Consider the following 56,261-nt stretch of genomic DNA (forward strand, 5'->3'; position numbering starts at 1 on the left):
ATTGCCATCTGGGCGATGTGTCGGCCCCTCGGCGTCGATCCCGATGTTCGTAGCATCATCACTTACGCCTTTTCGATCGTCCTTCTGGCCGTGTGCATCGAAACGGTCTGGCATCGACCGCTCGACCGCAGCGGCAATCCGCCGACACGTGCAACCAACATCCTTGCTAGCCTCTACCTGGTGGGCCTCTGGATGCTTTGGTGCGTGAATTTCCCGGGCCTGTTCTGGCTCGGCATATACGCGCTCGCCCTTCCAAAAGTCCTTGCGGCGACCGATCGGTTGACGAGGGCATTCGCGTTGACACACTGGAACGAGGAGAACAGCGACACGCCGCGCATGATCCTGCTCATCAGAGGGATCCGCGCAATCGTCATTCTGATCGCAGTCGGCTGGATCGCCCTCCTGTGGAACTACAACCCCAACGTCATTGCAAAGGAGAGTCCGCTACTCCAGACGATCATCACCGGCCTGTTCAAGAGTGTCATTATCCTCCTGCTCGCCGATCTCGCCTGGCAACTGGCCAAGACAGCGATTGACCGCAAGCTGACGCCTGGCGAAGACGAAGCTGCCTTGACACCGGACGAACAGGCTCGACGAGCACGAATGCGGACGCTCCTGCCGATTTTTCGCAATGGCCTTGCTGTCGTGGTTCTGTGCGTCGCGGTCATGACCATCCTTGCCGAAATGGGCGTTCAGATCGGCCCATTGATCGCCGGTGCCGGCATTTTCGGCGTTGCGATCGGCTTCGGCTCCCAGACACTCGTCAAGGATATCGTCAGCGGCATCTTCTATCTGATGGACGATGCCTTCCGCGTCGGCGAGTGGATCGAGAGCGGCAGCTACAATGGCGTCGTCGAATCCTTCAGCCTGCGTTCGATCCGACTTCGTCATCACCGCGGCGCGGTGTTCACCGTCCCCTTCGGCTCGCTCGGTGCGATCCGCAACGGCAGCCGCGACTGGACCGTCGACAAGTTCCGCATCCGCGTCCCCTTCAAGACCGACATCAACAAGGTCGGCAAGATCGCGAAGGATATCGGCAAGCAGTTGCTGGAGGATCCGGAGCTCGGGCCGCACTTCATCAAGCCGTTGAAGATGAAGGGCGTGGAGCAGATCGGCGAATTCGGCATCGAGATCAGCTTCGGCTTCACGGCACGGCCGACCGGCGAGCAGACGGCAATCAGGCGGCGCGCCTACACCATGATCACCCAGGCGTTCGCCGAAAACGATATCTCGTTCGCCCAGCCGACGTTCCAGGTGGGCGGAGAGGGGGAGAAGGAGGGAGCCGCCGCGGCTGCGATGTACAAGCGGCAGGCGGATCTGGCCGCTCAAGAGGCTGCGGCGGGAGGGGAGGCGAAAACCTGAGACCATGCGCCCCTGAGCGCCGAGCAAGATTTAGCAACGGATCCGGCCGTTTAGGAAAGAGATTGCGGCGTGTATCAGTTTGAAATATCCGACGCCGCGACCGTAGTGCAGACGGCCCTCACACCCGTTTTCCTGCTGACGGCCACCGCGGCCTGTCTGAATGTGTTCGCGACCCGCCTGGCGCGGGTCTCGGATCGCGTCAACTCGCTGTTTGAAACCATGGTGTCGATCGAAGACCCGGACGACGAGCACCTCTTGCATCTGCTGTTCCTGCGCAAACGGACCCTCGCGCTGGAAGCCGCAGTCCTGCTGGCAACAGCATCTGGTGTGAGCACGTGCTTGGCAACGCTCGGCTTTATGGTCGGCGCGATGCGGCAGGTCTACCGCGAGCAGATATTGCTCTGGTTCTTCGGGCTGGCAGTTGCGACCTTGATCGGAGCCTTGCTCGCCTTCCTCTACGAGATGAGCCTTGCAGGCCGCAGCATGCTGCAGCAGATCGCATCGGATACGCTTGCACTCGAACGGCGGCGCGCCTCGAAAGAGAGGGATTAGCGCGATCGCCAGCGACGCCGGAAACGACCGTTGGCTGCGCCGCGCACTGGTATTAGCGCGGCGCATTTGACAATTCAGGTGCAGAGTTCCGCAAACGCCGGCGTCGCCTCGCAAAGTGCGGCCCGCAGCTTCTCGAGGGCCCGGTTCTCGAGCTGGCGCACCCGTTCCTTCGAAATCCCGAGATCGGCGCCCAATTCCTCCAGAGTGGAACTGCTGTCGGTCAGCCGTCTGGCGCGAATGATCTTCATTTCCCGCTCGTTGAGCCGTGTCAGCGCCCGACGCAACCATTCCCGCCGGCGCTCGCCGTCAATCATCTCCGTGACCTGCTCGTCCGGCAAGGGTGCCTCGCTGGCGAGCAGATCGATGTGACTCGCCCCGGTCTCCCCCTCGCCCGCCACCGGCGCCTGCAAGGACACGTCCGCAGCGGCGAGCCGCGCGTCCATGGTGCGCACGTCCGCGGTGCTGACTTTCAACGCATTTGCGATCTGCAGATAGACACTCTCCGAGGTCAGATGCGTCTGGCCCCGGGCAATGCGGGCACGAAGGCGGCGCAAATTGAAGAAGAGCGACTTCTGTGCCGAACTGGTGCCGCCGCGGACAATCGACCAATTGCGCAGCACATAATCCTGGATAGAGGCGCGAATCCACCAGGTGGCGTAGGTGGAGAAACGAACTTCACGTTCGGGCTCAAAGCGTGCAGCGGCCTCCAGCAGTCCGATATAGCCTTCCTGCAGCAGATCGTTGAACGGCAGGCCGAAATTACGAAAGCGCGAAGCAAGCGCGATCACCAACCGCATGTGGGCCATGGCGATGCGGTTGCGTGCTTCCTGATCATGGTTGTTGCGCCAGGCAAATGCCAACGCCTGCTCTTCATGCCGCTCGAGATAGGGCGCGGACATGGCGATCTTGATCATGCGACGGTCTGCTGCGGTATCGGTAGCCATTGGCATCTCCCTGAGCCGGGATGGAAAGGATCCATGGCCAACATCGCCATGGTATTCACCTGACAACGCATCTGCGAGCACTTCGGTTTCAGCCAGTTGATGATCCGGCTGCGAAGGCTAAAGCCTATGGATGGCGACCCTGCCAAACCGGCCGCCAATACGATCATGCTATACTTCTCATCGTCGGGGGGCGAGTGGCTATTTTTGGCATTGGTCAGGAAGCGGCGCCGGAACGCGCCCACCGCCATGGATAACCAATTGGGTCTTGCCGCTCTTCTGTTTCAGATCGAGGTTGTCAGAGATTCCGCCGCCGGGCTCGGCACGACTATCTGCATCAATCTGCCGGTGCGGAGCGCGCGTGCAGGACCCTGCCCGCCATTGCATCGAGTTCTGCACGGCAAGGGGCAAATGAAAAAACCCGGCTGGAAGAGCCAGCCGGGTTGAAAGTTCCGAAGGATAGAGGACGTATCAGGCGGCTTCGTCCTGTGCGTCGTCTTCCTCGATGACCTTTCCACGCTTCGGCCCCTTGTTGAGGTTGGCCTCCACCAGACGGACCGCTTCGGTCTCGGACATCTTGTTGACGGCAGCGATCTCGCGAGCCATCCGGTCGAGGGCGGCCTCGTATAGCTGGCGCTCGGAATAGGACTGCTCCGGCTGGTTTTCGGCGCGATAGAGATCGCGAACCACTTCGGCAATCGAGATCAGGTCGCCGGAATTGATCTTGGCATCGTACTCCTGCGCCCGGCGCGACCACATGGTGCGCTTGACGCGGGCCTTACCCTGGACAACCTTCAACGCGCGCTCGACGAAATCGGTTTCCGACAGCTTGCGCATGCCGATGGACACGGCCTTGGCGACCGGAACCTTCAGGCGCATCTTGTCTTTCTCGAAGTCGATGACAAAAAGCTCAAGCTTCATGCCGGCGACTTCCTGCTCCTCGATCGCGACGATCTGGCCGACACCATGGGCCGGATAGACGATCGATTCACCGGTCTTGAAGCCCTGGCGCGTGGAAGATTTCTTCTGCTGGGTCGTCATTCTATTCAAATACTCCCTGTTACGTCCCGGCGCAGGCCGGGGCCGGGTCAAGAGGCCCGGGAAAGACGGAGACACCGTCGGGGTGACACCATTCCTGGTCCGTCCAACAAGGCACAAACGGATGCGGCTGCGCGTTCACAAGAGAGCAACGTGACGTTGCTTATGGGAGGTGAGCGGCGCCGGGAGATCGTTTGCTCGTGGTGGTGCTTGGGCACACCAAGTGCCTCGCTTGGATCAGTATTGCGACCCTACCACAAAAAAGTGCCTAAATCAATAATTTGCTTCGCATGGGTCATCAAGCCTGCCCTATCCAACTTGCGGACGGACATGCTCGGTTTTCCCCAATTGTAACCGCGCCGCTCGAGGCGCGGGCCGGTCAGTCGCCCTGACCGGGCTCGGCGGTGAAGTACTTCTCGTACTTTCCTTCTTCGCCGTCATAGGCCTTTGCATCCGGCATCGGCTCTTTCTTGACCGTGATGTTCGGCCAGACCTGCGCGAATTCGGCATTCACCTTCAGCCACTTGTCGAGCCCCGGCTCGGTGTCGGGCTTGATCGCCTCGGCCGGGCATTCGGGCTCGCAGACGCCGCAGTCGATGCATTCGTCCGGATGGATCACCAGAAAGTTCTCGCCCTCGTAGAAGCAATCGACGGGGCAGACTTCCACGCAATCCGTATATTTGCAGCGAATGCAATTGTCGGTCACGACATACGTCATGATGAACTCCAGCGAATTTCCTTGTCGGCGGCCGAGCGGCCTGACACCGCCATATCAACCGGCGAAACGGACACGATCCGGGCACCTGAGGATATCCGATGCCGCCTCCGTCTTCGGCTTGGAGGTAAAGGCTTTGACCCCGGTTTGCAAGGAAAAACCATGCGCAAGATCGAGCGGACGAAGGACGAATTTTCTATGCACACCAACAATTTCGCTGGGATTAGGGACTAATCTTCCGCTTCATCGAAGCGACTGTGCAGCGCATCAGTTTCGCGGCGCTCGCGTTTTGTCGGACGCCCTGCGCCGCGCTCGCGCGCCGCCTGCTCGAACAGGCTGCGCTCTGCCCTCGGCGGAGGCGGCGGTGTCAGATCCTCGTAGAGCGTACGGGCCTCCTCGAAAGGCCCGCGGCGGGTGCCCGGCAGGAGCACCTTCACCACAAGATCATGGCGCTCCAGCGACAGCACGACCGTGTCGCCGGGTTTCAGGTTGAATGACGGCTGGCGTATCGGCTGGCCGTTGACGGAGACATCGCCCTGCTCCACCGACTTCGCCGCGAGCGAGCGGGACTTGCGAAGCCGAGCGAAGAACAGCCATTTGTCGATGCGCTGGCGCGTCGAATCCGATGGCTGTTCCCGCTTGTCAGCCATGTCCCTACTTCTTCATCTGCTCCTTGAGCGCGGCGAGCTTGGCAAAGGGCGAATCCGGATCGACCGGCTTCTCCTTGCGCGGCGGGCGCGCCTCGAACTTGGCCGGCTTGCCGGAGCGGTCGTCGCGCTGCGGACGGTCGTTTCGGTCATTTCGATCCGGGCGGCCACCCTGCGGCTTTCCGTCGCGGCCCTTGGCAAACTCCGGACGACCGCCCTGCGGCCGGCCATCGCGTCGATCACCGTCACGCCGATCGCCTTCACGCCGTCCGCCGGCCTTCTGGCCGCGATCACCGCGCCGGTCACCCTGGCCGCGCTGGCCATGACGCTGGTTGTCGTTGCGGCCACCGGGCCGCCACAACAGGACCGGCCGTGCTTCCGCCGGAACCGCATCTTCCGTCGTCTCGGCAACGACACCCTCGCTGCCAGCCGCTTCCGCGGTCGGTTCGGCAGAGGCCGTTTCGGCGGGCGGCTCGGCAGAGGCCGCTTCGGCGGCTGGCTCTTCGCCTTCGCCGGCAGTCGCTGGCGCAGATTCGGCCGGCGCCTCCGCATCAGCATCGTCGTCAACCGCTACCTCGACGGTGTCAGCAGCAACACCCGCAGCTTCCGCCGTCTCGCCGGTCGCCGGGACAGCGGTCTTTGCGTCTTCCGTGGCCAGGAAAGCGGCGGCCTCCTCGGCCTTCACGCTGTCGGCGCGATAGCCAAGGCCCTTCAGGATTTCTTCCATGTCGTCGGGCGTTGCGCCGAGGATCGAGAGCATGGAGGTCGTCGCGGTGAACCGGCGGCCATCATAGGCGCCTTCCGGACGTGGCGTCGTGCCGGGCTTCCACTGAAGCAGCGGCCGGATGAGATCCGCCAGGCGCTCGAGGATGTCGATGCGCACCGCGCGCTTGCCGAGGAACCGGAAGCCGGCGAGCTTGTAGAAGGTGCGCTCGAAGCTCTGATCGGCGACGACCGAGGTGCGGCCGGCGGCCAGCGCCGGGATCAACTCGCCGTAGCCCGGCTTGTCGAGTCCATCATTCTTCAGCGCCCAGAGCAGCGTGATGAGTTCCGCCGGGGCCGGCTTGAGCAGCGCCGGCATGAAGATGTGGTAGGCGCCAAAACGGATGCCGTGCTTGCGGATCGAGGCGCGCGCCTCCTGATCGAGCGACTTGACGTCATCGGCAACGTCGCGGCGGAACATCACGCCGAGGTTTTCGACGAGCTGGAACGCCAGACCCTTGGCAAGCCCCTGCAGATCTTCGGCGCGTGACAGATCGTCGAGCGGCTTCAGGACGGTGGCGATGTGGTGGTTGACGAAGCGCTCGATGCGAGCGGCGACATGGTCACGCGCGCTGCCGGTCAATTGCTCGTCGGCGAGCAGGATGACGCGTGGCCGCATGACATGATCACTGGCCGCGAGGCGGGCGACGGGTTCGCCGAGCCAGCGCACCGTTCCGTCGGAGCCGACGGCGAGGTCGCTGTTGCCGGCGGCATGAAGCCGGGCCGCACGCGCCTCGAACTCGAGCGCCAACGCCTTCTGGGCTGCACCCTGCACGGCCTTCGCGTCCGGCCCCTCCGTGCCCGAAGCGAGCGTAAACCGGAATCCGGCCAACTGCCCTACATGATGTCCCTCGACGAAGACATCGCCATTTACACTGATTTCGGCTTCCAGCATCGCATTCTCTCTCAGGCGCTTCATGAGCACAGATGTCCTGCGATCAACAAAGCGTTTCGTCAACCTTTCATGTAACGCGTCGGACAATCGGTCCTCGATTTCCCGCGTCTTTTCCTGCCAGTGTGTCGGATCGGCCAGCCAATTCGGGCGATTCGACACATAGGTCCAAGTCCTTATCTGGGCAATTCGTGCCGAAAGCGTGTCAATCTCGCCATCGGTACGATCCGCTCGCCTCACCTGTTCGGCAAGAAAGTCCTCGTTCACCGTACCCCGCCGAACCAGATCGGCATAGAGGGTAGAGATGAGATCGGCGTGCTGCGCCGGCGTTATGCGCCGATAGTCCGGCAGTGCGCAGGCTTCCCAGAGCTTTTCCACCCGCTCGGCCGTCGTCGCCATGTCCCTGATGTCAGGATAGCGCGACAGATGCTCGAGCGCCTGCTGGTCGACGGCCGGCAGGGCACGAACCAGGCCGGAAACCGAAGGCGGCGCATCGAGGCTCGCCTTCAGGCTCGCGAGCGAGGCGAAATCCTGCCTCTTGGAGCGCCACTGCAGGACCTTAACCGGCTCGAACGCATGCGCCTCGATTCGCTCGACCAGTTCCGGGTCGAAGGGATCGACCCTTCCGGTTACGCCGAAGGTTCCGTCTCGAACATGACGGCCGGCACGTCCGGCGACCTGACCGATCTCGCCCGGATTGAGATTGCGGAACTGGTAGCCGTCGAATTTCCGATCCTGCGCGAAGGCGACATGGTCGACGTCGAGATTGAGGCCCATGCCGATCGCGTCGGTGGCGACGAGATACTCGACGTCGCCTTCCTGGTAGAGACCCACCTGGGCGTTGCGCGTGCGTGGCGACAGCGCACCCAGCACGACGGCCGCACCGCCGCGCTGGCGGCGGATCAGTTCGGCGATGGCATAGACCTCGTCGGCGGAGAACGCGACGATCGCCGTCCGCTGCGGCAGGCGCGTGATCTTCTTCGAGCCGGCGTAGAAGAGCTGCGACAGGCGCGGGCGCTCGACCACGGTGATGCCGGGAAGCAGATGCTCGAGAATCGGCTTCATGGTCGCCGCGCCCAGGAGCAGTGTCTCGTCACGGCCACGCAGGTGCAGGATTCGGTCGGTGAAGATGTGGCCGCGCTCAAGGTCGCCGGCAAGCTGGACCTCGTCGATCGCCACGAAGGACGCCCGCGTCTCGCGCGGCATGGCCTCGACCGTGCAGACCGAATAGCGCGCCATGTGCGGCGTGATCTTCTCTTCCCCGGTGATCAGCGCGACGTTGTGGTGGCCGACCTTTTCGACCATCCGCGTATAGACCTCCCGCGCCAGCAGCCTGAGCGGCAGGCCGATCACACCCGTCTCGTGCGCCACCATGCGTTCGATTGCGTAATGGGTCTTGCCGGTATTGGTCGGCCCGAGCACCGCGGTGACACCGCGGCCGCTCAATATCATCGGTGCAGCAGACAAGGCATGCCTCGGAAAGTATCGATCGTCCGGCGCCGGTTGCGGCCCGCGCGCCGGCAACACAAATGCCCATCGCAATGCGCAATAGCAAGAGTGCTGTGCAATCTGGCGGCGTTTCTCCCGTACTGAAATGGGTTTCAGGATCTCGCAAAGCCCGATCTATCAGCCCTTTGGCGGCAGAATCAGAACACCCTGCGAACGAATCGGAGACGAAACGAAGACTCCATTCGATTCAGGTTTTGTTCCCTACAAAATATTGACCTTCATGCGACTTCGCACACCACATGCTGAATCTTCCTCGCTACCGGGCCGAGTCAACCGCGATGAGACGCAACCTGGCCCGAAAAGCCTGTAAAGCCCTTTTTCTGGCATGCGCCAAAGATTCTTCGTCAGACGCCAGATCTAGGGCAGGAAACGCCAAACCGTCGTCCGCTTCACTTCGCTATCCTCCAGTGCGCGGGTGACGGGAACCTCGTAGGTCGCGAGCGGCGCCATCCGCTCGCGAGGGCAATAGGATCGGCCAGGATCGCCGACGAGAACCGCAGCCCCCCGCGCGGCCAGCTGCGAGAACCAGGGGATCAGCGCCTCCGCGAAGGTCTTGTCGTAGAAAACGTCGCCGGCCAGCACCACGTCCCAGCCCATATCGTCCCCAACAACGTCGCCGCCGCTATAGGCCAGGTCGATGCCGTTGTGCGTGGCATTCAGCCGGATCGCCGTCCCGCTCCAGGGATCGATGTCGGCGGCCCGCACCTGCGCCGCGCCGGCCAGTTTGGCGGCGAGCGCGACAAGCCCGGAGCCGCTGGCGAAATCGAGCACGTTACGGCCACGGACGATCTCGGGATGATCGAGCACGTAGCGGCTAAGTCCCTGGCCGCCTGCCCAGGCGAACGCCCAGAACGGCGGCGGCAGACCGATCTCCTCCAGCTCCTCCTCCGTCTTCAGCCAAAGATCGTGCGCTTCCGACGCCAGCCGGAGCCGGATTTCCGGCACGTGCGGCGGCGCAAGCACCGAAGTGTTTTCGAGGATGAAGCGTTCGGGATCGGTCTTCACGGCCCGATCAGCGCGGCGGGTTGTCGAGCCCACCCATGCGGCAGACCTCGATCCACTCGTCTTCGGTCACGGGCTGGACGGAAAGGCGCATCGAGGTGACGAGCGACATGTTTTCCAGCTTCGGGTTCGCCTTGACGTCCTTCAGCGAAACCGGGCGGGGCATATCGCAAACGGCGCGGATGTCGACGCAATCCCAGCGCGGATCATCGCCAGCCGTCGAATCCGGGTGCGACAGCGCACAGACCTCCGTGATGCCGACGATCTCCAGCCCCTCGTTGGAGTGGTAGAAGAAGCCCTTGTCGCCGATCTTCATCGCCCGCATGTTGTTGCGCGCCAGGTAGTTTCGCACCCCGTTCCACTCGGTGCCCTGCTCGCCCGCGTCCTTCTGCATGGCCCAGGACCACTTGAAGGGCTCGGACTTGTAAAGCCAGAAAGCCATGCCCCTTATGCCTCCGGATTGTTGAAGACCCAATTCCAGGCCTTCACCTCGACATTGGCGAACAGCCCGGCCTTGGCATAGGGATCCGCCTCGGCGAGCGCCCGTGCCGCTTCGATCGTCTCCGCCTTGACGACGACGAGGCTGCCCGTCGGCTTGCCGTCATCCCCGAGGAAGGGACCGGCAAAGGCCAGCTTGCCCTCTTCATTCAGCTTGTTGAGATAGGCCAGGTGCTCGGGACGGGTATCAAGCCGCACCTGCAGGGCGCCAAGCTTGTCCGTGCACAAAAAGGCAAAATGCATATCGTCTCCTTCCGCTCAAAATTCCTGGGTGATGGGGCGGGTCATCAAGGCGCTGATGGCTGTTGCCAGATCCAGCTTGCCATCGACGATCGCCGCGACCGCATCGGTGATCGGCATGTCGACGCCCCGCTCGGCCGCAACCTTCGATGCGACGCTCGCTGCAAAGGCCCCTTCGACAAGCTCCCCCGCCCAACCACCAGCATTGCCCTGTTTTCCGAGCGCAATGCCGAAGCGGAGGTTTCGCGACTGATGGCTGGTGCCGGTCAGCACCAGATCGCCGAGGCCCGATAGGCCACTCACCGTCGACGCGTCGCCACCATGCGCCGCCACGAAACGCGACATTTCCGCAAGTCCGCGCGAAATCAGCGCTGCGCGCGCCGAATCTCCGAGCCCTGCACCCTCCACGACGCCACAGGCGATCGCCAGCACGTTTTTCAGCGCCCCACCGAGTTGCACGCCGATGCGATCCGCTGATGGATAGAGGCGAAACGTCGGGCCGGACAGGGCGTGTGCGAGATCTGCCGCCTGCTCCAGCGTCTGCGCCGCGATGACCATCGCCGTCGGCAGGCCGCGGGCGATGTCGGCGGCAAAGCCGGGGCCTGAGAGCACTCCGATGTGCTGGTGTGGAAGTTCCTCTTCCAGCACGTCGGTCAACAACCGGCCGCTCGCCTTCTCCATGCCCTTGGCGCAGACGATGACCGAGGCTCCATCCATCAGATGGGGCGCGAGTTCCCGGGCGGCCTCGCGTTGTGACTGCGACGGCATCGCAAACAGCACGACCGGCGCGTGCTTAAGGACCTCGTGATCCGAGGTCACCTCGAGCGCGGCCGAAAGATCAATATCCGGCAGAACCGCATCATTGCGACGGTGGGACGCGATCTCGCGCACGGTCTCGTCGCGCCGGGCGAGCAGCGTGACCCGGCTTTCGCCGGTTTCGGCGACGACCGTTGCCAGCGCCGTACCGAAAGCACCGGCCCCGACAACGACGACATGCGGACGTGAGCTCATGCCTTGGCCCCCCGCTTACCCGATCCAAGCACTGCGGCGGCGGCCGTATCCAGCGGCCAGCGCGACCGCGGCGCCACCGAAAGCTCATCCGGCGAAAGGCCAGCCGCCATGCGCTCCAGTCCGGCCCAGGCGATCATCGCCGCATTGTCGGTACAGAGCGCCAGGGGCGGCGCCACGAAGCGGAAATGGTTGCGATCACAGAGATCCTGGAGCGTCGCGCGCAGCACCTTGTTCGCCGCCACCCCGCCCGCGACGACAAGCGCGGGAGCCGCCACTGTCGAAAACTCCTGTCGAAACCGCTCGAGACCGCGGCCGATGCGGTCCTTCAACGTGCGCGCGACCGCCTTCTGGAACGAGGCGCAGATGTCGGCAATATCCTGATCGCTCACCGGCTCGATCGATTGGGCCGCTTGGCGGACCGCCGTCTTGAGACCGGAGAAGGAGAAATCCAGCCGCTTCTCGCCGACAAGCGGACGCGGGAAAGAGAAGCGGTCCGGGTTGCCCGTTTCAGCCGCTTTTTCCACCGCGGGACCGCCGGGATAGGGGAGCCCAAGGAGCTTCGCGGTCTTGTCGAAGGCTTCGCCCAGCGCATCATCGATCGTCGTGCCCCAGCGCTCGTAGTCGCCGACGCCGCGCACCAGCACGAGTTGGGTGTGGCCGCCGGAAACGAGCAGCATCAGGTAGGGAAACGAAAGCCCATCGGTCAGCCGCGCGGTCAGAGCGTGCCCCTCCAGATGGTTCACGGCATAGAGCGGCTTGCCCTTGGCACGCGCGATCGCCTTACCGGTCATCAGGCCGACGATCAGGCCACCGATCAGGCCGGGGCCGCTGGTTGCAGCGATTGCATCCACCTCGTCCAGCGTCTTTCCGGCCCTCGCCAGCGCCTGGCCGATCAACGCATCCAACGCCTCGACATGCGCGCGCGCGGCAATTTCCGGCACGACTCCGCCGTATGCGCTATGCTCGTCGAGCTGACTGAGCACGACATCGCCCAGTATCTCACCGTGCCCAGCCGGATCGCGTACGACGATTGCCGCGGCGGTCTCGTCGCAACTCGTTTCGATGCCAAGGATGGTCAGGTGGGACGACATGAAGCACGCTGTTTGATTGCGGTTGCGGCAAAAGCCGGATACGAGGACCTCCGGTAACAATGGATCAAGGCGGATGCAAACAAAACCTTTAAGGATCGGGACGCGCGGCAGCCCGCTGGCGCTGGCACAGGCACACGAGACACGCGATCGACTGATGGCGGCCCACGGCCTTCCTGAAGAGATGTTCGAGATCGTCGTGCTCTCGACGCAAGGTGACCGCATCACCGACCGCCCCCTCTCCGACATCGGCGGCAAGGGTCTCTTCACCGAAGAGATCGAGGCACAGCTCTATTCGGGCGATCTGGACTTCGCCGTGCACTCGTCGAAGGACATGCCGACACGCCTGCCGGACGGTCTGGAGCTCGCCGCTTTTCTCCCCCGCGAGGACCCGCGCGACGCCGTCGTCGGACGGACGGCCCCGTCGCTGATGGAACTGCCGCATGGGGCAATCGTGGGCTCCGCCTCGCTGCGCCGACAGGCCCAGATCCGCAAGCTGCGTCCCGACATCAACGTCATCACGTTTCGCGGGCAGGTGGACACGCGCCTGCGCAAGCTCGCCGAAGGCCAGGCCGACGCCACGATGCTCGCCTATGCCGGCTTGAAGCGGATTTCCAAGGAACATGTGGCGACCCAGGTCCTTGATCTGGAGGTGTTCATGCCGGCACCGGCACAGGGCGCGATCTGTGTCGAGGCGCGCATCGGCGACCGCCGCATCGGCGAACTGCTGGCGGCTATCGACCACCAGGCCACCCATGAGGCGGTTACCTGCGAGCGCAGCTTCCTGGCCGTGCTCGACGGCTCATGCCGGACGCCGATCGCCGGCTATGCCGTCTCGGAAGCGGGCCGCATCCGCTTTCGCGGGATGATCCTGACCCCCGATGGCTCGCGGTTCTACGAAAGCGAGATCGAAGGGCCGGCAACGGACGCAGCGGCGCTCGGCGCCGAGGCGGGCCGCGTCGTGCGCGAAGCCGCGGGAACCAGCTTCTTCGACGGATGGGGGTGATGCGCGTCCTTGTGATCCGCCCGCAAGCCCAGGCACGAAAAACGGCGGCGAGACTCAAAGCCCTTGGCCATACGCCGGTCGTCGTCCCACTGGCGGAGCCGATCCACGACAACGAGGCGACGCTCGCGGCGCTCTCGACGCACCATTCGGCAATCGCGATCACGAGCAGCGAGGCGGTAAGGGTGCTTCTGTCGATCGGCGAGGCACTCGATCGCCACTTGCTGACAACCGTCTTCGCCGTTGGCACCGCTACGGCCCGTGCGGCCGCGGAGGCCGGTTTCCGCACCGTTCTCTCGCCGGATGGCGGTGATGGCAACAGCCTTGCCGATCTGATTGTTGCCCACCGGCGCGACTATGGAACCCCGCCCGATCCCCTTCTCTATCTGGCCGGCACGCCGCGATCGAAGTCCTTCGAGGCGCGGCTCGATGTCGCTGGGGTAAGCTATCAGACCACCGAGTGCTACCGGATGGAACCAATCCGGCCCGAGCGCGCCGAATTGGAGCCGGTTCTCACCGGCAAGCAGATAGATGCCGTCCTGTTTCACTCGCGAGAGTCGGCCCTGCGCTTCTTTGCCCTGCCGCTGGTCGCCGAGCACCTGGACCGCCTCGCTCGAACACTCTTTCTCTGTATCAGCCGCAGCGTCGCGACCGCGATTCCGCAGCGTTTCAAGAAATCGATCGTCATCGCCGCTACGCCGACCGAAGCCGATTTGCTCGACCTGCTGTAGGCGACGACGACGCGCGTTCCAGCTACGCAGATCGCAGCCGGGGCCCGCCTAAATCGAAGGAGGGGCTTTCCCTGCCGGGGTTCCCTGACTAGGTTTATTGCATCGCAATGGAGAATGAGGAGACCGTCATGGACCCGGAAAAGCCGCCCCGCCGCAAGAAATCCGGTGAGACGCCCGTGACGATCGACCTCGAGGCGGCACAGGCTGCCGAAAGCGGCACCACGAACGAGGCTCAACCCGTTTCAACCGATCCGACCGTCGAAACCAATCCGGACACGGATCTGGCTACATCCACAGGCGGCCCTGGAACGGCAAGCGCCGCGGAGCCAGAAACCACCGACACGTCGCCCCGCATGACGGCCGCACCACAGATGCAGTCGAGCCCGGCCAGGTCCGGCGCCTTTGCCGCCGCGATCCTCGGCGGTCTCGTCGCGCTTGCCGGGGCCGGCGCCCTGCAATACGGCGGCTATCTGCCGGCGCTCGGGCCGGAACGCGGCGGCAACGTCGATCTCGCCCCGTTGGGCGCGGAGATCGATGAGCTCAAATCGCGCTTGGCAAGCCTCGATGCCGGGCAGCCCGCACCGTCGGTGGACCTGCAACCGATCGAAACTCGTCTCGCCGCACTCGAAAAGGCGGCCGCGGAGATACCGGCAACGTCCGCGCTTTCCGGTGAAGCGGAGCAGTCCGTCGCCGCGCTGGAAACGAGTGTCGCCAAGCTCACCGCCGATATCACCGCGCTGCGCGAGGAAACGACGGCAGCCAACCGCGCTTCTGCCGACGAGATCTCCGCGTTGACACAGCGACTGGACGCCGCCGAGCGCAAGCTGGATGAGCCGCGCAGCGACGTGGCCATGGCACGCGCGGTCGCCGCAACGGCGCTGAAGACCGCGATCGACCGGGGCGGCCCCTACCTCGCCGAGCTCGAGGCGTTCGCCAGCATCGCCCCGGACGATCCATCGATCGCCGTGCTGCGGCCGCTTGCGTCGACGGGTGTGCCCTCGCGCGCCGAACTGGTACGCGCCTTCGGGCCTGTCGCCGACCAAATGGTCGAAGCCGTGCACCAGCCGACCGGCGACCAGGGCATTGTCGACAGGCTGATTTCCAGCGCCTCGTCCGTCATCAAGATCCGCCCGGTCGGCAGTGTCGAGGGAGACACGCCGGAAGCAATCATCGCCCGGATCGAGAACAAGCTGCAGAATGGCGACTTGAAGGGTGCGCAAATCGAATGGCAAACGCTGCCCGAGGTCGCCCGCACCGCAGCGGCCGCCTACAAGACCACCCTGGACGAGCGGATCACCGTCGAGGACGGAGTCGGCGCCATTGTCTCCGGTGCGATGGCGCCAAGCGGCAACCAAGGCTGAGGGACGGGTTCGATCATGACAAGACTGCTCTCTTTCATCCTCATCGTTCTCGCGCTCGGCGCGGGCTTTGCCTGGCTTGCCGACCGCCCCGGCGAGTTGTCGATCATCTGGCAGGGCCAGCGCATCGGCATGAGCCTGATGGTCGCCGCGACGATTGCGGTTTCACTGATGGCCGCCGTCATCTTCCTGTGGTGGCTCGCGCGCGTCATCGTGACATCTCCCCATGCGATCCGGCGTCATTTTCGCGCCCGCAAGCGTGATCGCGGCTACCAGGCGCTCTCCACGGGCCTGATCGCTGCCGGCGCCGGCGACGCCACCGCCGCCCGCAAGATGCTGGCTCGGACCAAGGGACTGATCAATGCGGACCAGGAGCCGCTCGTGCACTTGCTCGAAGCCCAGGCTGCCCTGATCGAGGGGCGCCACGACGAAGCCCGTCAGAAGTTCGAGCTGATGGCCGACGATCCGGAAACGCGCGAACTGGGCCTGCGCGGGCTCTATCTCGAGGCAAGGCGCCTTGGCGCCACCGAAGCGGCGCGGCAATATGCCGAGCGCGCCGCGGAGAAGGCACCGCAGCTTCCCTGGGCCGCCGACGCGGTCCTGGAAGAACGTGCCCAGGCCGGAGAGTGGGATCAGGCGCTCCGCCTGCTCGACCAGCACAGGCCGAGTTCGGTAGAGGAACGCAAGCAGTTGGACCGCCGCAAGGTGGTGCTTTTGACGGCACGCGCCGGCGCAAAGCTGGAGAGCGAACCGGATCCGAAGGCTGCCCGTGACGACGCGCTCGCCGCCCTGAAGATCGACGAAACCTTCATTCCGGCGGGGCTGATCGCCGCGAAGGCCTATCTGCGCGAGGGCAACCTGCGCAAGGCAGCCCACATCCTCGAGCGGCTGTGGAAGGCGAACCCGCATCCGGATGTGGCGCGGCTCTTCATCCACGCCCGCATCGGCGATTCCCCGGTCGATCGCCTGAAGCGGGCCGAGAAGCTGGAGGCGTTGCGCTCCAACAATGCCGAGACGCTCTTCGCCGTCGGTCAGGCAGCGCTGGACGCTCGAAATTTTCCTCTCGCCCGCGCCAAGGCGGAGGCAGCGGCCAGGCTCGCCCCCAGCGAACGCGCCTTCCTCCTGCTCGCCGACATCGAGGATGCCGAGACCGGGGACCAGGGCCGCATCCGGCACTGGATGAACCAGGCTTTGAAATCGCCCCGCGATCCGGCCTGGACCGCCGACGGGGTCACTTCACCGGTGTGGCTGCCGGTGTCGCCGGTGACGGGAAAGCTGGACGCCTTCCAATGGAAGACGCCGGTAAGCGAATGGCAGGGACCGATCGAAGAGGGCGTCGCCAACAGCGCCGAGGAGGCCATTCGCACATTGCCTCCCGTGGCGATCACCGACAGCCGGTCAATGGGGCGCGCCGATGAGCGACCGCAACAGCCGGCCCGCTCCGAACCGATCGAGATCAGACCGTCGGCGACCGAATCCGCCATCCCACGGTCAGAACCGGCCGTCGCAGCAGGGCCGATGTCGCGGGAGGACGAAACCAAGCCGTTCTTCGGCGGCCCGCCCGACGATCCCGGCGTCAAGAATGAGGCGAAGAAAGAGGGAAGCAATGGCAGCGCCAGCTTTCGCCTTTTCTAGAGCGCTCCAGATCCAGACCTGAAGAGGTGGCATGTTCGAACGATTGCAGCGTTTGCTTTCGAGCCTTTCGCGCGGCGACAGGCAGAACTTTGAAGCCGGGGATCCCCGTCTCGCGGTGATGGCGCTCTGTATCCAGGTGATGGAAGCGGACGGCAAGGTGCTGGACGCCGAGCGCTCGGCACTGCGCGAACGCTTTCGCGCGCTTTACGAGCTGGATGATGCAGATCTGGCCGCATTGATCGAGGCGGGCACTGCGGCCGCAAGCGAAGCCATCGACTTCTTCCAGTTCACCTCGGAACTGAAGCGGCAGCTCTCCGAGGAACAGAAGGTCGACCTCGTCGGCCTGCTCTGGGAGATCGTCTATGCCGATGGTGAACGCAGCGAACTGGAGGATCACGCCATCTGGCGCATTGCGGACCTGCTCGGCGTTTCCGGTCGAGAGCGGATCATGAAGCGCCAGGAGGTTGCCGGCCGGCACGGTGACAACCGCACCGGCGAAGACAATTGAAACACATCGCACCCGATCGCGTCGCAATCGGATAGGCTGGCCTTGCGCAATCGGGTGGACAGGCAAACACGGCTCTGACATCTTGGATTGCACAGCGCGCCGTCCGGGATCCCGCCTATCGGAAGGCGACGCGTCAGGATAGCCGACACGATGCTTCAGACCCCGCGAAAGCCCGGACCGAAACGCCCGATCCTCATCGTCCTGCACCAGGAATCGTCGAGCCCCGGCCGCGTCGGCCAGATCCTGCAACAAATGGGCTACGACCTCGACATTCGTCGCCCGGTGATGGACGAACCGCTCCCGACGTCGCTTGACGGTCATGCCGGTGTGGTCATCTTTGGCGGACCGATGAGCGCCAACGACGATCACGATTACGTCAAACGCGAAATCGACTGGCTTTCCGTCCCCCTGTCGGAAAACCGCCCCTTCCTTGGCATCTGCCTCGGCGCGCAGATGCTGGTGCGCCAACTCGGCGGCGAGGTCGGCCCGCACATCGACGGACTGACCGAAATCGGCTGGTACGCGCTCGAGCCGACCGAGGAAGGCCGTGAACTGATGGCCTGGCCTTCGATGGTCTACCAGTTCCATCGCGAAGGGTTCACGATTCCCTCCGGGGCGACACTGCTTGCCACCGGCGAACACTATGAAAACCAGGCCTTTCGCTACGGCGACAACGCCTGGGGCATCCAGTTCCACGGCGAACTGACGCTGGCGATGATGCACCGCTGGGTCGTGCACGGAGCTCACCGCTTCGAGCTGCCGGGCGCCCAGATCGGCCGCGCCCATCTTGATGGGCGCCTGTTGCACGACGCGGCGCTGCGCCAATGGATGATGGGTTTTCTGGACCGCGTTTTCCACGAGAACTGAATGACGGTCGCCGCCAGGATCTCAGGACGCATCGGGGACATTAAATATGTTTGCGGTTGCAGCCATCGAGCGCACTTGCTGGCGAGCCGGCCAATGGCTACATGTGGGCGCACGCAACCGGAGACAACGAGACACCCATGATCGCGATCATCAACACCCTGCTGTTCATCATCAGCATCGCGTGGTTCATCATCATCGCATCGGCCATCTTTTCCTGGCTGTATGCCTTCAACGTGATCAACACCAACAACCAGGTGATCGCCTCGATCGGCCGCGCGCTCTACAACCTCACCGAACCGCTCTACCGCCCGATCCGTCGCTTGCTGCCGGATTTCGGCGGCGTCGACCTCTCACCGATCGTCGTGCTGATCATCCTCTTCTTCCTCGAACAGGTCATTCGCAGCGTTCTCGCCCCCGCCCTCCTCGGGCTCTGACATCACGTGCCGGGTCGCCGTCACGAGCACCATGTGACAGTGACGGTGCGGCTGACGCCGAATGGCGGACGCGACGCGATCGACGGTATCGAGGCGGACGCAAGCGGCGAGCGCCATCTGAAAGTGCGTGTTCGTGCCGTGCCCGAGAAGGGCCAGGCCAACAAGGCACTGGTCGCCCTGCTTGCCAAGACGGCCGGCGTTGCGAAATCGGCCGTATCGCTCGTCAGCGGTGAGACCCAGAGAAAGAAAATCCTCCGGATCGAGGGCGACCCGGAGGAGATCATGAAAAGACTTGGTCTTTGAGCGAGCAGCGCGCCGCGGAGTGCGCAGCGCGACGGCTTACTTCTGCGCCTTGTACCGCTCGATCGCCTCAACGATGAGCTTCTTGGCGACGTTTACGTCCTGCCAGCCGGCGATCTTCACCCACTTGCCAGGCTCCAGGTCCTTGTAGTGCTCGAAGAAGTGCTCGATCTGCTTCAGCGTGATTTCCGGCAGATCCGTGTAGTTCTCGATCTTGTCGTAGCGGCGCGTCAGCTTCGGCACCGGCACGGCGAGGATCTTCTCATCCTTGCCGCCGTCGTCTTCCATGACCATGACGCCGATCGGGCGAACGTTGATGACGCAGCCCGGGACGAGGGGACGGGTATTGGCGATCAGCACGTCGATCGGGTCGCCGTCCTCGGACAGCGTGTGTGGCACGAACCCGTAGTTCCCCGGATAGGTCATCGGCGTATAGAGGAAGCGGTCGACGATCAGCGCACCGGCTTCCTTGTCCATCTCGTACTTGATCGGGTGACCGCCGACGGGAACCTCGACGATGACGTTCACGTCTTCCGGCGGGTTCTTGCCAATGGAGATTGCATCAATGCGCATGGGGACTCCGTGTATGCAGTGGATTTCGCGGGCTTCGTAGAGCGAAACCCGCTGCAACGCAACAAGCCATTGGTAGGGATGTCCGATAGCGGGTTGTAGCCGCGCGGGCGCTTGCGGCAACCGATCGCTCAATTCACGGGGGCCGGCCCGAAGAAAGCAAGCCGCGTCACCAGCGTGTAATCCGATTCCGACACCATCAAGCCGACGAAGACCAGCACCAGCAGCGGCGGCAGCAGGATCGCATAGATCAGCGCGAGGCGCTCCCAGGCCATGTGCATGAACACCGCTACGATCAGGCCGGCCTTCAGCAGCATGAAGATCACGATCAGCGACCAGCGAAGGTATCCCTGCAGCCCGAAGTAGTCGACGAGATAGGAACAGATGCTGAGAACGAACAGCAGTCCCCAGACAAGCAGGTAAAGTTTGATCGGGTGTTGCTGATGCTCGGCATGCGCCGCTGCCGGAACAATTGGGTGCGTGGGGGACTCGACGGTTGCATGTGCCATGGCGCTGCCTCACCAGAGATAGAAGAACGCGAAGATGAAGACCCAGACCAGGTCGACGAAGTGCCAGTAGAGGCCGGTGATCTCGACGATCTCGTAGCGCCCCTTGCGGCTCGTGAAGAAGCCGCGCCTTTCCGTGTCGAAATCGCCGCGCCAGACCTTTCGCGCAATGATGAGAAGGAAGATGACGCCAATCGTGACGTGGGTCCCGTGGAAACCCGTAATCATGAAGAATGAGGAGCCGAATTGCGCCGCCCCCCACGGATTCTCCCACGGCCGCACGCCCTCCTGGATAAGCTTGGTCCACTCGAAGGCCTGCATGCCGACGAAGGTCGCGCCGAGAAGAGCGGTCAGGACCATCAGGAGGGCCGTCTTGCGCCGGTCACGCCGGTAGCCGAAATTGACCGCCATCGCCATCGTACCGCTGCTCGTGATCAGCACGAAGGTCATGATGGCGATCAGGATCAGCGGGATCTCATGCCCTGCTATCGTCAGCGCGAACACCTCGCTGGGATTGGGCCAGGGCACAACCGTCGACATGCGCGCGGTCATGTAGGCCAGCAGGAAGCAGCCGAAGATGAAGGTATCGCTGAGCAGGAAGATCCACATCATGGCCTTGCCCCAGGAGACGTTCTTGAACGCCTGCTGGTCGGAGGCCCAGTCGGAGACGAAACCGTGCATGCCGTGGGCCGGCGGGGAGGAGTGCGGCGGATGCGTCTGCACGGTTTCGGCCATGATCACTTTCCTATTGTAGCAGTTGCCGACAAATATCGACGAAATTGCTCGCCCAGCCGGCGAAGAGGGCAAGCAGCACGAGCCAGACGGCCAGCATGAAATGCCAGTAGATGGCGCAGAGTTCCACGTTCAGCCGCAGCTTCCCGTTCACCGGGCCGTCACCCCAGGCCAGCCGCGCGGTGCGCACAAGCGCAACCATGCCGCCCAGGATATGCAGGCCATGCATCCCGGTGATGACGTAGAAGAAGCTGGCGGCCGCATCGTCGGTCAGCGTGTAGCCCGCCGCCACCAGTTGCTGCCAGGCGAACACCTGCCCGGTCACAAAGGCCAGCGCGGTGGCGAAACTGGCCAGCAGGGCCGTCCTCAGTCCCTCGCGTCGGACGCGCAAGGCCTCGACCTTTGCCCAGTGAAGACAGACGCTGCTCAGGAAGAGAATGCCGGTATTGACATACAGCAGCCGCGGGACCGGCAGCGCCCACCAGTCCCGTGTGTCGACACGCATCAGATAGGCGCTGACGAAAAGGGTGAAGAGGGCTCCCACCACGGCCAGGAAGACGCCGAGACCGACCTTGGCGACCGGCATCTTCGCCATCTCGAAGTGTGAAGTATCGCCGACATCGGCGTTGCCGACCTCCAGCCAGGGTTTCGAGGCGATCCCGTGGCGAGCCAACCACCATGTGGCGATGGCGGCAATGACGGCGAGGAAGACAAGCATGGCGCTCATGCGGTCGCCTCCCGCGCGAGGCCATAGGCGCCGGGCTGGTTCTGCGGGATGAAGTCCTCCGGTGCGCCGGGCACGCTGTAGTCATAGGCCCAGCGATAGACGATCGGCAGCTCCTTGCCCCAGTTGCCGTGCGCGGGCGGGGTCTGCGGCGTCTGCCATTCGAGCGTCGTGGCGTGCCAGGGGTTGCCGCCCGCCTCCCGCCCGTTGCGAAGGCTCCAGACGAGGTTGAACAGAAACACCATCTGTGCGGCGCCGACGATGAGCGCCATCACCGTGATGAAGATGTTCAGGTCGTGGACCGACGGCGGCACGAAGCTCGTCTCGCCGATCTCGTAGTAGCGGCGCGGCACGCCGACGAGCCCGACATAATGCATCGGGAAGAAGATCAGGTAGGCGCCGACGAAGGTGATCCAGAAATGGATCTGGCCCATGCCCTCATTGAGCATCCGCCCGGTGATCTTGGGATACCAATGGTAGATCGCCCCGAAGATGACGAGGATCGGAGCCACCCCCATGACCATGTGGAAATGGGCGACGACGAACATCGTGTCCGACAGCGGCACGTCGACGACGACGTTGCCAAGGAACAGCCCGGTCAGCCCGCCATTGACGAAGGTGACGATGAAACCGAGTGCAAACAGCATCGGCAGCGTCAGGTGGATGTTGCCGCGCCACAGCGTCAGCACCCAGTTGTAGACCTTGAGCGCCGTCGGAACGGCAATGACCAGCGTGGTGGTGGCGAAGAAGAAGCCGAAATAGGGGTTCATGCCGCTGACGTACATGTGGTGCGCCCAGACGACGAAGGAGAGCGCGCCGATGATGACGATTGCCCAGACCATCATCCGGTAGCCGAAGATGTTCTTGCGGGCATGCGTGCTGATCAGGTCGGAGACGATGCCGAAGGCGGGCAGCGCGACGATGTAGACCTCGGGGTGGCCGAAGAACCAGAACAGGTGCTGGAACAGGATCGGGCTGCCGCCGCCGTGTTTCAGCTGCTCGCCCATCTCGACGATCGCCGGCATGAAGAAGCTCGTGCCGAGCACGCGGTCGAACAGCATCATCACGCAGGCGACGAACAGAGCCGGGAAGGCTAGCAGCGCCATGACGGTGGCGGTGAAGATGCCCCACACCGTCAGCGGCAGCCGCATCAGCGTCATGCCGCGCGTGCGCCCCTGCAGCACGGTGACGACATAGTTCAGCCCGCCCATGGTGAAGCCGATGATGAAGATGATCAGCGAGACCAGCATCATGATGATGCCCCAGTTCTGACCGCCGGGCGTGTTGGAGAGGATCGCCTGCGGCGGGTAGAGCGTCCAGCCGGCGCCGGTCGGTCCGCCCGATGCAAAGAAGCTGGCGGCGAGCACCAGGACCGCCAAAAGATAGATCCAGTAGCTCAGCATGTTGGCGTAGGGGAACACCATGTCGCGTGCGCCGACCATCAGCGGGATCAGGTAGTTGCCGAAGCCGCCGAGGAAGAGCGCGGTGAGCAGGTAGATCACCATGATCATCCCGTGCATGGTGATGAACTGGTAATAACGCTCGGCGTCGATGAACGGGAGTGCTCCCGGGAAGGCGAGCTGGATGCGCATCAGCCAGGAGAGAACGAGCGCGACCAGACCGATCGCCAGCGCCGTCGAGGCGTATTGGATGGCGATGACCTTCGCGTCCTGGCTGAAGACGTAGCGCGTCCACCAGCTGTGCGGATGGTAGAGCTCCACGTCCTCCACCGCGGCCGGCGGGACGACCTCGCCTGCACCCGGACTGACTTCAACCATCGTCGCTCCTCCTGTCGGATCCCTCCCGGACCCTGCCTGCTATTTTCCGGCGGACACCTCCGCCACGATCGCGCCCGCCGGCTGTGCGGACGCCTGCAACTGCGAGAATGTCGACTGTCCGGCGAGCCAGGCCTGGTAATCGGCCTCGGCGTCGACGACGACCGTGCCGCGCATCTGTGGATGGCCGACGCCGCAAAGCTCGGCGCACAGGATGTCGAAGGTGCCGGTGCGGGTCGGCGTCAGCCAGAAATAGGTCACCATGCCCGGGATCATGTCCATCTTGGCGCGGAACTCCGGCACATAGAAATCGTGCAGCACATCGATCGACCGTAGCAGCACCTTCACCGGCCTGCCGACCGGCAGGTGCAGTTCGCCCCCCTCGATGACGACGTCGTCGAGCGCGCTTGCATCGGCCTTGTCGATGCCGAGGGAATTGTCGGCAGCCACGTCGCGTGTGTCGGCCCGTCCGAGCTTGCCGTCTGCTCCCGGCAGGCGGAAGCTCCAGAGCCACTGCTGGCCGACGACCTCGATCTCGTCCGCCCCCTTGGGCACGGTGATGAACTGGTGCCAGACGAACAGCCCCGGCGCCAGCATGGCAAAGACACCGAGCGCCGTACCGATCGCCAGACCGCTCTCCAGCCGCGGGTTCTCAGGCTCGTAGGCCGCCCGGCGATTCGGATCGTGGCGGAAGCGCCAAACGCAGTAGGCGAGAAACATCACCACGGCGACAAAGACGACACCGGTGATCCAGAATGTGATGACGAGAGTGGAGTCGATATAGCCCCAGTTCGACGCGATCGGCGTCCACCACCAAGGGCTTACAAGGTGGAACACGACCGAACCCACGGCGATCGCAACCAGCATCAGCACGACTGCCATTTCCGTCCCTCCCGCCTCGCTCGGCCGTGGGCATGAACCTGCAATCCGCAATTCTATTTCATAATTATCTCATGAACAAAAAAGACAAGCAATTCCAGCGAAAGGCGTGCGCGGTCGTGGGCGCACGCCCTTCGCTCATTGCGGCGAGTACTGCTTCAGGTAGGCCAACAGGTTTGAAATGTCGCTGTCATCCTTCAGACCTGGAAAGACCATTTTCGTGCCTTTCACCTTGGCCTTCGGATTGTGCAGGTAGTCGCGCAAGGTCGTCTCGTTCCAAACGAGCCCGCCCTTGCCGGCATCGATCATTGCGGTCGAGTATTTATAGTCGGGATGGGTGCCCGCCGTGCGCCCCAATACGCCATGAAGCGAAGGGCCGACCTTGTTGGTATCCTTGTCGACGACATGACAAACTGCGCATTTCTTGAAGACGGTCTCGCCGGCCGTCGCATCGCCCTCCTGCGCCAAAGCGCTGCCGGCCATGCAGAGAATGATGCCGATTGATAGGGGTCCACAAAAACGCATCGCAATCCCTCCCGAAAATCGTCCGAACCGACAGACGCCGCATAGCGACGGTCGCGCGGCACGCCCGTTGCTGCCTCTCAGCCTGGTCGGCTTCTGCGAACATTAGAAGGTAGGCAAATACAGAAACAAGTCAATCCGACCGGAGGGATAAGAGAGGAAGTGGCATCTGACAGGCGTCGGCATCAGCGGAAGATGAAGCCGATCTTCCTCAATTCCTTGCCGCCGAAATCTTCCATACCCTCGGCGATGTCGAGGCCTCCGACCGAGCGGAAAAACCGTTCCGCCATATCGCTGTCCTCCAGGCACCAGACCACGATGCCGTTGCAGCCGAGCGATTTCAGCAAACGTCTGCTCTCGCCGAACAGCAAGCGGCCGAGGCCAAGGCCCTGGTACTCGGGACGCAGGTAGATCTCGTAGATCTCGCCGTCCTGCGGCAGCGCCTGCGCCCGGTTAAGTCCGAGCGTCGCATAGCCGGCGATGACACCGGCCACGTCGAGAACAAGCAAGGTCGCCGGCCCGCGAGTGGCCTTGCGCCACCAACGTTCGTCCCGACGATGCACCATCTGCGTCAGCGGCTTGTGCGGAATGATCCCGCCATAGGCCTGCAGCCAGGACGCCCGATGGGTCTCTGAGATGCCCCATGCGTCCTGCGGCTCCGCACGCCTTACATCGATCGATAGTGTTTTCATCGAAATGACTCTAAACCCGCGTCGACTCCGCCGGAATCCCGGTCGCCCCAGGGATCCTTCTTGCCCACAGGCAAGTTCGCATGCGGCACGCCCAAAAGGTTAACGCATTTCTAAGAATTGCCACAAGTCGTATTAACTCGGCACACACATGAAAAAGCCCCGGCTTTTGTGCCGGGGCCTCGATCGTTTTGAGGATGCTATCGCCTACTTTCGGCGCGAATCAGGCGGCACCGGCCGCACGCTGCTTTTCGAATCGCTTCCGATCGTTGGAATCGAGATAGAGCTTGCGAAGGCGGATGGACTTCGGCGTCACCTCGACCAGTTCGTCGTCCTGGATCCAGGACAGGGCGCGTTCCAGCGTCATCTTGATCGGCGGCGTCAGACGGACGGCCTCGTCCTTGCCGGCGGCGCGGATGTTGGTGAGCTTCTTGCCCTTCAGCACGTTCACTTCCAGGTCGTTGTCACGCGTGTGGATGCCGACGATCATGCCGGCATAGACCTTGTCGCCCGCGTCGATGACCATCGGGCCGCGGTCTTCGAGGTTGAAGAGCGCATAGGCCACGGCCTCGCCGGATTCGTTGGAGAGCAGCACGCCGTTGACGCGGCCGCCGATCTCGCCCTTGTAGGGCTGGTAGTCGTGGAAGAGGCGGTTCATGATCGCCGTGCCGCGCGTATCCGTCAGAAGCTCCGACTGGTAGCCGATCAGGCCGCGGGTGGGCGCGAAGAAGACGAGGCGGACGCGGTTGCCGCCGGACGGGCGCAATTCCACCATCTCGGCCTTGCGCTCGGACATCTTCTGGACGACGACGCCGGAATGTTCCTCGTCCACGTCGATGACGACTTCCTCGACCGGTTCAAGCGGCTGGCCGTTCTCGTCCTTGTGCATGACGACGCGCGGACGCGAGACAGCAAGCTCGAAGCCTTCGCGGCGCATGGTCTCGATCAACACGGCAAGCTGCAACTCGCCGCGGCCGGAGACGAAGAAGGAATCCTTGTCGCCGGACTCTTCGATCTTGAGCGCCACGTTGCCTTCGGCTTCCTTGAACAGGCGGTCGCGGATGACGCGGCTCGTGACCTTGTCGCCCTCGGTGCCGGCGAGCGGGCTGTCGTTGACGATGAAGGACATGGTGACGGTCGGCGGGTCGATCGGCTGGGCCGTAAGCGCCTCGGAGACCGCCGGATCGCAGAAGGTGTCGGCAACCGTGCCCTTGGTGAGGCCGGCGATCGCGATGATGTCGCCGGCTTGCGCTTCCTCGATCGGCTGACGCTCGATGCCGCGGAAGGCGAGGATCTTGGAGATGCGTCCGGATTCGATCAGCTTGCCGTCCTGGCCGAGCACCTTGACGGCCTGGTTCGGCTTGACCGAGCCGGAATGCACGCGGCCGGTGATGATGCGGCCGAGGAAGGGGTTGGCCTCGAGGATCGTGCCGATCATGCTAAATGGCCCGTCGGCAACCGTCGGCTCCGGCACGTGCTTGAGCACGAGGTCGAGCAGCGGCGCCATGCCCTGGTCCTTCGGACCTTCCGGATTGACGTTCATCCAGCCATTGCGACCCGAGCCGTAGAGGATCGGGAAGTCGAGCTGCTCGTCGGTGGCGTCGAGGTTGGCGAACAGGTCGAAGACCTCGTTCAGCACTTCCTCGTGGCGGCCGTCGGGACGGTCGATCTTGTTGATGGCGACGATCGGCTTCAGGCCGACCTTGAGCGCCTTGCCGACCACGAACTTGGTCTGCGGCATCGGGCCTTCGGAGCTGTCGACGAGCACGATCGCGCCGTCCACCATCGACAGGATGCGCTCGACCTCGCCGCCGAAGTCGGCGTGACCGGGGGTGTCGACGATGTTGATGCGGGTACCCTTCCACTCGACCGAGGTGGCCTTGGCGAGGATGGTGATGCCGCGTTCCTTTTCGATGTCGCCCGAATCCATGACGCGTTCGGCGACGCGCTGGTTTTCGCGGAACGAGCCGGACTGCTTCAGGAGCTCGTCGACGAGCGTGGTTTTGCCATGGTCGACGTGCGCGATAATCGCGATATTACGAATGGACATGTTTGATCTCTGGGTTTTGGGCGCGCACGGCAAAGGCGGCGCCATCTTCAATGGCGCGCTCTTACATGGTTTTCCGCAATTGCGAAAGGGGCAGCCCGACACTGCGTTTCGCTGATCGCGTGAAAAATTGGCCGTTGTACGGCTCTCATGAGATCACCGCAGGATCGAGCGTGGTGCTCCAGAGTTCGCGGTCGTCGCGATCCATCAGCCGCACCGTCATCTGCTCGCTGGTACCGTCGATATCGACCAGCCCGAAGAACTGCAAGCCGGCCGACGGCGGCAGATTACTGTCGGCCCCACCGCCCGACGCCTTGATGAACCGAACCTCCGGCCCGAAGGTCATGTCGAGCGGGTGGGGTCCGTAGGTGCCCGAATGCAGCGGCCCTGAGACGAACTCCCAGAAGGGATCGAATTCCTTAAACCTGGCGCGGTCCGGGTCGTAGTGATGCGCGGCGGTATAGTGCACATCGGCCGTCAGCCAGACGACATTGCGGATGGCGTTGTCGCGCATGAAGGTGAGCAGGTCGGCGATTTCGCACTCACGCGCCGCCGGCGGGCCGTTCAGCCCGTCCGCCACGCCCTCGTAGCCGAGCTTGTTGCCATAGTCGTCCCAGATGACGACGCCGAGCGGCATGTCACAGGCGATCACCTTCCAGGTGGCCCTGGAGGCGAGCAGTTCACGCCGCAGCCAGTCCGCCTGCCGCCAGCCGAACAGGCCGTTGTCTGTGCTGCCGCGGTTGGCGGTGCGATAGGAGCGCAGGTCGACGAAGAACACGTCGAGCAGCGGGCCGTAGGCGATTTTGCGGAAGATGCGCCCCGGCTCGGTCGGCACGTAGCGGATCGGCGTCATCTCCTGGAACGCCCGCATGGCGCGCTCGGCATAGACGGCGATGTCCTTTTCCGGATAGCGCGGATCGTCGCGCAGGTCCGTCGAGGCCGACCAGTTGTTCAGCACCTCGTGGTCGTCCCACTGGAAGAAGGTCGGCACCTGCGCATTGAAGTTCAGCACGTGCCGATCGAGCATGTTGTATTTCCACTGACCGCGGTATTCGTCGAGCGTCCGCGCGACCTGGCGTTTTTCGTCGGTGACGATGCGGTTCTTCCAGACCGTGCCGTCCCGCAACGGAATCTCGTCGGGGATCGGCCCGTCCGCATAGATCGTATCGCCGGAGTGGATTAGAAAATCCGGCTCGTGCAGGAGCATGGTCGAATAGGTCTTCATTCCGACCTCGTCGATGCCCCAGCCTTGCCCGGCCGTGTCGCCCGACCAGGCGAAGCGGACCGAGCGGCGGCGCAGCGGCGCGGTGCGGAACCGGCCGACGACCGGCTCGGAGACCAGATGGCTGGAATAGGGGTCAGCCGCCGTCAGCCGAAAGAAGATGTCCTGGTCCGGAAGCAACTCGGTCAGCAGGTGCTTGGCGGCGCAATCCGTCTCGCGTCCCGCCTTCAGCACCGGGCCGCGCATCGGATTGATGAAGCTCTCGGTGGTCGAGTATTCGACCGCGATCTCGACCGGCCGGTCGGCCCGGGTCCAGATCATGCCCGACGAGGTGTCGACGTCCCCGGACTGCACCCCGTGCGTGAAGACGGGGCTGCCGTGCCGGCGCGCATAGTGGGGAACGGCCAGCGCCGAAGACGCGGCAAGACCGGTTGCACCGGCCGTCAGGAGAAACGAACGCCTTGTCAGGACATCGGAAACGATCGTCATGCACCCCCGCGGCAGCCACGCGAATCGGAAATTAACTCGCGAAAGCGACCATCGGGGGATCGCATGTCAGTGTCGTAACGGATCAATGGCATACGGGCGACAGTTCGGTGAACGTCTTGTGACGACAGTCTTACGCTGACAGCCCCTTCTTCTCCAACATGGCATCGATCGAAGGCAGCTTGCCGCGGAAGCCCTTGTAGGCGTCTTCCGGATCGACGGCGCCACCGATCGAGTAGATGTTCGCCTTCAGCTTCGCCGCCATGCCGGGATCGAAGGCGTCGCCCGTTTCGGTGAAGGCGGCGAAGGCGTCGGCGTCCAGCACCTCCGACCACATGTACGAATAGTAGCCGGCCGAATAGCCGTCGCCGGAAAAGACGTGCTGGAAGTGCGGCGTGGCATGGCGCATGACGATCGAGGCCGGCATGCGGAGCTTGTCCAGCACTTCGGCCTGCACCGCCAACGGGTCCTCGACCGTGCCTTGCGTGTGAAACGCCATGTCGACCAGCGCGGAGGAGGTGAATTCGACGGTGTTGAAGCCGGCATTGAAGGTGCGCGCGGCCAAAACCTTGTCGAGCAGTGCCTGCGGCATCGGCTCGCCAGTCTCGTAGTGCACGGCATAGGTCTTGAGGATTTCGGGAACGGTCAGCCAGTGCTCGTAGAGCTGCGAGGGCAGTTCGACGAAATCGCGCGACACGCCGGTGCCCGACACCGACGGATAGGTGACGTCGGACAGCATGCCGTGCAGGGCGTGGCCGAACTCATGGAAGAGCGTGCGGGCATCGTCGAGCGACAGCAGCGCCGGCTTGCCTTCCGCGGGCTTGGCGAAATTGCAGACGTTGTAGACGATCGGGATCTCTCCCAACGAACCGTTCGCCAGCGGCAGCTTGTGCTGGCTCTGGTAGGCGCTCATCCACGCCCCGGAACGCTTTGAGGAGCGGGCGAAATAATCGCCGAGGAACATCGCGACGAGTTTGCCCTGCCGGTCGCGGATCTCGAACACGCGCACGTCGGGGTGATAGACCGGAACGCCCTGAAGCGGCACGGCATGGGTGCCAAAGAGCCGTCCGGCGACATCGAAGCAGGCCTCGATGATCTTTTCGAGCTGCAGATACGGTTTCAGTTCGGCTTCAGAAAAATCGAATTTTTCCGCCCGCAGCTTCTCGGCGTAGTAGCGCCAGTCCCAGGGCAGGACCGGATGGTTGCCGCCCTCCGCGGCGATCAGGCGCGCAAGATCCGCTTCTTCTTCGCCGGCACGGGCGACGGCCTTCTCCCAGACTTGCGCCAGGAGGCCACTCACGGCCTCGGAGGTCTTGGCCATCGTGTTGTCGAGCTTCAGCGCCGCGTAGTTCTCGTAGCCGAGCAACGCAGCCTTCTCGGCGCGCAGCGCCAACGTTTCGCGCACGATCTCGCGGTTGTCCGTCGCCCCGCCGTTCATGCCGCGAGCGGTCCAGGCATGGAAGGCTTGCTCGCGCAGGTCGCGACGGCTGGAAAAGGTCAGGAACGGCTCGATGATCGAGCGCGACAGGGTGACGGCGAACTTGCCCGCCTCGTCCCGGTCGCGCGCAGCCGCCGCCATCGCGTCCGTCAGGAACTCGGGCAGACCGGCAAGCTCTTCTTTGTCCGAGAGAAACAGCGCCCAGTCCTTCTCGTCCGCCAGGACGTTCTGGCCGAACTGCGCGCCGAGCCCCGCAAGCCGCTCGTTAATCGCGGAAAGACGTTCCTGTTCGGGCTTTGCCAGCTTCGCACCGGACTTCACGAACCCCTTCCAATGTCGCTCCAGCACCCGGGCCTGCTCGACCGTCAACCCCAGCGCGTCGCGCCCTTCCCACAGCGTGTCGATACGGGCGAAGAGCTCGGCATTGTTGCCGATCTTCGAATAATGACGCGCCATCTTCGGCGCGATCTCGCGTTCGAGCGCCTGGATGGTCTCGTTCGTGTTTGCGCCGGCGCGGCTCCAGAACAGCGCCGAAATGCGTGACAGCGCATCCCCGGCGATTTCCAGGGCGACGACGGTATTGTCGAAGCTCGGGGCCCCGGGATTGCCGGCTATCGCCTCGATCTCCGCCTCGTGCGACGCCAGCGCCACATCGAAAGCCTCGGCGAACGCATCGTCGGAAACGAGATCGAAGCGCGGCAGGCCGTTGATCCCGCTCCATTCGACGAGAGCAGGGCTGATTGTCTTGGGTTCGCTCATGAAAGGTCCTCGTGGCGGCAAATAGTATGGTGGAGCGAATATAGGAGGAGAAAGCGGGCTTGTGTACGCCGCTCCGCGATTTCATTCGATTTGCGGCCGATCGTCTCGCACCAGTGCGCAAGTGGCGAAACTTCTTGACGAAGCACACGACATCAGGGAAAACGACTGATGTTGCGGCCCCGGACATCCCGCCGCAGCAGAAACTATGGTGCCGGGCCCCTCTGGCGAGAGTTTTACGGCGCTCTCGTGATGTCGGTACCGCCAGCAATTGAGCCGGCGGATCAGAGAAAAATGAAAATCCTGACCATGCCTGACGCGCATGCCCTTTTCGGCACGCGCAATTCGTTTCCCTATCCCCTGAACAAGCCGATCACGTGCGAAAGCGAGGTGCTGGCATGACCACCCCCTCTCAGCCGCAATCCGCAATCGGTTACTTCAAGTGGGCCTTCATCGTCACCGCCCTTGGTCTTCTGCTGGGTGCGTGGCTTGGTTGGCAGAGCACCGGCACGATCGGTGGAATGGCAACCGTCTTCTTCATCTGCACCGTGCTTGCGGTGCTGGAAATCTCGCTGTCCTTCGACAACGCCATCGTCAACGCCAACAAGCTGAAGGACATGACGCCGGTCTGGCAGCACCGGTTCCTCACCTGGGGTATCGTGATCGCCGTCTTCGGCATGCGTATCGTCTTCCCGCTGCTGATCGTCGTGATCGCCGCCAAGATCGGCCCGATCGAGGCCATCGTCCTCGCTGCGAAGCAGCCGGGCGAATATGCGCGCATCATGAACGATGCCCACCTGCCGATCGCAGCCTTTGGCGGCACCTTCCTGATGATGGTCGGTCTCACCTACTTCTTCGACCAGGAGAAGGACGTGCACTGGATCGCCTTCATCGAGAAGCACATGGCCCGCTACGCGACGATCAAGGGCATCGAGATCGCCTTCGTGCTGGTCCTGATCCTGGTCTTCTCCAACTTCCTCGAAGGCGATGCGGCGCATACCTTCGTCTATGCGGCGATCTACGGTCTTCTGACCTTCCTTGCGGTGGAAGTCGTCGGCGGCCTGCTGGACGCCTCGCAGCAGACGATGAGCGCCGCCGCCAAGGGTGGTCTCGGCGCCTTCATCTACCTCGAGGTGCTGGACGCGAGCTTCTCGTTCGACGGCGTGATCGGCGCCTTCGCGCTGACGCAGAACCTCTTCGTCATCGCCATCGGCCTCGGCATCGGTGCAATGTACGTGCGCTCGATGACAATCATGCTGGTCGACAAAGGCACGCTCGCCGAATACCGCTATCTGGAGCACGGCGCCTTCTATGCGATCCTGATCCTGTCGGTGATCATGTACTGCCAGACGCTGGTGCACATTCCGGAGGTCATCACCGGACTGGGCGGAGCCGCCCTGATCGGCATCTCGCTCTGGTCCTCGATCCGCTACAACCGCCGGGAACAGGCGGAGGCGGAAGGCCAGACCGTCGAGAATGTCTGACCGATCCGGCGGCGCTCCGGCGCCGCTGGCCCATACCGATGTTTTCCATTCCGGTATGAAGTGATTCGAGATGCGTGAGCCACCCCGAGGCGGGGTGGCTCGTGGGCCATTGACTGTCCCGATGAGAGATCAGAGGAAGCTAAAGTCGTCGACCGAAAGCTTCGTGACGCCCTTCAGCGTTGCGACCAGTTCGAGGTCGGCGTCGGTGCCCTTGCCATCGGCATCGAACCAGAGGCGACCATTGTCCGTCTCGAACAGGAAGGTGCCCTTGGAACTGGTGGCCACCGGGTCCGCACCGGTCACGAGGGTGACGGTCTTGTCCGCGGCAGCGATGCCGTAGGCGCTCTTGCTGATGACCAGCTTGTCCTGGCCGCGGGTGAAGTCGGTGATGACATCCCCTTCGCCGTCGCGCCCGGCCATGTCGAAGATGAACTGGTCCTTTCCGGATCCGCCTGTCAGCCAGTCGTCGCCTGCACCACCGATCAGCTTGTCGTTGCCGCCTCGACCGTCGAGCACGTCGTCCGAGCCGTTTCCGTAGAAGATGTTGTCGGTTGCGTCGCCACGGATCGCGTCGTCCTTGGCGCTGCCCTGGACGATCTCGATGTTCTTGACGGTCAGGCCGAGAGCGGAGCCCTTGTTGGTGGCCTGGTTCTGCAGGTCGAGGACGATCGAGGTCTGCCCCTGCTTGAAGGCGAGCGTGTCGATACCGGCGCCGCCGTCGAACACGTCCGTTCCGGTGAAGTCGGTACGGGTCAGCTTGTCGTTGTCGGCATCGCCGAACAGCTTGTCGTTGCCGGCCCCATCCTCGAGCCGGTCTGCACCGGCGCCGCCACGCAGGGTGTCATTACCGGCATAGCCCTTCAGCCAGTCGGCCAGCGCGCCGCCGGTCACGGTATCCTTGCCCTTGCTGCCGTCGTAGTCGAGCGCCTCGAACCCCTTGAAGGTCGTGGTCGCGTCCGCCTTTACGGTCCCGGTCGAGAAGGCGAAGGTGATGTCCTTCGTCTGCTCGCTCATCAGCAGATGAAGCGTGTCGGTGCCCGCGCCGCCGTCCGCTGTGTCGCCCGCACCGGCATAGACGTGGTCGTTGCCGGCGTCGCCGTAGATCCTGTCCTTGCCGCCGGTCTTGCCGGCACCGTCGCCGTAGAGGGTGTCATTGCCGTCGCCACCACGGAGCGTGTCGTTGCCTGCATCGCCGGAGAGCTTGTCGTTGCCACCGAGCCCCGACAAGGTGTCGTCGCCGTTTCGGCCGGACAGGGTGTCGGAAAGTCCGCCGCCGGTGAACACGTCCTTGCCGCTGCCGCCACCGAGAGAGACCCGCTCGATGCTTTTGACCGTTACCGGTGCGTTTGAAACGGTGACAGAGGGGGCGACCTTGAAGGTGATGCCGCTGGTGTACTTGGCGAAGTCGATCGCGGCGAAGTCGGTGCCTGCACCGCCATCGAGCGAGAGCTTCCCGGTGGAGGCGTCTCGCTTGAACGAGTCGTTGCCGTCGCCGAGTTTCACCGTGTAGTTGGCAGTCGATTTTGCGCCATCACGGACCCAGACACTGTCGTTTCCGGTCCCCGCATCGATGGTGTTTGTGCCGCCCGCATCGCGGATGGTGTCGTTGCCGCCGCCGGCGGTGATCTTGTCGCTGCCTTCGCCGCCGTCGAGTTCATCGTTGTAGGCGGTGCCGAGCAGCGTGTCATTGCCGGCATGGCCGAAGAACTTAACGCTCTTGGCGCCGCCGACCGACTTGACCACGTCATTTCCGGAACCAAACTCGACCTTGTAGTGCTCGAAGTTCTTCAGCGACGTGCCATCGGTGAGGGAGGCCGTGGTGCCGCTGACCGAAAACGTCTGGCTGGCCGTCAGCGAGCGGCGATCGACCGTGACGCGGTCGGTCTGCGCACCGCCATCGGCCTTGTCGGCGCCGCCGTCGCCCAGAAAGACGTAGTCGTTGCCGTCACCACCAAAAACCGTGTCCTTGCCAGTGCCGGCGCGCAGATCGTCGTTACCGCTGCCGCCGTTGATCACGTCGTCGCCGGCACCCGAATCGACGATGTCGTTGCCGCTGCCGGTCGTGATTTTGTTGGCACCGGCTCCGGTCGCGTAGATGCTGTAGTGTTCGATGCCGGAGAAGGTCGTTCCGCCGGCAAGCGTGTTGACCTGGGTCGGCAGCTTGGCCGTGAAGTTGCCGGTGAACTTCTGGATCACCAGGCGATCGCTGCCGCTGCTGTCGGTGATGGTGTCCTTACCGTCGCCGAAGGCAAAGACGTAGGTGTCGTTGCCGGCGCCACCATTGACGGTGTCATCGCCCAACCCGCCGGTCAGTGTGTCGTTACCGGCGCCACCCGACAGGGTGTCGTTCCCGGCGCCGCCGTCGATATAGTCGTTGCCGTCGTCGCCGTTGATGAGATCGTTGCCATCATCGCCTGCGAGGAAGTCGCTGTCGTCGCCGCCGTAGAGTTTGTCGTCGCCTTCACCGCCGGCAAGGTAATCGGCGCCTTTGTCGCCATAGAGCGTGTCCTTGCCCTCGTCACCCATCAGGCTGTCGGCGCCATAACCGCCGTAGAGCGTGTCGTCGTCTTCGCCACCCAGCAGCATGTCCATCCCGCGGCCGCCCCTGAGCACGTCGTTGCCGGCGCCGCCCATGAACATGTCGCTGTAGTTGCCGCCGGTGATCTTGTCGGCGAATTCGGTGCCGATGATCTGGAAACTCTCGACCATCCGCACCGTAGCCGTGCTGCTGGCCAATGACGGCAAGTAGCCGGGAAGCGTCTGGTCATTGATCCAGTCGCCCACCGTGAAGTTAAGTGCGCGATCGAAATTGGTGTAGTCGACCATCAAGGTGTCGATGCCCGAGCCGCCGTCGATGACGTCGCCACCAAAATCGCCTGGCGTGCCGACCATGAGCATGTCCTTGCCGGACCCACCATTGAGCTTGTCGGCGCCCTCGCCGCCCGTCAACACATCGTCGCCGCTGTCGCCGTTCAGCGTGTCGTCGCCCTCGCCGCCCGTGAGAACGTCGTTCTGGAACGAACCGTTGAGCAGGTCGTTGCCGTCGCCGCCATCGATCATGTCCGATCCCATGCCGCCGTCGGCGATATCGTCGCCGCCCATCAGCACGATCATCTCGTCCTCGAGGTCACTGCCTTTGATATTGTTGGCTCCGTTGTCGCCATAAACCACTTTCATGTGCTTCTCCTGTAACCGTTCTTCGAATTTGAGTTTCGCGTTACGCGCCGCAGCCTTTGCGGATGCGAATGATGCGGTCTTGCGGCCCCTGCCCGGCGCGCTGCCGATCCGTGCATTCGGTCGGTTTGTTGCCAGCAGCCTGAGCCCATTCTTCACCATGCCCCGGACGAGGCCCGGTTCTCGGTAGGCGCGAAATGCGCCACCTTGAGTCGCCATATTGTTGAAAAAAGTGGTTCTCCCTGTTCCAGCGGGAACTGACAAAGCTGGAAGCAGGAGCGGAGGGCCCGCTATTTGCGCGCCGCGTGCCAAGGGACAGCAAAAGCCGTACCCTCGCGCATCAGGTGGGTGCGTAAGAGGCTTCGGCGCCGCGGTTGCGGTCACCTATCGAGGCAGGTCGCTGTGACAGTCCCGCTTCGGCGGCTGGTGGTCTGGGGCGAGAGGTCGGTCCATCGGGCAACGTCTACGTGCCCTGATCACATCACCATCCACGGGCCTTCCTAGCGCGCATCTCTGCGGACACGATGGCTCGGCGCGCGGACGACGAGAGCAGCCGTGCCGATCGCCCGGCATGGGTTCGCCCGCGGAGGTGATGAACGTGGCGCCGCCATTTGTCGGCGGCCCGATCTATTTTTGCGCTTAAGGCCGCAGCCTTCGTCAGGCGAGCATCGACCCGGTCTCGACAAAGCGCTGGTGCCAGGACAGCGCCTCGTTCAGCAGCGATGGCGACTGCATGCCGTAGGAGCCGCGCAGGGCCCGCCGGAAATAGTCGTCGAGCGCCGGGCGATAGGTCGGATGGGCGCAATTGTCGATGATCAACCGCGCCCGCTGCTTGGGCGACAGGCCGCGCAGATCGGCAAGACCCTGTTCGGTGACGAGCACCTGGACATCCTGGTTGATGTGATCGACGTGGCTGGCCTGCGGAACGATAGCCGAGATCTTGCCACCCTTGGCGGTCGACGGCGTCATGACGATCGAGACATAGGCGTTGCGCGCGAAATCGCCCGAGCCGCCGATGCCGTTCTGGATCCGCGAACCCATGATGTGGGTGGAGTTGACGTTGCCGTAGATGTCGGCCTCGATCAGGCCGTTCATGGCAACGCAGCCGAGCCGTCGGATCAGTTCCGGGTGATTGCTGATCTCCTGCGGGCGCAGGATCATCTTGTCGCGATAGCGCGCCATGTCGGAATTGAGGCGGGCGGCCGCTTCCGGGCTCAGCGAGAAGGCCGTGGCCGATGCCATCCTGAGCTTGCCGGCGTCGAGCAGGTCAAGCATGCCGTCCTGGATCACTTCGGTGAACGCGGTCATGTTCTCGAACGGGCTGTCGACGAGGCCGGTCAGCACGGCATTGGCGATGTTGCCGACCCCGGACTGGATCGGCAACAGCGAGGCCGGCAGCCGCCCCTTCGCCACCTCGTGGCGGAAGAACTCCAGCAGATGCCCGGCAATGGCGCGGGCGGTCTCATCCGGCGGCGTGAAGGGCAGGTTTCGGTCCGGCGCGTCGGTCTCGACGATCGCGACGATCTTGTCCGGATCGCAGCGGAAGGAGGTCTCGCCGATGCGGTCGTCCGCATGCACGAGCGGGATCGGGACGCGGTGCGGCGGCAGCGCGGTGCCGTAGTAGATGTCGTGCATGCCGTCGAGCTCGGCGCTCTGCCAGCGGTTGAGCTCGAGAATGACCTTACCGGCACGGTCGAGCCAGGTCTTGTTGTTGCCGACCGAGGAGGACGGAATCAGCGAACCGTCCGGGCGAATGCCGGAGACCTCGATGATGGCCGTGTCCAGCGGGCCGAGGAAGCCCTGCCAGGCCATCGGTGCGACCTGGCTGAGATGCATGTCGAAGTATTCCATCTCGCCGCGATTGATCTTCTCGCGGGCGATCGGATCGGAATTGTACGGCAGGCGAAACTCGATGCCGTCCGCCTTGGCGAGCGCCCCGTCAAGTTCTGGTCCCGTCGAAGCGCCCGTCCAGACGCGCAGGCGGAAGGGATTGCCTGCGGCATGTTCGGCTTCTATTCGGGCGGCCAGCGCCAGCGGCACCGTTTTCGGATAGCCGGAGCCGGTAAAGCCACTCATACCGACGGTCGTGCCGGATTCGATCAACGCTGCCGCGTCTTCGGCGCTCATCACCTTCGAGCGCAACTTCTCATGGCCAAGCCGTGACTGGTTCATTCGTCGCTTCCCGTTCTCTACCGATGCCGGCCCGCGCTCTTGTCGACCGACAGGGGCCCAGGCTCGGCTGCATTGCAGTAGCGACTGTCCTAAATGCGACAGAGGGCATTCGGCAAGCCAAGTTTGCTCGCGGCCTTAATTTAAAATATGACTTGAATAATCATGTTTATGTTTTTATACGGCGGGAAATTGATCCCTGTCAGCCTTTCGTCATTCATGCTTGCTCCCCGCCATCTCCACGCGATCGCCGCTTTCGCCACAGTTCTGGGCCTGTGGTGGACAGCGAGCCGGTTCGGCTGGATCGGGGCGTTCCTCCTGCCGCCTCCCGGCAAAGTCCTGATTACGCTTGCCGAATTGGCGCAGTCGGGCGAACTCGTCCGCCACACGCTGGTCAGCCTTCAGCGGGTCGGATTGGGCTATCTGCTGGCAGTCGTGCTGGCTGTTTTGATTGCGGTGGGTTTTTCGAGGAGTGAGACCGCTCGCCAACTGGTCGATCCGCTGCTGGAGTTTCTTCGGCAAATTCCTCCGCTGGCGCTGATGCCGCTGCTGATGCTCTGGCTTGGAATCGGGGAGGCGCAAAAAGTGAGCATCATCGTTCTTGCCTGCTTCTTTCCCATCTTTCTCGGCATGCGCGGCGGCATCGCCCAGGTCGATCCGAAGCTGATCGAAGTCGGTAAGGTCTGCGGCCTCTCCGACAGAGAGATCCTGTGGCGGATCGTCCTGCCGTCCTCACTGCCATCGATCGTCGTCGGGCTGCGGATCGGGCTCGGCTACAGCTGGCGTGCGCTGGTCGGTGCGGAGCTGATCGCATCCTCGGCCGGGCTTGGCTATCTGATCGTGGATGCCGAGAACCTGGCGCGCACGGACATCGTGCTCGCCGGCATTTTCGTGATCGGCGCGATCGGGATCCTCGCCGACCAGCTTTTGAAGAGGGGCATCGTCCGGGTCGCACCGTGGCTCGCAACCAACCTCGAGGCCGCCCGTGCTTAAGTTGCGCAATATCAGCCGCAGTTATCGCGTCGGTGAACGCGAGGTCGTGGCCCTACGCGACATCAGCGTCACGCTACAGGCCGGGAGCTTCACCACGGTCGTGGGGCGGAGCGGCTGCGGCAAGACCACACTGCTGCGGATCCTGGCCGGCCTGACCGAGCCCAGTGACGGCACGCTTGAGCATCACGCGGAAGGCGGTTTCAAAGTCGGCGTCGTCTTCCAGGACGCGCGGCTGATGCCCTGGCTCAACGTCTTCGACAACGTCGCCTTCGGCCTTAGAGGGCGTCTCGGTCGCCACGAAATCGAAAATCGGTGCCTGGCGGTGCTGGAACTCGTCGGGCTAGCTAATTTCCGGGCTGCCCTTCCGGCGCAGTTGTCCGGCGGCATGGCGCAACGCGTGGCGATCGCCCGCGCCCTCGTCATGGAGCCAGACCTGCTTTTGCTCGACGAGCCGTTCGCCGCGCTCGACGCCTTTACCCGGCGCACGATGCAGGCCGAGCTTATCAACATCTGGCAGGAAAGGCGCCCAACGGTCGTCTTCGTCACGCACGACGTGGAGGAGGCCGTGCTGCTCGGGCAGTCCGTCCTCGAACTCGATCAGGGGCATCTGGTCGGGCGCGACCTGATCGATGTTGCCTATCCCCGCGATCCGACCGATCCGGCCATATCGCTCTGTCGCCGACGAATTCTGGAGCGCCTGCTCGCGCCGAAGGCGACCGCATCCAACACCCACAAGACAGGAGACATTCATGAAGTTTCTCACCGGCCTGGCGCTCGCCCTTTCGCTGGCGACCCCGGCGTTTGCCGCTGACAAGCCCGCGACCGTCCGCATCACTTACGTCTCGGCACCGTTCAACGTGCCGTCGATCGTGATGCGCGAGAAGGGGTTCCTCGACGAGGCCTTTGCGGCACATGGAATCAAGGTCGAGAGCCCGGAGATCACCTCGGGTGCGCAGCAAACCCAGGCCATCGCCGCCGGCGAAATCGACATCGCCAGCGTTCTCGGCGGCACCTCGGCGATCCTCGCGAAAGCCAACGGCGTCGACCTGAAGGTGGTTGCCGCCTACGCGCGGTCACCGAAGGCATATTACCTGATGACCCGTGCCGACGGGCCTGCGACCCTTGCCGACCTCAAGGGCAAGAAGATCGCCGGTCCGAAGGGAACCGTGCTGAACCAGCTTCTCGCCGCAGCACTCGCCTCGCAGAAGCTGACGCTGGCCGATGTCGAATACATCAACATGGATCTGCCGACGGCCCGCGCAGCCCTCCTTTCGGGCCAAGTCGATGTCGCGACACTTGCTGGCAACAACGCGGTCATGGTCGAGCAAGCCGGCGGCAAGGCGTTGGTAGACGGCGAGGGTCTCATCAAGCCGACCACCGTCATCGGCGCGCGCAGCGCTTTTCTGGAGGAGCATCCCGACCTCGTGAAGGCCTATTTTGATGCGCACCGCAAGGCGCTTGCGTTCATCGCCGCCAACCCGCAGGAAGCGCTCGAGATCGCGGCCAAGGAGCAGAAGATCTCGGTCGAGGAAGCAGCCAAGCAAATGCCGCTCTATGACTTCACCCCGGTGATGACCGATGACGATATCGCCAACCTCACGGCCGATCAGACCTTCATGATCGATAGCGGCATGTTGCCGAAGGACAGCGCCATCGACATCAAGGCTGATCTGGTCGCCCCGTCGGCCTTCGAGATCAAGTAAGCGAAGCCAAGCGTTGCCGGCATTGCCAGATCGCGATGCGGGCACCATGATTTCAGGACATTCGAAATGAAGCTCTCGATCCTCGATCCGGTGCAGATTCCCGTCGGCCAGACCTCGGGCGAGGCGATGCGCGGATCGATCGCACTCGCGCAAGCAGCTGAGCGGCTGGGGTATCACCGCTACTGGCTTGTGGAACATCACGACGTGCCGTACGAAGCCAACCCGGCACCGGAGGTGCTTGCAACAGCGCTCGCCTGCGCCACGACGACGATCCGGATCGGCGTCGGCGGACTGCTTCTCAACCACTACAGCCCGTACAAGTCGGCCGAGGCGATCCGCACCCTCGGGGTGCTTTTTCCCGGCCGCATCGACGTCGGCATCGGTCGCGCCACCGCCGGGGTGACGGCCGACACGGCGCTGAAGCGCCATCGCGATGTCGAGACACCGGACGACCACGACAGCCAGACGGAGGAATTCGTCTGCTGGCTCGGCAATGACCTGCCGCCATCCTCTCCCTTCAACGGGATCGGCATCATGCCGGACGAGGCAGCGGGGCCGCTTCCCTGGGTTCTGGCGGCAACGGAAGGGAGCGCCCGGCGCGCAGCCCGGCTGGGCCTGCCAATGGCCTGCAGCGCCTTTCATGTTCCCGAGAATGCACCGGCGACGTGGAAAGCCTATCACGAAAATTTCCAGCCCTCCCGCTTTGCCGCCGGCGTCGATGCACCCACCTCTCTGCTTGCCATCCGCCTGATCGTCGGCGAGACACAGGAGGAAGCCGAGCGTCTTGCCATGCCGATGCGTACCGCCTTCAAGCTGCGGCGCAAGAACAACATCATGCTGACGGAAATGCCGACGCCGGAGGAGGCGATCGCGATCATGGGCGAAGTGCTGCCGGCAGAAGATACCGACTGGCCGGCCTACGTGATCGGCACGCCGGAGCGAGTGAAGGCCGTTGTCGAGCGCATGGCCCGCGACACCGGCGCCACCGAGATCATGGTGCAGGACGTATTGCACGACGCCGCCCTGCGCCATCGCAACTACGAGCTTCTTGCCCGGACTTTCGGCCTGACGCCACCATAATACCAATTCGGCCGTGCCCGCGGGCTCACGCAAGGTCAGCGCAAGCCATGCATCCTACCTGTCGCCGTCAAGCATATGAATTGCGGCGACGAAAGGACGACATGATGTCGATGGACGGAAGCCATGACGGCGATGTGAGCAACGAAACGGTTGCCCTGCTTCTCGAAGGCGGTGGCGGCGAAGCGCTGACCGATCTTCTGGTCAGCGCGCTGCGGGACGCGTTCGGCTTCCTCGCCGAGGAGCTTCCGCTCGAGACCTGGCACTGAACGGTCGGGCCGGCCCTGCCCGACGGCAGCGGCGGCCCCGGAGATTCCTACTTGCGGATCAACGCTTCCACGGAAGCGGCAATCTGCAAAAGCATCTTGTCGGTGCCGTTGCGGCCGAACAGCATGAGGCCGGCGGCGTGCGCTAGCCCTGGCATCGGCAAGGTGATCGCCGTCAGGTCGAACTGATTGGCGACCTGGTTGTTTCGCAAAAGGAGGTCCTCGATCTGGCGGTAGGTTTCCTCGTCGGACGAAACCGAGGCGATGGTGGCCGCGAAGATCGGCGACGTCGGCAGCACCAGTGCGTCGAACGGCGAAAGCCGCGCGTCCATCGCGCGCGCAAGATCTTTGCGTGTCTCCAGTAAGGCGGCGAGATCGGCGTCGGAAACGAGCCGGCGCCGGCGCAGTGTTGTCGTGACCCGCACATCGACCGGGGCCTGCTCGTCGTCCAGCCAGTCGGCGTGAATGCGGCTTGCCTCGATGCCGGCGATCGATCCGATCCGGGTCGCCTCCGCAAGGGCTGCGAGAAGGTCGTCGATGGAACAGTCAACCAGTTCGACGCCGGCTTCTGCGAGGCGTGCGAGATTGGCATCGAACGCGGCCGCGATCGCCGGGTCCGTGTCCTCGAACAAGCGCCCACGCGGAACACCGAATTTCAGCCCGGCAAGCGGCTTTGCGACAAGCGGTTCCGGCGTCTCGCCGGCCATGATTGCATCGGCGAGGGCGCAATCGGCGACGGAAGCTGCGAGCGGTCCGACCGAATCGAGGCTGGGCGCCAGGGGAAAGGCCCCTTCAAGCGGAATCCTCGACGCTGTCGGCTTGAACCCGACCAGGCCGTTCAACGCCGCCGGGATGCGGATCGAACCGCCGGTGTCCGAGCCGATCGCGATGTCGCAGGTGCCCTCGGCGGCCGAAACCGCAGCTCCCGACGAAGACCCACCGGGCACGAGGCTTTCGTCGGTGGCGTTGCCCGGCACCGGATAGTGGGGATTGAGCCCGACCGCAGTGAAGGCGAATTCGGTCATGTGCGTCTTGCCGATGATGACGGCTCCGGCCTCGCGCAGCCGGCGAACGATCGGCGCATCGACCGCCGCGGGCGGGCTGGATCGGCGTATAATGGATCCGGCAAGCGTCGGCTCGCCGGCCACGTCGAAAAGGTCCTTGATCGAGACGATGCGGCCGTCAAGCGGGCCGATCGTTTTGCCTTCGCGCAGGCGGGCATCGGCCGCGTCGGCTTCGGCGCGCGCCGTCTGCGGATAGAGCCCCACAAAGGCACGTTCCGTGTCCTTGCGCGCTTCGAGGCGGGAAAGAATTTCTTCTAGTCGGGTTCTGATCGGATTTTGAGACAAGTGCGGCCTGCTGGAATCAAGAAATGAAACTGTGTGGTTTCATAGCAGACGAACCAGACAAATCCATCTGCAGGTTCTTGCAGGTGCAGACCGCGACCAGTTCTCTACTCTCCCCTGAACTGCGGGGTGCGCTTCTCGACGAAGGCGGCCATGCCTTCCTTCTGGTCGGCGGTGGCAAAGAGCGCGTGGAACAGCCGCCGCTCGAACAGGATGCCCTCGCGCAAGCCGCCTTCAAGCGCCCGGTCTACTGCTTCGCGTGCGGCAGTGGTTGCGGCTTTTCCGTAGCCGGCTATCGTTTCCGCAGCCTTCAGCGCTTCTTCCATCAGCCGGTCGGCGGGAATGACGCGGGCGACGAGGCCGCAGCGCTCGGCTTCGGTGGCATCCATCATCCGGCCGGTGAGGATCAGGTCCATCGCCTTGGCCTTGCCGACGAGCTTCGTCAGGCGCTGCGAGCCGCCCATGCCGGGAATGACGCCGAGCTTGATCTCCGGCTGGCCGAACATCGCGGTGTCGGCGGCGAAGATCATGTCGCACATCATCGCCAGTTCACAGCCGCCGCCGAGCGCGTAGCCGGAAACGGCGGCGATCTTCGGCGTGCGGAGAGCGGCGAACCGGTCCCAGGCGGCGAAGAAGTCGTCGTTGTACATTTCCGAAAACGACTTTTCGGCCATTTCCTTGATGTCGGCACCGGCGGCAAAGGCCTTCTCCGAGCCGCGAATGACAAAGCAGCCAACGCCGGGATCGCGGTCCAGCGGCGCCAGTTCGTTGCCCATGGCGAGCATGACCTCGGCGTTCAGCGCGTTGCGGGCCGCCGGCCGGTTCAGCGTGACGATGACGACGCGGCCCTGCCGCTCAACGATGATCGGTTGTTCCACCGGAGCTTCTCCCATGCTGTTTCCGTGATGCGCTACTCGGCGCTCGTCCCCGATTTATCTCGTAACATGTTGATGATGCCAGAGAAATCCTTCGTTCCGAACCCCTCGTCGGCAAACAGCTGGTAAAGCCGCGTCGCCTTTGCCCCGAGCGGCGTCATGGCACCGGTCTCCTCCGAGGCCGCCTGCGACAGTTTCAGGTCCTTCAGCATCAGGTCCGCCGCGAAGCCAGGTTCGTATTCACGATTGGCAGGCGAGCCCGGCACCGGCCCGGGGACCGGGCAATAGGTGGTCAGCGACCAGCACTGGCCCGAGGAGACGGAGGCGACGTCGAACAACGCCTGATGCGACAGGCCGAGCCGTTCGCCAAGGACAAAAGCCTCGCCGACCGCAATCATGCTGATGCCAAGGATCATGTTGTTGCAGACCTTCGCCGCCTGGCCGGCGGCCGCCTCGCCGCAATGGATGATTTTCTTGCCCATCGCCTCGAAAACAGGCTTGGCGCCGGCGAAAACCGCGGCATCGCCACCGACCATGAAGGTCAGTGTTCCGGCCGCAGCACCGCCCGTCCCACCCGAGACGGGTGCGTCGAGCGCCGGGCAGCCATGGGCCCGCGCCAGCGCGTGGGCCTTGCGGGCACTGTCGATATCGATCGTCGAGCAGTCGATGAGAAGCGTGCCCGAAGGAACCACCGCGACCAGCTCCTGCCAGACCGAAAGCACGTGCTTGCCGGCCGGCAGCATGGTGATGACGGTATCGGCGCTGACCACCGCCTCGGCGACCGAAGAAACGATCGTGACCCCGTTTTGCCGGGCAAGCTCCAGCGACGGTGCGGCGAGGTCGAAGCCCTGAATTTGGTAACCGGCCCTGACCAGGTTCGCCGCCATGGGGCCGCCCATGTGCCCGAGGCCGATGAAAGCGATTGCAGTCATGTGCGTTCTCCTTTCCTGGTCGTGGCGGCAAAAAGGGGTTCGGCGGCCCGCTGAAAGAAGGCGGCGACGTCGGCCTCGCTCACGTCTGCAATCCGCGCCGGGCGCCATTGCGGATTGCGGTCCTTGTCGATGACGGCTGCGCGGACACCCTCGAAGAAGTCATGGCCGTGCAGTAAGACGGCCGTTGCGGCGAACTCCCGCTCCAGGCACGCTTCCAGCGATGGCGCACTCCGACCGAGGCGCAGGAGCCGCAGCGTGACCTTCAGGCTCAGCGGAGACTTGGTCTTCAGGTCCGTAAGCGTCTTCTCAGCAAATGGTGTCCCCTCACCCTCGAGGGCCTGGAAGATCGCCTCCACCGTGTCGAAGGTGAAAACCCGGTCGATGGTTTCGCGATGCGATCCCACACCTGCCGGTGGCGGTGTTTCCGTGAATGCGCCGACGGTGGCCGAGACGTCGGCATACGTCGCAGTCGTTGGCAGCTGCGACAGCGCCGCGACCAATGCCGGAATACGGTTCGAGGGGACATAGACGTCCGCCAGGCCGAAGGCGATCACGTCGCCGGCCGCCAATTGCGCACCGGTAAGCGCCGCATAGGTGCCGAGTTCGCCTTCCTGCCGCGTAAGGAACCACGAGGCGCCGACATCCGGAAAGAAGCCGATACCGGCCTCGGGCATGGCAAGCTTTGTGCGTTCGGTGACGATGCGGTGGCTGCCATAGACCGACACGCCGACGCCGCCCCCCATGACGATCCCGTCCATGATCGCGACATAGGGCTTCGAATGCCGGGCGATGCGGGCATTCATGCGATATTCCTCGCGCCAGAACATCGTCGGCTCATCCGAGCCGGCCTTGCCGCTGTCGTAGATCATGCGGATGTCGCCGCCGGCGCAGAGGCCGCGCTCGCCTTCGCCGGTGATCAGCACCGCGGCGACTCTCGGATCGCCCTCGAACGTGTCGAGGGCGGCCTCGATATCGCGCACCATCGCCAGCGTCAGGCTGTTCAGCGCTTTCGGTCTGTTGAGCCGGATCCGGCCGGTCGATCCGATCCGTTCGATGAGCGTGTGTTGCTCGCCTGCCGTGCCCATCGGCGATGCGGGTTCAGATGTGGAGGGCATGGCCGAGCGCCTTCAATGCGGCTTCCTGCAAACCTTCGCTGCGGGTTGGATGGGCGTGGATGGTGCCGGCGATGTCTTCCAGCCGCGCCCCCATCTCGAGCGCCAGCGAAAACGCACTGGAGAGCTCCGACACACCGGCGCCGACCGCCTGCAAGCCGACCACCAGGTTCGTATCCGCCCGCGCCACCGCCCGCACAAAGCCGTCCTCCTGTTGGGTGGTCATGGCGCGGCCGTTGGCGTTGAAGGGGAATTGCCCGATGCGGACCTCATAGCCCTGCGCCCGCGCTTCCTCCGGCGACAGGCCGGCGGTGACGATCTCGGGATCGGTGAAGCAGACGGCGGGAATGGCGCGCTTGTCCCAGACGCGCTTGCGGCCGGCGACGATCTCGGCGACCATTTCGCCCTGCGCCATGGCGCGGTGGGCCAGCATCGGCTCGCCGGTGACGTCGCCGATCGCATAGACGCCGCGCATCGAGGTGCGGCAGCGTTCGTCGATGCGGATGAAGCGGTCGGAGCGATCGAGGTCGAGCTCTTCCAGGCCCCAGCCGTCGGTGCGGGGCTTGCGGCCGACGGTGACGAGCACCTTGTCGGCGGCAAGGCGCTTTTCCTCGCCGGAGGCTGTCTCGACGACCAGCACCTCGTTGGAGAGCCCCTTTGCCTTGGCGCCGGTCAGCACGCGCACGCCGAGTTCGGACAGCCGTTTCGCGACCGGCTTGACGAGTTCGGCGTCATACTGCGGCAGGATTTGTTGTGTCGCCTCGACGACCGTGACCTCCGAGCCCATCTTGGCAAAGGCGGTGCCGAGCTCCAGGCCGATATAGCCGCCGCCCACCACGACCAGCATCTTCGGAACGGTAGGCAGCGATAGCGCCTCCGTCGACGAGATCACCGGACCGCCGAAAGGCAGCACCGGCAGTTCGACCGGTTCGGAGCCGGTGGCGATCACCACCGTCTCGGCGCGGATCAGCTGGGTTCCGGTCTCCGTCTCGACCTCGACCGTCTTGCCGTCGCGGAAGTGCGCTCGTCCGTGCACGATCTTGACCTTGGCCTTGCGCAGCAGCCCGAGGACGCCGGCGTTGAGCCGGCCGACGATGCCGTCCTTCCAGCGAACCGTCTGGGCGAGATCGAGCCTCGGCGCCTCGACGCTAATGCCGAGTCCGTTCGTGGCGCCTGCCATGTGGCGGACCTTGTCGAACTCTTCCGCCGCATGGATCAGCGCCTTGGAGGGGATGCAGCCGATGTTGAGGCAGGTGCCGCCGGCCTTGGTGGATTCGACGATCACGGTGTCGACGCCGAGCTGGCCGGCGCGGATGGCGCAGACATAGCCGCCGGGGCCGGCGCCGATGACGAGGAGCTTGCAGACGATCTCTTTCATGCGGTCAGCCTTCGATGAAGATCAGCGCGGGGGTTTCGAGCAGGGCCTTGATCCGCTGGACGAACACGGCGGCGTCCCAGCCGTCGACGATACGGTGGTCGAAGCTCGACGACAGGTTCATGATCTTGCGCGGGACGAACTGCGTGCCATCCCAAACCGGCCGCGTCATGATCTTGTTGACGCCGACGATCGCCACTTCCGGATGGTTGATGATCGGCGTCGTGACGATGCCGCCGATGGCGCCGAGTGACGTGATGGTGATGGTCGAACCGGACAACTCCTCGCGCGCGGCGGTGCCGTTGCGAGCGGCATCGGCGAGCCGCGTCAACTCGGCAGCGCTGTCCCAGATCGACCGCGCCTCGGCGTGGCGGACGACCGGAACGGTCAGTCCGGACGGCGTCTGGGTGGCGATGCCGATGTGGACGGCGCCGTGGCGGGTGATGATGCCGGCGTCGTCGTCGAAGGTGGCGTTGACGCCCGGCTGCTCGCCGAGCGTCTTCACCAACGCGCGCATCAGGAAGGGCAGGAGCGTCAGCTTCGGCTGGTCAGGCTTGCGGCCCGCATTCATCGTCGCGCGCAGGTCCTCCAGATCGGTGACGTCCACTTCCTCGACATAGGTGATGTGGGGGATGCGCGAGGCGGCGAGCCGCATCTTCTCGGCGATGCGGCGGCGCATCCCCGCGACCTTGATCTCCTCGGTCGCCGTCTTCCGGGCCAGGCCGGGGACGGCGGTGGCCGGCTGCGCGCCGCGCGCCAGGAACTGGTCAAGATCGTCATGGGTGATACGGCCGGCCGGCCCCGTGGCCGCTACCTGGCGCAGGTCGACCCCGGCCTCCTGCGCGCGCAGCCGCACCGCCGGCGAAGCCAGCGGCCTTTCGCCCGGTTCGTGGCGGGCGGGGTGCGCTGCCGCCGGCGACTCGCGGCGCGGTGCCACCGGAGGCGGGGCGGCCGGCTCCACGCGGGGTGACGCTGCCGCCGCTCGCTCCAGCGGGATGATTTCGGCTGTTTCCAGCGGAGCCGCGGGTGTCTCGGCCTTTGCGGCCGTATCCATTGCCGTGTCGGCGGACGCGTGGCCTTCGCCCTCGATGGCGATCCGTAGCAGCGGCGCCTTGACGGCAACGGTGTCGCCGACCTCGGCGCCGAGCCAGAGAACCGTGCCGTCGACCGGCGAGGGAATCTCCACCGTCGCCTTGTCGGTCATGACCGCGGCAAGCACCATGTCCTCGCGCACCGGATCGCCGGGCTTGACGTGCCACTCCACCAGTTCGGCCTCGGCAACGCCTTCGCCCACATCCGGCATCTTGATGACGAATTCGCCCATGCCTCAGGCCTCCATCACTTCTTGCAGGGCCCGGCCGACGCGTGCGGGGCCGGGAAAATAGTCCCATTCCTGGGCGTGCGGGTAGGGCGTGTCCCAGCCGGTGACGCGCACCACCGGTGCCTCGAGATTGTAGAAGCAGTGCTCCTGCACCAGCGAGACCACCTCGCCGCCGAAGCCGGAGGTCAGGGTCGCCTCGTGGACGACCACGCAGCGGCCGGTCTTCCGCACCGATTCGACGATCGTGTCGAGATCGAGCGGCAGCAGGCTGCGCAGATCGATCACCTCGGCGTCGATCCCCGTTTCCTCGGCGGCGGCGAGTGCCACGTGCACCATCGTGCCATAGGCGATCACTGTGACGGCGTCGCCGGCCCGGCGGATCTCCGCCTTGCCGATCGGGACCGTGTAATGCCCTTCCGGCACGTCGCCGAGTTCGTGCTTCGACCAGGGCGTGACCGGCTTTTCGTGATGCCCGTCGAAGGGGCCGTTATAGAGCCGCTTCGGTTCCAGAAACATCACCGGGTCCGGGTCCTCGATGGCCGCAATCAGCAGGCCCTTGGCGTCGTAGGGGTTGGAGGGGACGATCACCTTCAGGCCGCAGACGTGCGTGAAAAGCGCCTCCGGGCTCTGGCTGTGCGTCTGGCCGCCGAAGATGCCGCCGCCGGTCGGCATGCGCACGACGATCGGGCAGGTGAAATCGCCGTTGGAGCGGTAGCGGATGCGCGCCGCCTCCTGGGTGATCTGGTCGTAGGCCGGATACATGTAGTCGGCGAACTGGATTTCCACGCAGGGCTTCAGGCCGTAAGCCGCCATGCCGATCGCAGTGCCGAGGATGCCCGACTCGTTGATCGGTGCGTCGAAGCAGCGGGCCTTGCCATACTTCGCCTGCAGGCCCTGCGTGGCGCGGAAGACGCCGCCGAAATAGCCGACGTCCTCGCCGTACACGACGACGTCGTCGTCGCGCCCCATCGAGACGTCCATCGCACTGCGCACGGCCTCGATCATTGTCATTCTTGCCATATCAGTATCCTGCCTTCTGCCGCTGGCGGCGGATGTGGGCGGGCATTTCCGCATAGACGCCCTCGAAGATGTCGCGAACGGATGGCTTGCCGCCGGCATGCAGCGTGCCGTGGCTTTCGGCGACCTTCTGCGCCTGGATCACCTCGTCAAGGATCTCGGCCTCGGCCTGAACGTGGCGCTCCTCCGACCAGACGCCGCGCACGACCAGGTGCTTCTTCAGCCGCAGCACCGGATCGCCGAGCGGCCAGGCCTCGGATTCGGTCTTCGGCCGGTAGGCGCTCGGATCGTCCGAGGTCGAGTGCGCCCCGACGCGGTAGGTGACGTATTCGATCAGCGTCGGGCCGAGATTGCGGCGGGCACGCGCGGCTGCCCATTTCGCGACGGCATAGACGGCCAGATAGTCGTTGCCATCGACGCGCAGCGCCGGGATGCCGAAACCGAGGCCTCTTGCGGCAAAGGTGCCGGAGCCGCCGCGGGCGATGCCCTGGAAGGTCGAGATCGCCCACTGGTTGTTGACGATGTTGAGGATGACCGGCGCCTTATAGGTCGAAGCGAAGACGAGCGCCGAATGGAAGTCGGACTCGGCGGTGGAACCGTCGCCGATCCAGGCGGCGGCGATCCTCGTGTCCTTCTTGATTGCCGAGGCCATCGCCCAGCCCACCGCCTGCACGTATTGGGTGGCGAGGTTGCCGGAGATGGTGAAGAAGCCGTGCTCCTTGGACGAATACATGATCGGCAGCTGCCGGCCGCGCAACGGATCCGCCTCGTTCGAGTAGATCTGGTTCATCATCTCGACCATCGGATAGTCGTCGGCGATCAAAAGCCCCGCCTGCCGATAGGTCGGAAAATTCATGTCGCCCTTGTTCAGCGCCTTGCGGAAGGCGCAACTGACGGCCTCCTCGCCAAGGTGCTGCATGTAGAAGGAGGTCTTGCCCTGCCGCTGCGCCATCAGCATGCGCGTGTCGAAGGCACGCAGCTTCATCATGTTGCGCAGGCCGACAAGCAGGTCGTCGTCCGAAAGCAGCCCCGCCCAGGGGCCGACCGCCTCGCCGTCGCGGTTGAGCACGCGAATGATCGAATAAGCGAGATCGCGGATCTCCTCCGGCGCCACCTCGACGTCCGGCCGCGGCACCGATCCGGCCTTCGGAATCTTGACGTTGGAAAAATCCGGCTGGCCGCCGGGCCGGACTGCCGGCTCTGGCACATGCAAGCTCAGGTGCGGGACCTCATTCATGCCCTGTCATACCTCCCTTGTCGGCCGCCGCCCCGTTGCTCCCAGCAGACGGCGCACACACCACTATCCTACAAATTGCGCGCGATGACGATGCGCTGAACGTCGCTCGTGCCCTCGTAGATCTGGCAGATGCGGACGTCGCGGTAGATGCGCTCGACCGGGTAGTCGGCCATGTAGCCGTAGCCACCGTGAATTTGGATCGCGTCCGAGCAGACCCTCTCCGCCATCTCGGAGGCGAACAGCTTGGCCATCGACGCCTCCGTCAGACAGGGCTGCCCTTCCTCCTTCAGTTGCGCCGCGTGCAGCACCATCTGCCGCGCCACCTCGATCTGCGTCGCCATGTCGGCAAGGCGGAAGGCGACGGCCTGGTGGTCGATGATCGGGGTGCCGAAGGCGCTGCGCTCACGGGCATAGTCGCGCGCCGCCTCGAAAGCTGCGCGCGCCATGCCGACGGATTGGGCGGCGATGCCGATGCGCCCTCCCTCGAGATTCGAAAGCGCGATCCGATAGCCCTCCCCCTCCGCCCCGAGCCGGAGGTCGGCGGGGATGCGCATGCCGTTGAAGGCGATCTGGCAGGTGTCGGAGGAGTGCAGCCCGAGCTTGTGCTCGACGCGCACGACCTCGTAGCCGGGCGTGTCGGTCGGAACGATGAAGGCGGAAATCCCCTTCTTGCCGGCGTCCGGATCGGTGACGGCGAAGACAATGATGACATTGCCGTTCTTGCCCGAGGTGATGAACTGCTTGGCGCCGTCGATGACATAGTGGTCGCCGTCGCGGCGGGCGCGGGTCTTCAGGTTCGAAGCGTCGGAGCCGGCCTGCGGCTCGGTCAGCGCAAAGCCGCCGATCCACTCGCCGGAGGCAAGCTTCGGCAGGAAGCGCTGCTTCTGTTCCTCGGTACCGTATTTCAGGATCGGCACGCAGCCGACCGAGCTGTGCACGCTCATGATCGTCGAGCACGGCCCGTCGCCGGCGGCGATCTCCTCGAGCGCAACGGCGTAGGCGATCGTGCCGGTCTCCGAGCCGCCATAGGCTTCAGGCACCAGCATGCCGAGGAAGCCGAGCTCGCCCATCTCCTTCAGTTCCTCGCGCGGAAAAGTGCTGTTCAGGTCGCGCTCGGCCGCGCCCGGCGCCAGCTGCTCGCGGGCGAAATCGCGCGCCATGTCCCGGATCTGGATCTGCTGTTCGGTCAGGATCATGCCTCGGTCTCCTCCCCGAAAACCGGTCAGTGCAGTTCGAGCGCGAGCGCCGTCGCCTCGCCGCCGCCGATGCAGAGGCTCGCCATGCCGCGCTTCATGCCGTAGCGCTCGAGCGCCGACAGAAGCGTGACGATGACGCGAGCACCCGAGGCGCCGATGGGGTGGCCGAGCGCGCAGGCGCCGCCGTGCACGTTGACCTTGTCGTGCGGCAGGTCGAGGTCGCGCATCGCCGCCATGGCGACGACGGCGAAGGCCTCGTTGATCTCGAAGAGGTCGACGTCCTTGAGGTTCCAGCCGGTGCGCTCGCTCAGCGTGCGCAGGGCGCCGATCGGCGCGGTCGCAAACAGGTTGGGCGCCTGCGAATGGGTAGCGTGGCCGACGATGGTGGCCAGCGGATCGATGCCCTCGCGTTCGGCCTGCGAGCGCCTCATCAGCACAAGTGCGGCCGCACCGTCCGAAATCGAAGACGAATTCGCCGCCGTCACCGTCCCATTTTCGCGAAAAGCCGGCTTCAGCGTCGGAATCTTCTCCAACCTGGCCTTGCCCGGCTGCTCGTCACGGCTGACGACCTGCTCGACGCGGCCCGACTTCACCGTGACGGCTGCGATCTCGGCGTCGAAGGCGCCGCTCTCGATCGCCTTCTGGGCGCGCGTCAGCGAGGTGACCGCATAGTCGTCCTGGGCGGGACGGGTGAACTGATAGGCCTCGGCGCAGTCCTCGGCGAAGGTGCCCATCAGCCGACCCTTGTCGTAGGCATCCTCCAGCCCGTCGAGAAACATGTGATCGATGACCCGGCCGTGGCCGAGGCGATAGCCGCCGCGGGCGCGGTCGAGCAGATAGGGCGCGTTGGTCATGCTCTCCATGCCGCCAGCGACGGCGATCGAAGCACTGCCGGCGGCGATCAGGTCGTGCGCCAGCATCACCGCCTTCATTCCGGAGCCGCACATCTTGTTGACGGTCGTGGCACCGGCTGCGAAGGGCAAGCCGGCGGCGATCGCCGCCTGGCGGGCGGGCGCCTGGCCCTGTCCGGCCGGCAGGACACAGCCGAAGACCACCTCTTCCACCGCTTCCGGACTGACGCCGCTTCGATCGAGTGCAGCACGGATGGCGGCAGCGCCGAGATCCGGCGCGGTGGCATCCTTCAGATCTCCCTGGAAACCGCCGATGGCGGTACGGGCCGAGCCAACGATGACGATCGGGTCCTGTTGCGTCATTTCTGATCTCCCGGAACGGTGCCTGTCTCAGCGCGGCGCCATGCGCAGCGCGCCATCGAGGCGGATGACTTCGCCATTCAGCATGATGTTTTCGCAGATGTGGCGGACCAGCGCGGCGAATTCCGCCGGCTTGCCGAGGCGTGGCGGGAAGGGCACGCTTCTGCCAAGCGAATCCTGCACCTCCTGCGGCATGCCCGCCATCATCGGCGTCTCGAAGATGCCCGGTGCGATGGTGACGACACGGATGCCGGAGCGCGCCAGTTCCCGGGCGATCGGCAGCGTCATTGCCGCGATCCCGCCTTTCGAGGCCGCATAGGCCGCCTGACCGATCTGGCCGTCGAACGCGGCGACCGAGGCGGTGTTGACGATCACGCCGCGTTCGCCTTCGGCCCCGGGCTCCTCCGTGGCGATGGCTGCTGCGGCAAGCCGGGTCATGTTGAAGGTGCCGACAAGGTTGATCCCGATCGTGCGGGCAAAGCTCTCCAGCTTGTGGGGACCGTCGCGGCCGATCACCTTCTCGCCCGGCGCGATGCCGGCGCAGTTCACGAGACCGTGCAGGTGGCCGAACCGCTCCAGCGCTAGGTCGACGGCGGCCTGGGCGTCCTTTTCCTGGGTGACGTCGGTGCGCATGAAGGCGGCACTGGCTCCGAGCTCACCGACGATGCCGGCTCCCGCTTCCGTGTTAACGTCCGCGATCACGACGTTTGCCCCCTCGCCCGCCAGCATGCGGGCAACCGCGGCACCGAGGCCGGAGCCGCCACCGGTGACGAGAAACGTCTTTCCACGGATCAGCATTGGCGTGATCCCGCGGCGGACTTGCGCCCGGCATGGCGGTTTCGATGCGTCATGCAGTCCTCCCAGCGCCGCATTCGATCGACTGGAGCGATCTGCCCCGGTCCGTCTTGCCCGACTGTATGCCGGTGCGGTATTGCAAGCGATGACCGAAGCGTCTCGATTGTTCGGCCACTTTTACCATATTCTGCAGGGCATGACGACAATGGAAACCGCGCGGCGGATGATCTCGCCCTCCTTCGTGGAAGAAGCGCTCGATTGCCTGAGACGGCACGGCAAGGCACCCGAACAGGTGCTCGCGACCCTCGGCCTGCCCGCCGCAATCGACGCGCCGATCTCCGCCGACAGCTACGGCGCACTCTGGCTTGCGATCGCCGCCGAGATCGACGACGAGTTTTTCGGGATGGGCGGCCGGCCGATGCGACGCGGCAGTTTCACGCTGCTGTGCCACTGCATCCTCCACGCAAGGACGTTGGAACAGGCGCTGCATCGGGCCTTGCGGTTCCTCGACGTCGTGCTCGAAGACCCGAGCGGACGGCTGGAGATCGCCGACGGGCTGGCGCAGATCGTGCTTTCGGACCGGCGCGAGGCACGCTCTGCCTTCGCCTACCGCATGTATTGGATCCTGCTGCACGGAATCACGTGCTGGCTGGTCGGTCGGCGCATCCCCATCCGCAGGGTCGATTTCCGCTGTGCCGAGCCACGGCAGGGTGCCGACTATCGCCTGTTCTTCGGAGCACCCGTCCGCTTTTCTCAGCCGGCAAGCCGGCTGGCCTTCGATGCGTCGGTATTGAAGCTGCCGGTTGCCCGAAACGAGCAGGCGCTGAAGCAGTTTCTGCGCGGGGCGCCGGCCAATATCCTCGTGCGCTACCGCTACGATGCCGGCCTCGCCGCGAGCGTTCGTAAGCGGCTGCGGCAGGTGTCGCCCGCGTCATGGGCCGGATTCGAGGAACTGGCGGCGCAAATGCGCATGTCGCCCTCGACGCTGCGCCATCGCCTGCAGGCCGAGGGCCAGAGCTATGCCGGGATCAAGGATGAAATCCGCCGCGACCTTGCGATCGAGATGCTGCAGACCAGTTCGCATGCGGTCGGTGAAATCGCAGCCCAGCTCGGGTTTTCGGAGCCCAGTGCCTTCCACCGCGCCTTTCGCAAGTGGACCGCCAAGACGCCGGCGGCCTTTCGCCGCGAAACGACGGTGGACAAGCCTCGGCCCACCGCAATGAAGCGCCGGGAGTGATCCTTCCAAGTCCGACCGCGTCGCGGCGCGGCAGCGGCGGCTTGTTTCCGCAGGAAATCGATCAATCCTTGAGGACGACGGTCGCGCGTCCCGCCGTCACGTCGGTGATCATCCGGACGATCGCCATAGCCTCCGCCTCCGGCAGGGCGACGACCAGTTCGGCGCCGGTGGCGGTGAAGGCTTCTGCCTCGACCCGGACATCACCCGATGCCGCAAGTCGCGACTTGACCAGGGCATGATCGGAGAACACGCAGGTCACGCGCGCCTCGACCCGGGCGACGAGTTCCGTCTTGGCCATCGCC

The 56,261-nt window shown here is 64.3% G+C and carries 53 protein-coding genes (2 of these 53 cut by a window edge); 18 read left to right on the top strand and 35 right to left on the bottom strand.

The window, feature by feature from the left end:
• Both AC1DDS_RS05100 and AC1DDS_RS05105 read left to right on the top strand, forming a co-directional pair.
• Positions 1-1,362 carry the 3' portion of a mechanosensitive ion channel family protein gene (locus AC1DDS_RS05100; RefSeq protein ID WP_477477894.1) on the top strand. The gene continues 717 nt to the left of window position 1, outside the view, so 1,362 of the gene's 2,079 nt are visible here — the last part of the coding sequence; its start codon lies off the left edge, out of view; the stop codon is at positions 1,360-1,362.
• A 69-nt stretch (positions 1,363-1,431) separates the two neighbouring features.
• Complete coding sequence (locus tag AC1DDS_RS05105; protein WP_477477895.1) at positions 1,432-1,914, top strand: DUF2721 domain-containing protein; 483 nt, start codon at positions 1,432-1,434, stop codon at positions 1,912-1,914.
• 74 nt (positions 1,915-1,988) lie between these two features.
• Here AC1DDS_RS05105 and AC1DDS_RS05110 read toward each other — a convergent pair whose 3' ends face one another.
• Positions 1,989-2,858 (bottom strand): RNA polymerase factor sigma-32, encoded by an 870-nt coding sequence (locus AC1DDS_RS05110; RefSeq protein ID WP_310414289.1) that lies wholly within the window; start codon positions 2,856-2,858, stop codon positions 1,989-1,991.
• Positions 2,859-2,984: 126 nt separating this feature from the next.
• Here AC1DDS_RS05110 and AC1DDS_RS05115 point away from each other — a divergent pair, with 126 nt between their 5' ends.
• The gene (locus AC1DDS_RS05115; protein WP_477477896.1) at positions 2,985-3,302 is read left to right on the top strand and encodes a hypothetical protein; all 318 of its coding nucleotides are present in this window, start codon (positions 2,985-2,987) and stop codon (positions 3,300-3,302) included.
• Positions 3,303-3,326: 24 nt separating this feature from the next.
• Here the strand turns inward: AC1DDS_RS05115 and AC1DDS_RS05120 are convergent, their stop codons facing one another.
• The 9 genes from AC1DDS_RS05120 to tsaD all read right to left on the bottom strand — a co-directional run bounded on the left by AC1DDS_RS05120 (position 3,327) and on the right by tsaD (position 12,260).
• Positions 3,327-3,896 carry a CarD family transcriptional regulator gene (locus AC1DDS_RS05120; RefSeq protein ID WP_310413155.1) on the bottom strand — a complete coding sequence of 190 codons (570 nt, stop codon included), beginning with the start codon at positions 3,894-3,896 and terminating at the stop codon, positions 3,327-3,329.
• Positions 3,897-4,272: 376 nt separating this feature from the next.
• Positions 4,273-4,611, bottom strand: coding sequence for a ferredoxin FdxA (gene fdxA / locus AC1DDS_RS05125; protein ID WP_477477897.1), 339 nt, complete (start codon positions 4,609-4,611; stop codon positions 4,273-4,275).
• Positions 4,612-4,838: 227 nt separating this feature from the next.
• Positions 4,839-5,258: an RNA-binding S4 domain-containing protein gene (locus tag AC1DDS_RS05130; RefSeq protein ID WP_477477898.1), complete on the bottom strand. Its 420-nt coding sequence runs from the start codon at positions 5,256-5,258 to the stop codon at positions 4,839-4,841.
• Positions 5,259-5,262: 4 nt separating this feature from the next.
• Positions 5,263-8,361, bottom strand: coding sequence for a helicase-related protein (locus AC1DDS_RS05135; RefSeq protein ID WP_477478247.1), 3,099 nt, complete (start codon positions 8,359-8,361; stop codon positions 5,263-5,265).
• 414 nt (positions 8,362-8,775) lie between these two features.
• Positions 8,776-9,423 (bottom strand): class I SAM-dependent methyltransferase, encoded by a 648-nt coding sequence (locus AC1DDS_RS05140; protein ID WP_477477899.1) that lies wholly within the window; start codon positions 9,421-9,423, stop codon positions 8,776-8,778.
• Between the two features lie 7 nt (positions 9,424-9,430).
• On the bottom strand, positions 9,431-9,862 hold the full coding sequence (locus tag AC1DDS_RS05145; protein WP_310413171.1) for an EVE domain-containing protein: 432 nt from the start codon (positions 9,860-9,862) through the stop codon (positions 9,431-9,433).
• 5 nt (positions 9,863-9,867) lie between these two features.
• Entirely contained in the window at positions 9,868-10,161 is a 294-nt protein-coding gene (locus tag AC1DDS_RS05150) for a YciI-like protein (protein ID WP_310413174.1), read from the bottom strand.
• Between the two features lie 15 nt (positions 10,162-10,176).
• Positions 10,177-11,169, bottom strand: coding sequence for an NAD(P)H-dependent glycerol-3-phosphate dehydrogenase (locus AC1DDS_RS05155; RefSeq protein WP_477477900.1), 993 nt, complete (start codon positions 11,167-11,169; stop codon positions 10,177-10,179).
• Positions 11,166-12,260 (bottom strand): tRNA (adenosine(37)-N6)-threonylcarbamoyltransferase complex transferase subunit TsaD, encoded by a 1,095-nt coding sequence (gene tsaD / locus AC1DDS_RS05160; protein ID WP_477477901.1) that lies wholly within the window; start codon positions 12,258-12,260, stop codon positions 11,166-11,168. Before tsaD ends, AC1DDS_RS05155 begins: the two co-directional genes overlap by 4 nt.
• Positions 12,261-12,333: 73 nt before the next feature.
• On the opposite strand from tsaD, the gene hemC reads away from it, so the two are divergent.
• The 8 genes from hemC (at position 12,334) to AC1DDS_RS05200 (ending at position 19,096) form a co-directional block, all read left to right on the top strand.
• Positions 12,334-13,263 (top strand): hydroxymethylbilane synthase, encoded by a 930-nt coding sequence (gene hemC, locus AC1DDS_RS05165; RefSeq protein WP_477477902.1) that lies wholly within the window; start codon positions 12,334-12,336, stop codon positions 13,261-13,263.
• On the top strand, positions 13,263-13,991 hold the full coding sequence (locus tag AC1DDS_RS05170; protein ID WP_477477903.1) for a uroporphyrinogen-III synthase: 729 nt from the start codon (positions 13,263-13,265) through the stop codon (positions 13,989-13,991). The genes hemC and AC1DDS_RS05170 overlap by 1 nt, the downstream gene beginning before the upstream one ends.
• A gap of 128 nt (positions 13,992-14,119) precedes the next feature.
• On the top strand, positions 14,120-15,352 hold the full coding sequence (locus tag AC1DDS_RS05175; RefSeq protein WP_477477904.1) for a COG4223 family protein: 1,233 nt from the start codon (positions 14,120-14,122) through the stop codon (positions 15,350-15,352).
• Between the two features lie 15 nt (positions 15,353-15,367).
• Positions 15,368-16,984 (top strand): heme biosynthesis HemY N-terminal domain-containing protein, encoded by a 1,617-nt coding sequence (locus AC1DDS_RS05180; RefSeq protein WP_477477905.1) that lies wholly within the window; start codon positions 15,368-15,370, stop codon positions 16,982-16,984.
• A 31-nt stretch (positions 16,985-17,015) separates the two neighbouring features.
• Positions 17,016-17,492: a tellurite resistance TerB family protein gene (locus AC1DDS_RS05185; protein ID WP_477477906.1), complete on the top strand. Its 477-nt coding sequence runs from the start codon at positions 17,016-17,018 to the stop codon at positions 17,490-17,492.
• 150 nt (positions 17,493-17,642) lie between these two features.
• Complete coding sequence (locus AC1DDS_RS05190) at positions 17,643-18,359, top strand: glutamine amidotransferase (RefSeq protein WP_477477907.1); 717 nt, start codon at positions 17,643-17,645, stop codon at positions 18,357-18,359.
• 137 nt (positions 18,360-18,496) lie between these two features.
• Positions 18,497-18,793: a YggT family protein gene (locus AC1DDS_RS05195; protein ID WP_310413203.1), complete on the top strand. Its 297-nt coding sequence runs from the start codon at positions 18,497-18,499 to the stop codon at positions 18,791-18,793.
• A 6-nt stretch (positions 18,794-18,799) separates the two neighbouring features.
• A complete protein-coding gene (locus AC1DDS_RS05200; RefSeq protein ID WP_310413206.1) occupies positions 18,800-19,096 on the top strand; it encodes a DUF167 domain-containing protein in 297 nt (98 codons plus the stop codon).
• A 36-nt stretch (positions 19,097-19,132) separates the two neighbouring features.
• Here the strand turns inward: AC1DDS_RS05200 and ppa are convergent, their stop codons facing one another.
• From ppa to AC1DDS_RS05255, 11 genes are all read right to left on the bottom strand, one after another.
• On the bottom strand, positions 19,133-19,666 hold the full coding sequence (ppa, locus tag AC1DDS_RS05205) for an inorganic diphosphatase (RefSeq protein ID WP_477477908.1): 534 nt from the start codon (positions 19,664-19,666) through the stop codon (positions 19,133-19,135).
• A 128-nt stretch (positions 19,667-19,794) separates the two neighbouring features.
• Complete coding sequence (locus AC1DDS_RS05210) at positions 19,795-20,172, bottom strand: cytochrome C oxidase subunit IV family protein (RefSeq protein ID WP_477477909.1); 378 nt, start codon at positions 20,170-20,172, stop codon at positions 19,795-19,797.
• Positions 20,173-20,181: 9 nt separating this feature from the next.
• Positions 20,182-20,904 carry a heme-copper oxidase subunit III family protein gene (locus tag AC1DDS_RS05215; RefSeq protein WP_477477910.1) on the bottom strand — a complete coding sequence of 241 codons (723 nt, stop codon included), beginning with the start codon at positions 20,902-20,904 and terminating at the stop codon, positions 20,182-20,184.
• Between the two features lie 10 nt (positions 20,905-20,914).
• Positions 20,915-21,628, bottom strand: a complete 714-nt coding sequence (locus tag AC1DDS_RS05220) for a cytochrome c oxidase subunit 3 (RefSeq protein ID WP_477477911.1) — start codon at positions 21,626-21,628, stop codon at positions 20,915-20,917.
• Positions 21,625-23,403 (bottom strand): cytochrome c oxidase subunit I, encoded by a 1,779-nt coding sequence (ctaD, locus tag AC1DDS_RS05225; protein WP_477477912.1) that lies wholly within the window; start codon positions 23,401-23,403, stop codon positions 21,625-21,627. The genes AC1DDS_RS05220 and ctaD overlap by 4 nt, the downstream gene beginning before the upstream one ends.
• 39 nt (positions 23,404-23,442) lie before the next feature.
• On the bottom strand, positions 23,443-24,282 hold the full coding sequence (locus AC1DDS_RS05230) for a cytochrome c oxidase subunit II (RefSeq protein WP_477477913.1): 840 nt from the start codon (positions 24,280-24,282) through the stop codon (positions 23,443-23,445).
• 135 nt (positions 24,283-24,417) lie between these two features.
• On the bottom strand, positions 24,418-24,804 hold the full coding sequence (locus AC1DDS_RS05235) for a c-type cytochrome (protein WP_477477914.1): 387 nt from the start codon (positions 24,802-24,804) through the stop codon (positions 24,418-24,420).
• A gap of 182 nt (positions 24,805-24,986) precedes the next feature.
• On the bottom strand, positions 24,987-25,493 hold the full coding sequence (locus AC1DDS_RS05240; protein ID WP_310413228.1) for a GNAT family N-acetyltransferase: 507 nt from the start codon (positions 25,491-25,493) through the stop codon (positions 24,987-24,989).
• A 220-nt stretch (positions 25,494-25,713) separates the two neighbouring features.
• Complete coding sequence (typA, locus tag AC1DDS_RS05245; protein WP_477477915.1) at positions 25,714-27,540, bottom strand: translational GTPase TypA; 1,827 nt, start codon at positions 27,538-27,540, stop codon at positions 25,714-25,716.
• Positions 27,541-27,685: 145 nt separating this feature from the next.
• On the bottom strand, positions 27,686-29,248 hold the full coding sequence (locus tag AC1DDS_RS05250; RefSeq protein WP_477477916.1) for an alkaline phosphatase D family protein: 1,563 nt from the start codon (positions 29,246-29,248) through the stop codon (positions 27,686-27,688).
• A gap of 130 nt (positions 29,249-29,378) precedes the next feature.
• On the bottom strand, positions 29,379-31,442 hold the full coding sequence (locus AC1DDS_RS05255) for a M3 family metallopeptidase (RefSeq protein ID WP_477477917.1): 2,064 nt from the start codon (positions 31,440-31,442) through the stop codon (positions 29,379-29,381).
• A 395-nt stretch (positions 31,443-31,837) separates the two neighbouring features.
• Between AC1DDS_RS05255 and AC1DDS_RS05260 the strand changes: the two genes are divergently transcribed.
• The gene (locus tag AC1DDS_RS05260; RefSeq protein WP_310413237.1) at positions 31,838-32,923 is read left to right on the top strand and encodes a DUF475 domain-containing protein; all 1,086 of its coding nucleotides are present in this window, start codon (positions 31,838-31,840) and stop codon (positions 32,921-32,923) included.
• Positions 32,924-33,052: 129 nt separating this feature from the next.
• Here AC1DDS_RS05260 and AC1DDS_RS05265 read toward each other — a convergent pair whose 3' ends face one another.
• The gene (locus tag AC1DDS_RS05265) at positions 33,053-36,100 is read right to left on the bottom strand and encodes a calcium-binding protein (RefSeq protein ID WP_477477918.1); all 3,048 of its coding nucleotides are present in this window, start codon (positions 36,098-36,100) and stop codon (positions 33,053-33,055) included.
• 654 nt (positions 36,101-36,754) lie between these two features.
• Positions 36,755-38,269: an acetyl-CoA hydrolase/transferase family protein gene (locus AC1DDS_RS05270; RefSeq protein WP_477477919.1), complete on the bottom strand. Its 1,515-nt coding sequence runs from the start codon at positions 38,267-38,269 to the stop codon at positions 36,755-36,757.
• Positions 38,270-38,458: 189 nt separating this feature from the next.
• Between AC1DDS_RS05270 and AC1DDS_RS05275 the strand changes: the two genes are divergently transcribed.
• From AC1DDS_RS05275 to AC1DDS_RS05295, 5 genes are all read left to right on the top strand, one after another.
• Positions 38,459-39,259, top strand: a complete 801-nt coding sequence (locus AC1DDS_RS05275; protein WP_477477920.1) for an ABC transporter permease — start codon at positions 38,459-38,461, stop codon at positions 39,257-39,259.
• The gene (locus tag AC1DDS_RS05280) at positions 39,252-40,070 is read left to right on the top strand and encodes an ABC transporter ATP-binding protein (RefSeq protein WP_477477921.1); all 819 of its coding nucleotides are present in this window, start codon (positions 39,252-39,254) and stop codon (positions 40,068-40,070) included. Before AC1DDS_RS05275 ends, AC1DDS_RS05280 begins: the two co-directional genes overlap by 8 nt.
• On the top strand, positions 40,009-40,962 hold the full coding sequence (locus AC1DDS_RS05285) for an ABC transporter substrate-binding protein (RefSeq protein ID WP_477477922.1): 954 nt from the start codon (positions 40,009-40,011) through the stop codon (positions 40,960-40,962). The genes AC1DDS_RS05280 and AC1DDS_RS05285 overlap by 62 nt, the downstream gene beginning before the upstream one ends.
• Before the next feature lie 66 nt (positions 40,963-41,028).
• A complete protein-coding gene (locus AC1DDS_RS05290) occupies positions 41,029-42,042 on the top strand; it encodes an MsnO8 family LLM class oxidoreductase (protein ID WP_477477923.1) in 1,014 nt (337 codons plus the stop codon).
• 104 nt (positions 42,043-42,146) lie between these two features.
• Positions 42,147-42,308 (top strand): hypothetical protein, encoded by a 162-nt coding sequence (locus AC1DDS_RS05295; RefSeq protein ID WP_477477924.1) that lies wholly within the window; start codon positions 42,147-42,149, stop codon positions 42,306-42,308.
• A gap of 47 nt (positions 42,309-42,355) precedes the next feature.
• Here AC1DDS_RS05295 and AC1DDS_RS05300 read toward each other — a convergent pair whose 3' ends face one another.
• The 11 genes from AC1DDS_RS05300 to AC1DDS_RS05350 all read right to left on the bottom strand — a co-directional run bounded on the left by AC1DDS_RS05300 (position 42,356) and on the right by AC1DDS_RS05350 (position 54,725).
• Entirely contained in the window at positions 42,356-43,654 is a 1,299-nt protein-coding gene (locus AC1DDS_RS05300; RefSeq protein ID WP_477477925.1) for an amidase, read from the bottom strand.
• Positions 43,655-43,758: 104 nt separating this feature from the next.
• Positions 43,759-44,544: an enoyl-CoA hydratase gene (locus AC1DDS_RS05305; protein ID WP_477477926.1), complete on the bottom strand. Its 786-nt coding sequence runs from the start codon at positions 44,542-44,544 to the stop codon at positions 43,759-43,761.
• Positions 44,545-44,561: 17 nt separating this feature from the next.
• The gene (gene mmsB, locus AC1DDS_RS05310) at positions 44,562-45,458 is read right to left on the bottom strand and encodes a 3-hydroxyisobutyrate dehydrogenase (protein ID WP_477477927.1); all 897 of its coding nucleotides are present in this window, start codon (positions 45,456-45,458) and stop codon (positions 44,562-44,564) included.
• Positions 45,455-46,573 carry an enoyl-CoA hydratase/isomerase family protein gene (locus AC1DDS_RS05315; RefSeq protein WP_477477928.1) on the bottom strand — a complete coding sequence of 373 codons (1,119 nt, stop codon included), beginning with the start codon at positions 46,571-46,573 and terminating at the stop codon, positions 45,455-45,457. Before AC1DDS_RS05315 ends, mmsB begins: the two co-directional genes overlap by 4 nt.
• Positions 46,557-47,948, bottom strand: a complete 1,392-nt coding sequence (lpdA, locus tag AC1DDS_RS05320) for a dihydrolipoyl dehydrogenase (protein WP_477477929.1) — start codon at positions 47,946-47,948, stop codon at positions 46,557-46,559. Before lpdA ends, AC1DDS_RS05315 begins: the two co-directional genes overlap by 17 nt.
• Positions 47,949-47,952: 4 nt before the next feature.
• Positions 47,953-49,269, bottom strand: coding sequence for a dihydrolipoamide acetyltransferase family protein (locus AC1DDS_RS05325; RefSeq protein WP_477477930.1), 1,317 nt, complete (start codon positions 49,267-49,269; stop codon positions 47,953-47,955).
• A gap of 3 nt (positions 49,270-49,272) precedes the next feature.
• Positions 49,273-50,286 (bottom strand): alpha-ketoacid dehydrogenase subunit beta, encoded by a 1,014-nt coding sequence (locus tag AC1DDS_RS05330; RefSeq protein ID WP_477477931.1) that lies wholly within the window; start codon positions 50,284-50,286, stop codon positions 49,273-49,275.
• 1 nt (position 50,287) lies between these two features.
• Positions 50,288-51,520 (bottom strand): thiamine pyrophosphate-dependent enzyme, encoded by a 1,233-nt coding sequence (locus AC1DDS_RS05335; protein ID WP_477477932.1) that lies wholly within the window; start codon positions 51,518-51,520, stop codon positions 50,288-50,290.
• A gap of 68 nt (positions 51,521-51,588) precedes the next feature.
• Positions 51,589-52,716 (bottom strand): acyl-CoA dehydrogenase family protein, encoded by a 1,128-nt coding sequence (locus tag AC1DDS_RS05340; RefSeq protein ID WP_477477933.1) that lies wholly within the window; start codon positions 52,714-52,716, stop codon positions 51,589-51,591.
• Between the two features lie 26 nt (positions 52,717-52,742).
• A complete protein-coding gene (locus AC1DDS_RS05345; protein ID WP_477477934.1) occupies positions 52,743-53,930 on the bottom strand; it encodes an acetyl-CoA C-acyltransferase in 1,188 nt (395 codons plus the stop codon).
• A gap of 27 nt (positions 53,931-53,957) precedes the next feature.
• Positions 53,958-54,725, bottom strand: coding sequence for a 3-hydroxyacyl-CoA dehydrogenase (locus AC1DDS_RS05350; protein WP_477477935.1), 768 nt, complete (start codon positions 54,723-54,725; stop codon positions 53,958-53,960).
• Between the two features lie 142 nt (positions 54,726-54,867).
• Here AC1DDS_RS05350 and AC1DDS_RS05355 point away from each other — a divergent pair, with 142 nt between their 5' ends.
• Positions 54,868-55,959 carry an AraC family transcriptional regulator gene (locus AC1DDS_RS05355; RefSeq protein WP_477477936.1) on the top strand — a complete coding sequence of 364 codons (1,092 nt, stop codon included), beginning with the start codon at positions 54,868-54,870 and terminating at the stop codon, positions 55,957-55,959.
• Positions 55,960-56,020: 61 nt separating this feature from the next.
• Here the strand turns inward: AC1DDS_RS05355 and AC1DDS_RS05360 are convergent, their stop codons facing one another.
• Positions 56,021-56,261, bottom strand: partial view of an IMPACT family protein gene (locus AC1DDS_RS05360; RefSeq protein WP_477477937.1) — the 3' portion only. 347 nt of this gene lie beyond the right edge of the window; 241 of the gene's 588 nt are visible here — the last part of the coding sequence; its start codon lies off the right edge, out of view; its stop codon occupies positions 56,021-56,023.

The sequence above is a fragment of the Mycoplana sp. 10N416 genome, assembly GCF_056394765.1.

What these genes read in the sequence shown, in the direction of transcription:
- AC1DDS_RS05345 (WP_477477934.1), bottom strand. Translation starts at nt 53,930, where the DNA reads ATGACGCAACAGGACCCGATCGTCATCGTTGGCTCGGCCCGTACCGCC.
- AC1DDS_RS05270 (WP_477477919.1), bottom strand. Translation starts at nt 38,269, where the DNA reads ATGAACCAGTCACGGCTTGGCCATGAGAAGTTGCGCTCGAAGGTGATG.
- AC1DDS_RS05185 (WP_477477906.1), top strand. Translation starts at nt 17,016, where the DNA reads ATGTTCGAACGATTGCAGCGTTTGCTTTCGAGCCTTTCGCGCGGCGAC.
- AC1DDS_RS05180 (WP_477477905.1), top strand. Translation starts at nt 15,368, where the DNA reads ATGACAAGACTGCTCTCTTTCATCCTCATCGTTCTCGCGCTCGGCGCG.
- AC1DDS_RS05170 (WP_477477903.1), top strand. Translation starts at nt 13,263, where the DNA reads ATGCGCGTCCTTGTGATCCGCCCGCAAGCCCAGGCACGAAAAACGGCG.
- AC1DDS_RS05265 (WP_477477918.1), bottom strand. Translation starts at nt 36,100, where the DNA reads ATGAAAGTGGTTTATGGCGACAACGGAGCCAACAATATCAAAGGCAGT.
- AC1DDS_RS05215 (WP_477477910.1), bottom strand. Translation starts at nt 20,904, where the DNA reads ATGGCCGAAACCGTGCAGACGCATCCGCCGCACTCCTCCCCGCCGGCC.
- AC1DDS_RS05120 (WP_310413155.1), bottom strand. Translation starts at nt 3,896, where the DNA reads ATGACGACCCAGCAGAAGAAATCTTCCACGCGCCAGGGCTTCAAGACC.
- AC1DDS_RS05305 (WP_477477926.1), bottom strand. Translation starts at nt 44,544, where the DNA reads ATGGGAGAAGCTCCGGTGGAACAACCGATCATCGTTGAGCGGCAGGGC.
- AC1DDS_RS05255 (WP_477477917.1), bottom strand. Translation starts at nt 31,442, where the DNA reads ATGAGCGAACCCAAGACAATCAGCCCTGCTCTCGTCGAATGGAGCGGG.
- AC1DDS_RS05260 (WP_310413237.1), top strand. Translation starts at nt 31,838, where the DNA reads ATGACCACCCCCTCTCAGCCGCAATCCGCAATCGGTTACTTCAAGTGG.
- AC1DDS_RS05335 (WP_477477932.1), bottom strand. Translation starts at nt 51,520, where the DNA reads ATGAATGAGGTCCCGCACCTGAGCTTGCATGTGCCAGAGCCGGCAGTC.
- AC1DDS_RS05150 (WP_310413174.1), bottom strand. Translation starts at nt 10,161, where the DNA reads ATGCATTTTGCCTTTTTGTGCACGGACAAGCTTGGCGCCCTGCAGGTG.
- AC1DDS_RS05230 (WP_477477913.1), bottom strand. Translation starts at nt 24,282, where the DNA reads ATGGCAGTCGTGCTGATGCTGGTTGCGATCGCCGTGGGTTCGGTCGTG.
- AC1DDS_RS05290 (WP_477477923.1), top strand. Translation starts at nt 41,029, where the DNA reads ATGAAGCTCTCGATCCTCGATCCGGTGCAGATTCCCGTCGGCCAGACC.
- ppa (WP_477477908.1), bottom strand. Translation starts at nt 19,666, where the DNA reads ATGCGCATTGATGCAATCTCCATTGGCAAGAACCCGCCGGAAGACGTG.
- AC1DDS_RS05220 (WP_477477911.1), bottom strand. Translation starts at nt 21,628, where the DNA reads ATGAGCGCCATGCTTGTCTTCCTCGCCGTCATTGCCGCCATCGCCACA.
- AC1DDS_RS05315 (WP_477477928.1), bottom strand. Translation starts at nt 46,573, where the DNA reads ATGCCCTCCACATCTGAACCCGCATCGCCGATGGGCACGGCAGGCGAG.
- AC1DDS_RS05175 (WP_477477904.1), top strand. Translation starts at nt 14,120, where the DNA reads ATGGACCCGGAAAAGCCGCCCCGCCGCAAGAAATCCGGTGAGACGCCC.
- AC1DDS_RS05110 (WP_310414289.1), bottom strand. Translation starts at nt 2,858, where the DNA reads ATGGCTACCGATACCGCAGCAGACCGTCGCATGATCAAGATCGCCATG.
- AC1DDS_RS05295 (WP_477477924.1), top strand. Translation starts at nt 42,147, where the DNA reads ATGTCGATGGACGGAAGCCATGACGGCGATGTGAGCAACGAAACGGTT.
- AC1DDS_RS05250 (WP_477477916.1), bottom strand. Translation starts at nt 29,248, where the DNA reads ATGACGATCGTTTCCGATGTCCTGACAAGGCGTTCGTTTCTCCTGACG.
- AC1DDS_RS05130 (WP_477477898.1), bottom strand. Translation starts at nt 5,258, where the DNA reads ATGGCTGACAAGCGGGAACAGCCATCGGATTCGACGCGCCAGCGCATC.
- AC1DDS_RS05135 (WP_477478247.1), bottom strand. Translation starts at nt 8,361, where the DNA reads ATGATATTGAGCGGCCGCGGTGTCACCGCGGTGCTCGGGCCGACCAAT.
- AC1DDS_RS05240 (WP_310413228.1), bottom strand. Translation starts at nt 25,493, where the DNA reads ATGAAAACACTATCGATCGATGTAAGGCGTGCGGAGCCGCAGGACGCA.
- fdxA (WP_477477897.1), bottom strand. Translation starts at nt 4,611, where the DNA reads ATGACGTATGTCGTGACCGACAATTGCATTCGCTGCAAATATACGGAT.
- lpdA (WP_477477929.1), bottom strand. Translation starts at nt 47,948, where the DNA reads ATGAAAGAGATCGTCTGCAAGCTCCTCGTCATCGGCGCCGGCCCCGGC.
- AC1DDS_RS05340 (WP_477477933.1), bottom strand. Translation starts at nt 52,716, where the DNA reads ATGATCCTGACCGAACAGCAGATCCAGATCCGGGACATGGCGCGCGAT.
- AC1DDS_RS05210 (WP_477477909.1), bottom strand. Translation starts at nt 20,172, where the DNA reads ATGGCACATGCAACCGTCGAGTCCCCCACGCACCCAATTGTTCCGGCA.
- AC1DDS_RS05330 (WP_477477931.1), bottom strand. Translation starts at nt 50,286, where the DNA reads ATGGCAAGAATGACAATGATCGAGGCCGTGCGCAGTGCGATGGACGTC.
- ctaD (WP_477477912.1), bottom strand. Translation starts at nt 23,403, where the DNA reads ATGGTTGAAGTCAGTCCGGGTGCAGGCGAGGTCGTCCCGCCGGCCGCG.
- typA (WP_477477915.1), bottom strand. Translation starts at nt 27,540, where the DNA reads ATGTCCATTCGTAATATCGCGATTATCGCGCACGTCGACCATGGCAAA.
- AC1DDS_RS05195 (WP_310413203.1), top strand. Translation starts at nt 18,497, where the DNA reads ATGATCGCGATCATCAACACCCTGCTGTTCATCATCAGCATCGCGTGG.
- AC1DDS_RS05155 (WP_477477900.1), bottom strand. Translation starts at nt 11,169, where the DNA reads ATGAGCTCACGTCCGCATGTCGTCGTTGTCGGGGCCGGTGCTTTCGGT.
- AC1DDS_RS05190 (WP_477477907.1), top strand. Translation starts at nt 17,643, where the DNA reads ATGCTTCAGACCCCGCGAAAGCCCGGACCGAAACGCCCGATCCTCATC.
- AC1DDS_RS05285 (WP_477477922.1), top strand. Translation starts at nt 40,009, where the DNA reads ATGAAGTTTCTCACCGGCCTGGCGCTCGCCCTTTCGCTGGCGACCCCG.
- AC1DDS_RS05115 (WP_477477896.1), top strand. Translation starts at nt 2,985, where the DNA reads ATGGATGGCGACCCTGCCAAACCGGCCGCCAATACGATCATGCTATAC.
- AC1DDS_RS05355 (WP_477477936.1), top strand. Translation starts at nt 54,868, where the DNA reads ATGACCGAAGCGTCTCGATTGTTCGGCCACTTTTACCATATTCTGCAG.
- tsaD (WP_477477901.1), bottom strand. Translation starts at nt 12,260, where the DNA reads ATGTCGTCCCACCTGACCATCCTTGGCATCGAAACGAGTTGCGACGAG.
- AC1DDS_RS05325 (WP_477477930.1), bottom strand. Translation starts at nt 49,269, where the DNA reads ATGGGCGAATTCGTCATCAAGATGCCGGATGTGGGCGAAGGCGTTGCC.
- AC1DDS_RS05145 (WP_310413171.1), bottom strand. Translation starts at nt 9,862, where the DNA reads ATGGCTTTCTGGCTTTACAAGTCCGAGCCCTTCAAGTGGTCCTGGGCC.
- hemC (WP_477477902.1), top strand. Translation starts at nt 12,334, where the DNA reads ATGCAAACAAAACCTTTAAGGATCGGGACGCGCGGCAGCCCGCTGGCG.
- mmsB (WP_477477927.1), bottom strand. Translation starts at nt 45,458, where the DNA reads ATGACTGCAATCGCTTTCATCGGCCTCGGGCACATGGGCGGCCCCATG.
- AC1DDS_RS05350 (WP_477477935.1), bottom strand. Translation starts at nt 54,725, where the DNA reads ATGCTGATCCGTGGAAAGACGTTTCTCGTCACCGGTGGCGGCTCCGGC.
- AC1DDS_RS05235 (WP_477477914.1), bottom strand. Translation starts at nt 24,804, where the DNA reads ATGCGTTTTTGTGGACCCCTATCAATCGGCATCATTCTCTGCATGGCC.